The 56,929-nt window shown below is 61.1% G+C and carries 52 protein-coding genes and 1 tRNA gene (1 of these 53 cut by a window edge); 24 read left to right on the forward strand and 29 right to left on the reverse strand.

All coding sequences use genetic code 11. From position 1 onward, the window contains the following. Positions 1 to 94: 94 nt before the first annotated feature. Positions 95 to 850 carry a hypothetical protein gene (locus Q0936_RS17325; protein ID WP_299294037.1) on the reverse strand — a complete coding sequence of 252 codons (756 nt, stop codon included), beginning with the start codon at positions 848 to 850 and terminating at the stop codon, positions 95 to 97. 91 nt (positions 851 to 941) lie between these two features. Here Q0936_RS17325 and Q0936_RS17330 point away from each other — a divergent pair, with 91 nt between their 5' ends. After that, entirely contained in the window at positions 942 to 1,814 is an 873-nt protein-coding gene (locus Q0936_RS17330; protein WP_299294039.1) for a glycosyltransferase family 2 protein, read from the forward strand. Between the two features lie 9 nt (positions 1,815 to 1,823). On the opposite strand, the gene Q0936_RS17335 is transcribed toward Q0936_RS17330, so the two are convergent. Both Q0936_RS17335 and Q0936_RS17340 read right to left on the reverse strand, forming a co-directional pair. Then, complete coding sequence (locus Q0936_RS17335; RefSeq protein WP_299294041.1) at positions 1,824 to 2,678, reverse strand: alpha/beta hydrolase; 855 nt, start codon at positions 2,676 to 2,678, stop codon at positions 1,824 to 1,826. A gap of 26 nt (positions 2,679 to 2,704) precedes the next feature. Beyond that, positions 2,705 to 4,075 carry a M20/M25/M40 family metallo-hydrolase gene (locus Q0936_RS17340; RefSeq protein WP_299294043.1) on the reverse strand — a complete coding sequence of 457 codons (1,371 nt, stop codon included), beginning with the start codon at positions 4,073 to 4,075 and terminating at the stop codon, positions 2,705 to 2,707. Between the two features lie 241 nt (positions 4,076 to 4,316). On the opposite strand from Q0936_RS17340, the gene hemA reads away from it, so the two are divergent. From hemA to ispG, 3 genes are all read left to right on the forward strand, one after another. Beyond that, positions 4,317 to 5,540, forward strand: a complete 1,224-nt coding sequence (gene hemA, locus Q0936_RS17345) for a 5-aminolevulinate synthase (RefSeq protein ID WP_299145617.1) — start codon at positions 4,317 to 4,319, stop codon at positions 5,538 to 5,540. 111 nt (positions 5,541 to 5,651) lie between these two features. Then, on the forward strand, positions 5,652 to 6,863 hold the full coding sequence (locus Q0936_RS17350) for a helix-turn-helix domain-containing protein (protein ID WP_299145619.1): 1,212 nt from the start codon (positions 5,652 to 5,654) through the stop codon (positions 6,861 to 6,863). Positions 6,864 to 6,942: 79 nt separating this feature from the next. After that, positions 6,943 to 8,076: a flavodoxin-dependent (E)-4-hydroxy-3-methylbut-2-enyl-diphosphate synthase gene (gene ispG, locus Q0936_RS17355; RefSeq protein ID WP_299294045.1), complete on the forward strand. Its 1,134-nt coding sequence runs from the start codon at positions 6,943 to 6,945 to the stop codon at positions 8,074 to 8,076. 93 nt (positions 8,077 to 8,169) lie between these two features. On the opposite strand, the gene Q0936_RS17360 is transcribed toward ispG, so the two are convergent. Next, positions 8,170 to 8,913 carry a DsbA family protein gene (locus Q0936_RS17360; RefSeq protein WP_299296271.1) on the reverse strand — a complete coding sequence of 248 codons (744 nt, stop codon included), beginning with the start codon at positions 8,911 to 8,913 and terminating at the stop codon, positions 8,170 to 8,172. A 5-nt stretch (positions 8,914 to 8,918) separates the two neighbouring features. Further along, on the reverse strand, positions 8,919 to 10,265 hold the full coding sequence (locus Q0936_RS17365) for a M48 family metalloprotease (RefSeq protein ID WP_299296273.1): 1,347 nt from the start codon (positions 10,263 to 10,265) through the stop codon (positions 8,919 to 8,921). A 22-nt stretch (positions 10,266 to 10,287) separates the two neighbouring features. Between Q0936_RS17365 and Q0936_RS17370 the strand changes: the two genes are divergently transcribed. The 6 genes from Q0936_RS17370 (at position 10,288) to Q0936_RS17395 (ending at position 18,857) form a co-directional block, all read left to right on the forward strand. Continuing rightward, positions 10,288 to 11,430: an aminotransferase class I/II-fold pyridoxal phosphate-dependent enzyme gene (locus tag Q0936_RS17370; RefSeq protein ID WP_299296275.1), complete on the forward strand. Its 1,143-nt coding sequence runs from the start codon at positions 10,288 to 10,290 to the stop codon at positions 11,428 to 11,430. A gap of 56 nt (positions 11,431 to 11,486) precedes the next feature. Then, entirely contained in the window at positions 11,487 to 12,695 is a 1,209-nt protein-coding gene (locus tag Q0936_RS17375) for an N-acetylmuramoyl-L-alanine amidase (RefSeq protein ID WP_299296278.1), read from the forward strand. Positions 12,696 to 12,800: 105 nt separating this feature from the next. Then, complete coding sequence (locus Q0936_RS17380; RefSeq protein ID WP_299296281.1) at positions 12,801 to 15,311, forward strand: penicillin-binding protein 1A; 2,511 nt, start codon at positions 12,801 to 12,803, stop codon at positions 15,309 to 15,311. Between the two features lie 160 nt (positions 15,312 to 15,471). Then, complete coding sequence (prfB, locus tag Q0936_RS17385; RefSeq protein WP_299296285.1) at positions 15,472 to 16,596, forward strand: peptide chain release factor 2; 1,125 nt, start codon at positions 15,472 to 15,474, stop codon at positions 16,594 to 16,596. Between the two features lie 39 nt (positions 16,597 to 16,635). After that, the gene (locus Q0936_RS17390; protein WP_299296289.1) at positions 16,636 to 18,066 is read left to right on the forward strand and encodes an amidase; all 1,431 of its coding nucleotides are present in this window, start codon (positions 16,636 to 16,638) and stop codon (positions 18,064 to 18,066) included. Next, positions 18,063 to 18,857, forward strand: coding sequence for a DUF2189 domain-containing protein (locus Q0936_RS17395; protein ID WP_299296291.1), 795 nt, complete (start codon positions 18,063 to 18,065; stop codon positions 18,855 to 18,857). Before Q0936_RS17390 ends, Q0936_RS17395 begins: the two co-directional genes overlap by 4 nt. Here the strand turns inward: Q0936_RS17395 and Q0936_RS17400 are convergent. The 3 genes from Q0936_RS17400 to Q0936_RS17410 all read right to left on the reverse strand — a co-directional run bounded on the left by Q0936_RS17400 (position 18,833) and on the right by Q0936_RS17410 (position 20,702). Beyond that, positions 18,833 to 19,072: a hypothetical protein gene (locus Q0936_RS17400; RefSeq protein WP_299145637.1), complete on the reverse strand. Its 240-nt coding sequence runs from the start codon at positions 19,070 to 19,072 to the stop codon at positions 18,833 to 18,835. The two genes, Q0936_RS17395 and Q0936_RS17400, sit on opposite strands and share 25 nt — an antisense overlap. Continuing rightward, complete coding sequence (locus Q0936_RS17405; RefSeq protein WP_299296332.1) at positions 19,069 to 20,229, reverse strand: aromatic ring-hydroxylating dioxygenase subunit alpha; 1,161 nt, start codon at positions 20,227 to 20,229, stop codon at positions 19,069 to 19,071. The genes Q0936_RS17400 and Q0936_RS17405 overlap by 4 nt, the downstream gene beginning before the upstream one ends. Positions 20,230 to 20,339: 110 nt before the next feature. Further along, positions 20,340 to 20,702, reverse strand: coding sequence for a hypothetical protein (locus tag Q0936_RS17410; protein ID WP_299296294.1), 363 nt, complete (start codon positions 20,700 to 20,702; stop codon positions 20,340 to 20,342). A gap of 170 nt (positions 20,703 to 20,872) precedes the next feature. On the opposite strand from Q0936_RS17410, the gene Q0936_RS17415 reads away from it, so the two are divergent. Further along, positions 20,873 to 21,727, forward strand: coding sequence for a helix-turn-helix transcriptional regulator (locus Q0936_RS17415; protein ID WP_363323289.1), 855 nt, complete (start codon positions 20,873 to 20,875; stop codon positions 21,725 to 21,727). On the opposite strand, the gene ilvN is transcribed toward Q0936_RS17415, so the two are convergent. The 6 genes from ilvN to Q0936_RS17445 all read right to left on the reverse strand — a co-directional run bounded on the left by ilvN (position 21,724) and on the right by Q0936_RS17445 (position 27,774). Beyond that, positions 21,724 to 22,284, reverse strand: a complete 561-nt coding sequence (gene ilvN / locus Q0936_RS17420) for an acetolactate synthase small subunit (RefSeq protein ID WP_299145641.1) — start codon at positions 22,282 to 22,284, stop codon at positions 21,724 to 21,726. The two genes, Q0936_RS17415 and ilvN, sit on opposite strands and share 4 nt — an antisense overlap. Beyond that, the gene (locus tag Q0936_RS17425; protein WP_299296296.1) at positions 22,284 to 22,829 is read right to left on the reverse strand and encodes a hypothetical protein; all 546 of its coding nucleotides are present in this window, start codon (positions 22,827 to 22,829) and stop codon (positions 22,284 to 22,286) included. Before Q0936_RS17425 ends, ilvN begins: the two co-directional genes overlap by 1 nt. Beyond that, the gene (locus Q0936_RS17430) at positions 22,826 to 24,577 is read right to left on the reverse strand and encodes an acetolactate synthase 3 large subunit (RefSeq protein ID WP_299296298.1); all 1,752 of its coding nucleotides are present in this window, start codon (positions 24,575 to 24,577) and stop codon (positions 22,826 to 22,828) included. Before Q0936_RS17430 ends, Q0936_RS17425 begins: the two co-directional genes overlap by 4 nt. A 315-nt stretch (positions 24,578 to 24,892) precedes the next feature. Continuing rightward, positions 24,893 to 25,600, reverse strand: a complete 708-nt coding sequence (locus Q0936_RS17435; protein ID WP_299296300.1) for a methyl-accepting chemotaxis protein — start codon at positions 25,598 to 25,600, stop codon at positions 24,893 to 24,895. 108 nt (positions 25,601 to 25,708) lie between these two features. Continuing rightward, on the reverse strand, positions 25,709 to 26,368 hold the full coding sequence (locus Q0936_RS17440; protein WP_299145649.1) for a response regulator transcription factor: 660 nt from the start codon (positions 26,366 to 26,368) through the stop codon (positions 25,709 to 25,711). After that, complete coding sequence (locus Q0936_RS17445; protein WP_299296342.1) at positions 26,365 to 27,774, reverse strand: cache domain-containing protein; 1,410 nt, start codon at positions 27,772 to 27,774, stop codon at positions 26,365 to 26,367. The genes Q0936_RS17440 and Q0936_RS17445 overlap by 4 nt, the downstream gene beginning before the upstream one ends. A 272-nt stretch (positions 27,775 to 28,046) precedes the next feature. Here Q0936_RS17445 and Q0936_RS17450 point away from each other — a divergent pair, with 272 nt between their 5' ends. From Q0936_RS17450 to Q0936_RS17460, 3 genes are all read left to right on the forward strand, one after another. Next, entirely contained in the window at positions 28,047 to 29,132 is a 1,086-nt protein-coding gene (locus Q0936_RS17450) for a TRAP transporter substrate-binding protein (protein ID WP_299145651.1), read from the forward strand. A gap of 117 nt (positions 29,133 to 29,249) precedes the next feature. Beyond that, positions 29,250 to 30,206, forward strand: a complete 957-nt coding sequence (locus Q0936_RS17455) for a C4-dicarboxylate ABC transporter permease (RefSeq protein WP_299145653.1) — start codon at positions 29,250 to 29,252, stop codon at positions 30,204 to 30,206. A gap of 75 nt (positions 30,207 to 30,281) precedes the next feature. After that, positions 30,282 to 32,636, forward strand: coding sequence for a TRAP transporter large permease subunit (locus tag Q0936_RS17460; RefSeq protein WP_299296303.1), 2,355 nt, complete (start codon positions 30,282 to 30,284; stop codon positions 32,634 to 32,636). An 87-nt stretch (positions 32,637 to 32,723) separates the two neighbouring features. Here the strand turns inward: Q0936_RS17460 and Q0936_RS17465 are convergent, their stop codons facing one another. The 4 genes from Q0936_RS17465 to Q0936_RS17480 all read right to left on the reverse strand — a co-directional run bounded on the left by Q0936_RS17465 (position 32,724) and on the right by Q0936_RS17480 (position 35,123). Beyond that, on the reverse strand, positions 32,724 to 33,545 hold the full coding sequence (locus Q0936_RS17465) for an arginyltransferase (protein ID WP_299296305.1): 822 nt from the start codon (positions 33,543 to 33,545) through the stop codon (positions 32,724 to 32,726). A gap of 69 nt (positions 33,546 to 33,614) precedes the next feature. Next, positions 33,615 to 34,088: an RDD family protein gene (locus Q0936_RS17470; protein ID WP_299296307.1), complete on the reverse strand. Its 474-nt coding sequence runs from the start codon at positions 34,086 to 34,088 to the stop codon at positions 33,615 to 33,617. Positions 34,089 to 34,110: 22 nt separating this feature from the next. Then, a complete protein-coding gene (locus Q0936_RS17475; protein ID WP_299296309.1) occupies positions 34,111 to 34,515 on the reverse strand; it encodes a DUF2852 domain-containing protein in 405 nt (134 codons plus the stop codon). A gap of 140 nt (positions 34,516 to 34,655) precedes the next feature. Beyond that, a complete protein-coding gene (locus Q0936_RS17480) occupies positions 34,656 to 35,123 on the reverse strand; it encodes a YbaK/EbsC family protein (RefSeq protein ID WP_299296311.1) in 468 nt (155 codons plus the stop codon). A gap of 77 nt (positions 35,124 to 35,200) precedes the next feature. Between Q0936_RS17480 and Q0936_RS17485 the strand changes: the two genes are divergently transcribed. The 5 genes from Q0936_RS17485 (at position 35,201) to Q0936_RS17505 (ending at position 40,841) form a co-directional block, all read left to right on the forward strand. After that, a complete protein-coding gene (locus tag Q0936_RS17485; RefSeq protein ID WP_299296313.1) occupies positions 35,201 to 37,942 on the forward strand; it encodes a glutamine-synthetase adenylyltransferase in 2,742 nt (913 codons plus the stop codon). Positions 37,943 to 37,961: 19 nt separating this feature from the next. Continuing rightward, positions 37,962 to 38,240: a hypothetical protein gene (locus Q0936_RS17490; protein ID WP_299296316.1), complete on the forward strand. Its 279-nt coding sequence runs from the start codon at positions 37,962 to 37,964 to the stop codon at positions 38,238 to 38,240. Between the two features lie 151 nt (positions 38,241 to 38,391). After that, entirely contained in the window at positions 38,392 to 39,048 is a 657-nt protein-coding gene (locus tag Q0936_RS17495; protein ID WP_299296317.1) for a DUF6778 family protein, read from the forward strand. 39 nt (positions 39,049 to 39,087) lie between these two features. Further along, complete coding sequence (locus tag Q0936_RS17500; protein ID WP_299296319.1) at positions 39,088 to 40,296, forward strand: RSP_2647 family RNA methyltransferase; 1,209 nt, start codon at positions 39,088 to 39,090, stop codon at positions 40,294 to 40,296. Beyond that, complete coding sequence (locus Q0936_RS17505; protein ID WP_299296321.1) at positions 40,293 to 40,841, forward strand: RSP_2648 family PIN domain-containing protein; 549 nt, start codon at positions 40,293 to 40,295, stop codon at positions 40,839 to 40,841. Before Q0936_RS17500 ends, Q0936_RS17505 begins: the two co-directional genes overlap by 4 nt. Here the strand turns inward: Q0936_RS17505 and Q0936_RS17510 are convergent. Then, positions 40,838 to 41,527 carry a M48 family metalloprotease gene (locus tag Q0936_RS17510; protein WP_299296323.1) on the reverse strand — a complete coding sequence of 230 codons (690 nt, stop codon included), beginning with the start codon at positions 41,525 to 41,527 and terminating at the stop codon, positions 40,838 to 40,840. The two genes, Q0936_RS17505 and Q0936_RS17510, sit on opposite strands and share 4 nt — an antisense overlap. A 176-nt stretch (positions 41,528 to 41,703) precedes the next feature. On the opposite strand from Q0936_RS17510, the gene Q0936_RS17515 reads away from it, so the two are divergent. Next, entirely contained in the window at positions 41,704 to 43,008 is a 1,305-nt protein-coding gene (locus Q0936_RS17515) for a calcium-binding protein (RefSeq protein WP_299378306.1), read from the forward strand. Here the strand turns inward: Q0936_RS17515 and Q0936_RS17520 are convergent. The 5 genes from Q0936_RS17520 to Q0936_RS17540 form a co-directional block, all read right to left on the reverse strand. Continuing rightward, positions 43,005 to 44,192 carry a VWA domain-containing protein gene (locus Q0936_RS17520; RefSeq protein WP_299296327.1) on the reverse strand — a complete coding sequence of 396 codons (1,188 nt, stop codon included), beginning with the start codon at positions 44,190 to 44,192 and terminating at the stop codon, positions 43,005 to 43,007. The two genes, Q0936_RS17515 and Q0936_RS17520, sit on opposite strands and share 4 nt — an antisense overlap. A 1-nt stretch (position 44,193) precedes the next feature. Next, a complete protein-coding gene (locus tag Q0936_RS17525; protein WP_299145675.1) occupies positions 44,194 to 44,364 on the reverse strand; it encodes an apolipoprotein acyltransferase in 171 nt (56 codons plus the stop codon). A 35-nt stretch (positions 44,365 to 44,399) separates the two neighbouring features. Further along, positions 44,400 to 45,758 (reverse strand): DUF2927 domain-containing protein, encoded by a 1,359-nt coding sequence (locus Q0936_RS17530; RefSeq protein ID WP_299145677.1) that lies wholly within the window; start codon positions 45,756 to 45,758, stop codon positions 44,400 to 44,402. A gap of 5 nt (positions 45,759 to 45,763) precedes the next feature. Beyond that, on the reverse strand, positions 45,764 to 46,219 hold the full coding sequence (locus Q0936_RS17535; protein ID WP_299145679.1) for a GNAT family N-acetyltransferase: 456 nt from the start codon (positions 46,217 to 46,219) through the stop codon (positions 45,764 to 45,766). A 193-nt stretch (positions 46,220 to 46,412) separates the two neighbouring features. Further along, on the reverse strand, positions 46,413 to 47,252 hold the full coding sequence (locus Q0936_RS17540; protein ID WP_299145681.1) for a MoxR family ATPase: 840 nt from the start codon (positions 47,250 to 47,252) through the stop codon (positions 46,413 to 46,415). A 184-nt stretch (positions 47,253 to 47,436) separates the two neighbouring features. On the opposite strand from Q0936_RS17540, the gene dksA reads away from it, so the two are divergent. Beyond that, positions 47,437 to 47,859: an RNA polymerase-binding protein DksA gene (dksA, locus tag Q0936_RS17545; RefSeq protein ID WP_299145683.1), complete on the forward strand. Its 423-nt coding sequence runs from the start codon at positions 47,437 to 47,439 to the stop codon at positions 47,857 to 47,859. A 481-nt stretch (positions 47,860 to 48,340) separates the two neighbouring features. Here dksA and Q0936_RS17550 read toward each other — a convergent pair whose 3' ends face one another. The 3 genes from Q0936_RS17550 to rocF form a co-directional block, all read right to left on the reverse strand. Further along, positions 48,341 to 49,570 (reverse strand): aminopeptidase P family protein, encoded by a 1,230-nt coding sequence (locus Q0936_RS17550; protein ID WP_299294232.1) that lies wholly within the window; start codon positions 49,568 to 49,570, stop codon positions 48,341 to 48,343. A gap of 328 nt (positions 49,571 to 49,898) precedes the next feature. Next, positions 49,899 to 50,945 (reverse strand): ornithine cyclodeaminase, encoded by a 1,047-nt coding sequence (locus Q0936_RS17555; RefSeq protein WP_299294234.1) that lies wholly within the window; start codon positions 50,943 to 50,945, stop codon positions 49,899 to 49,901. An 11-nt stretch (positions 50,946 to 50,956) separates the two neighbouring features. After that, positions 50,957 to 51,877: an arginase gene (rocF, locus tag Q0936_RS17560; protein ID WP_299294236.1), complete on the reverse strand. Its 921-nt coding sequence runs from the start codon at positions 51,875 to 51,877 to the stop codon at positions 50,957 to 50,959. A gap of 104 nt (positions 51,878 to 51,981) precedes the next feature. Here rocF and Q0936_RS17565 point away from each other — a divergent pair, with 104 nt between their 5' ends. Further along, positions 51,982 to 52,407, forward strand: a complete 426-nt coding sequence (locus tag Q0936_RS17565) for an Lrp/AsnC family transcriptional regulator (protein ID WP_299145691.1) — start codon at positions 51,982 to 51,984, stop codon at positions 52,405 to 52,407. Here the strand turns inward: Q0936_RS17565 and Q0936_RS17570 are convergent. Both Q0936_RS17570 and Q0936_RS17575 read right to left on the reverse strand, forming a co-directional pair. Next, positions 52,404 to 52,859 carry a disulfide bond formation protein B gene (locus Q0936_RS17570; protein ID WP_299294238.1) on the reverse strand — a complete coding sequence of 152 codons (456 nt, stop codon included), beginning with the start codon at positions 52,857 to 52,859 and terminating at the stop codon, positions 52,404 to 52,406. The genes Q0936_RS17565 and Q0936_RS17570 overlap by 4 nt on opposite strands. Further along, entirely contained in the window at positions 52,856 to 53,434 is a 579-nt protein-coding gene (locus Q0936_RS17575; RefSeq protein WP_299294240.1) for a YqaA family protein, read from the reverse strand. The genes Q0936_RS17570 and Q0936_RS17575 overlap by 4 nt, the downstream gene beginning before the upstream one ends. 88 nt (positions 53,435 to 53,522) lie before the next feature. Between Q0936_RS17575 and Q0936_RS17580 the strand changes: the two genes are divergently transcribed. Continuing rightward, positions 53,523 to 53,608, forward strand: a tRNA-Leu gene (locus tag Q0936_RS17580). Positions 53,609 to 55,701: 2,093 nt separating this feature from the next. After that, positions 55,702 to 56,929: the 5' end (the start) of a tandem-95 repeat protein gene (locus Q0936_RS17585; protein ID WP_299294665.1), read on the forward strand. Its footprint extends 5,264 nt past the window's final position; only the first 1,228 of its 6,492 coding nucleotides appear in the window; its start codon is at positions 55,702 to 55,704; the stop codon falls past the right edge of the window.

The raw sequence follows: 56,929 nt of genomic DNA on the forward strand, positions 1-56,929 counted from the left end.
GGTTGTAGCTCAGTTGGTTAGAGTACCGGCCTGTCACGCCGGGGGTCGCGGGTTCGAGCCCCGTCAACCGCGCCACTTTCATCCCTGAACATCGTCAAGGATAGCTGTATCCGAGCTGCGCTTCGAGCGTGGTGTCGAGGGACGCGCGCATGTGGGCCGTGTCCGCCGCGTCCCATGTGGCGGGCAGGTCGGGGCGCGTGTCCACCGCAGGTTTGAATTTCGATCCCAGCCGTTTTACCACGGGCCGAAAGGGCGTCACCGGGGCATCCGTGCCAAGGGCCGCGGTCAGCCGGGCCAGCGTGTTCTGGGGGTTGGCTTGCGCGTCCTCCATCCGCAGGACGATGCATGTGCAGTCGCGGTCGAGCATCGACATCATGGCGCGCATTTTGGCGGTGCGCAGGGCAAAGAGGTTGGCAAAGCGCGCGCCGGTCACCGGATCGCGGTCCTGTTGCAGGGGGGTGCCGATGGTGCCTGGTTCGATCAGCCCTTCGAAATAGCGGGGGCGGTCGATCACGGTGTCCCATTCGGCGCGGATGAAATCCGAAAAGGTCATGGCCTGCATCGCGGCGGAGGTGTGCCAGGGTTTCGCGAACATCGAGCGCGCCCAACTGTCGGCACGGCGCACGGCGACGATCACAGCCATATCGGTGGGCACGGCCATCATGTGTGGAAAGGCATGTTTCCATCCCAGCGCCTCGGTCGGTTTCAGGCCGGTGTTGCGCCCCAGCAGCCGTTTGACAAAGTTGGTTCCCGACGAGCGTTCGCCCAGCACCTGATAGCGGGTGATGGGGGTGCTGCCGGTGCGGTGCACGTGCAGGCCGGTGGTGGCAAAGTCAGAGGGCAGGGGCATCGGCGGCCTTTGCGGCAAATTAACGATTCTCTTGTTTGGGTCGATGCACTAGACTGCGTGAAAAATCGAACTCCGAGCAGGACCTTAACAGATGCAGACAGTGGCCGCCGTAACCATGGTGCGTGATGACGCGTTTTTCCTCAAGGCGTGGCTGCGCCACTACGGTGAGATGTTCGGGCGCGAGAATTGCTATATCGTGAACCACGGGCGTGGGACCGAGGCGGCAGAGCTTGCTGCGGGGTGCAACATCATCGGCATCCCCGGTGATCCGCACAAGAATTTCGACGTCAAACGCTGGGGGCTGTTGAACAATATCGTGGGCGGTTTGCGGCGGTACTATCGCCACGTGATCGTGGGCGATGTCGACGAGTTGGTGGTGCGTGACCCGGAGGCGGGGGGCAGCCTGCTTGATTTTCTGGAAGCCGCGCCCGAGGGGCGGGTGCTGACGCCGCTGGGCCTTGAGGTCATTCACCGCGTCGATGTCGAAGGGGACGAGATTAGCGACCACATTATCGGCCCGCGCCGTCATGTGCGGCCAGCCCCGCATTATTCCAAGCCGTGCATCATCTCGGCCCCGGTCAAGATCGCGCGGGGCGGGCATTTCACGCAGGCGGACAAGCTGTTTACGCCGGATGACCTGTACCTGATGCACCTGAAGTTCTGCGATTTTGGTGCCTATGTCGGCGTGATGGATCACCGCAACAAGGTGACCGAAGAAGTGCAGGCCGGCGTCAAGGACGCAGCCATCGGGCGTCACTGGTTTGCCGAAGCGCGTGGTGAGGATCGCGCGGTCTTCGAAGGTTTTGCAGGCCTGGAGATGATGGATGAGTTCGACATGCGCCCCTTGCGGCGCAAGATGCAGAGGTCGTTCAAACCGCGCGGCGACACCGGGTATTACCACTTTGACCGGCCCGACTATGGCACGCAATACGTGTTGCCGGAGCGGTTCGTCGGCACGATCTGATCGGTGGGGTCATCCCACGCGGGTGAGGAAATCGCGCAGGGCGCGGTAGGTGTCATCCGGGTGCGTGTCGGGAAAGAAATGGCCGCCGGGCATTGCCGCCGGATGCAGGTCGGTCAGGCGGTCGGCCCATGTCGCGGGCACCTCAAAGGCACGCCCCATGATGCCATCCGCGCCGTACATCACCATCGCGGGCATGGTCAGCGACCGGCCGAGATCGGCCTCGTCCAGCGCAAAGTCCACGTCAATTGCCGCGCGGTAGTCGTTGCACATGGTGCGGATGCAATCGGGATTGCGCCACGAGGTGCGATAGGCGTCCAGTGCGCCTGCGTCAAAACCCGCCATGCCGCCACCCCAGCCCGCCAGACAGCTCTGGAAATAGGCATCCGGGTCGTGACCGATCATGGTTTCGGGAAAGGGCGCGGGTTGGGCCAAAAAGAACCAGTGGTAGTAGGCGCGCGCGACCTCTTGGGTCAGGTCGTCGAGCAGCAGATGCGTTGGCACGATGTCCATGACCGTCAGCGACAGTGGCGCGTCGGGGGCATCCAGCGCCAATCGGTGTGCGGTGCGTCCGCCCCGGTCATGTCCCACCAGGTGAAACCGTTCAAATCCAAGGTGTTGCATGAGCCCGAGTTGATCGCGCCCCATGGCGCGAAAGCTCATGTCCGCCATCGCGGCGGGGTTCGAGCTGAGCCCATAGCCGCGCAAATCTGCGGTGACGACGGTAAAGTCCTGCGCCAGCCGTGGCGCAATGGCGTGCCACATGGCGCGGTTTTGCGGGAAGCCGTGCAACAGAAGGACGGGCGGGCCGTCCCCCTGAATGTCATAGGCAATCGTTTGGCCGCACTCGGCGTGGAAAACGGGCATGGGCCTGATCCTTTGCGGTCGGTGCCTTAGCTGAGGGCCGCGAGGATACGCGCCCAGCTGCGGATGCCTTTGTGGAAGCTTTCGAGGTCATATTTTTCATTGGGCGAGTGGATCTGGTCATCGTCCCGGCCAAATCCCACCAGCATGGGCGTTGTGCCGAGGATGTCCTGAAAATGGCCCGCAATTGGGATCGACCCGCCGCAGCCCACATAGGCGGCGGGGATGTTCCATTCGTCGCTCAATGCAACGCGGGCCGCCTCGAATGCTGGATCGCTGGTTTCCGTGGTCGATGCCTGACCCGCGCCGTGGCCCTTGAATGTCACGGTGCAATCGGCGGGCAGGGCGTCCTGAACCATCTTGCGGAAGCTTTCGCGGATCTTGTGCGGGTCCTGATCGCCCACGAGGCGAAAGCTGACCTTGGCGTGTGCTTCGCTGGGCAGCACCGTCTTGAACCCGTCACCGGTATAGCCGCCCCAGATGCCGTTCACGTCGCAGGTGGGTCGCGACCAGATCATTTCGATCGGGGTGCGGTCCTGTTCGCCTGCCGGTTCGGACAGGCCAACGTCACCCAGAAACGTCGCATGATCAAAGGACAGGCCCTGCCACTGGCTGCGGATCGCGTCCGGCAGTTCGGTCACGCCATCGTAGAACCCCGGTACGGTCACACGCCCCTGATCGTCGTGCAGAGAGGCGAGAATACGGGTCAGGACGCGGATCGGGTTCATGGCGACACCGCCATACATCCCCGAATGGAGATCCTTGTCGGGCGCGGTGACGGTCAATTCCTCGCCCAGCAGGCCGCGCAGCATGGTGACAATCGCAGGCACCCGCGATTCGAACAGGCCGGTGTCACAGATCAGGGCGAGGTCGGATTTCAGCTCGTCCGCGTTTTCCTGCATGAAGGGCACCAGAGAGGGCGAACCGCTTTCCTCTTCACCCTCGAAGAAGAACGTGATGCGACAGGGCAGGGTGCCATGTTCGGCCTTCCATGCGCGACAGGCTTCGACAAAGGTCATCAACTGCCCTTTGTCGTCGGATGATCCGCGCCCACGGATGACTTGCCCGGCCGGGGTGTCTTCGAGTTGCGGATCAAACGGGTCTCGGTCCCACAGCTCCAGCGGGTCCACAGGTTGGACATCGTAGTGGCCGTAAAACAGCAGGTGTGGCCCGTCGCCCTCGACATGGCCAATGACCATGGGGTGACCCGGTGTGGCCCGTTTTTCTGCGTCGATGCCGATGCTTTGCAGATCGGCCACCAGCCAGTCAGCGGCGGTTTGGCAGTGGTCCTTGAACGCGGGGTCGGTCGAGATCGACGGGATGCGCAGCAACTCCATCAGGCGGTCGGTGGCCTGTGGCAGGTCGGTGTCGATGCGGGAAAGGACGGCGTCGAGGGTCATGGGGGCTCCGGGCTGTTTGGGTGGCTGCGACGAGAGTAGCGGCGCGCGGCGCAGTGTCCAGAGGGGCAATTGATTTGGGTCAATGCGCGGGTGCGCGCGCACTGGCATCAGCGGTCGGGAATACCGGACCTGCGACATGACGCGCATTTGATTAGCATTGAAGGGCGAAAGTGCAGTCTATATTCATTCTAAGACGTTCGGGCGCTGTGGCGCACGGACAACGACCAAGATGGAGCCTCGCGTGGACTATACCGCCCAACTGGATGATGCCCTGCAACGCCTGCATGACGAAGGCCGGTATCGGACCTTCATCGACATCGAACGCCAAAAGGGCCAGTTCCCGCATGCGACGTGGACGCGCCCCGACGGGTCGAAGTCGCCGATCACGGTGTGGTGCGGCAATGACTATCTGGGCATGGGCCAGAACCCCGTGGTGTTGCAGGCCATGCACGAGGCGATTGACGCCACAGGCGCCGGGTCGGGCGGCACGCGCAACATCTCCGGCACAACGGTCTATCACAAACGGCTGGAGGCCGAGCTGGCCGACCTGCACGCCAAGGAAGCCGCTCTGCTCTTTACCAGTGCCTATATCGCCAATGACGCGACGCTGAGCACGCTGCCCAAGCTGTTTCCCGGTCTCATCATCTATTCCGATGCGTTGAACCACGCCTCGATGATCGAAGGGGTGCGCCGCAATGGCGGTGCCAAACGTGTGTTCCGCCACAACGATCTGGATCACCTGCGCGCGCTGCTCGAGGCGGATGACCCGGCGGCGCCCAAGCTGATCGCGTTTGAATCCATCTATTCCATGGACGGCGATTTCGGCCCCATCGAGGCGCTGTGCGACCTCGCGGATGAATTTGGCGCGCTGACCTATATCGACGAAGTGCACGCCGTCGGCATGTACGGCCCACGCGGCGGCGGTGTTGCGGAACGTGACGGCCTGATGGACCGTATCGACATCATCAACGGCACGTTGGCCAAGGCGTATGGCGTCATGGGCGGCTATATCGCAGCCAGTGCCAAGATGTGCGACGCCATCCGGTCCTATGCGCCGGGCTTTATCTTTACCACGTCCTTGCCGCCTGCGGTGGCGGCGGGTGCCGCGGCCTCTGTTGCCTTTCTCAAGACAGCAGAAAACCTGCGCGCCGATCATCAGGCCCAGGCCAAGACGCTCAAGTTGCGCCTCAAGGGGATGGGCCTGCCGATCATCGATCACGGCAGCCACATTGTCCCGGTGATGGTGGGCAATCCGGTGCACACCAAAATGCTGAGCGATATGCTGCTCGAAGAGCATGGCATTTACGTGCAACCGATCAATTTTCCGACAGTGCCGCGCGGCACCGAGCGTTTGCGGTTCACACCGTCGCCGGTGCATGGTCCGCGTGAAGTCGATGCATTGGTGCACGCAATGGATAAATTGTGGTCTCACTGTGCGCTGAATCGCGCCGAAAGCACCGGATAATTCACTAAAATTCGCAAATTCCGTTGCCATGTGTTACCGTCTGTTAAACAAAAGCGGCAGGGCGAATCGAGTGGTGTGGGTTCGTTAACGCGTGAAAAGTGGGGCAGCGGCATGATCGGGCGCAAATCCGGCATCATCAAAGACACAGAGGTCGCAGAGCCAAAAGGCTTTGACGACTTTGAACTGCGTCTGGGTGACATCATGCGCGGCGAACGTGCCACGCTGGGCAAATCCCTGTTGGATGTGCAGCGCGAATTGCGGATCAAGGCCAGCTATATCGCCGCCATCGAGGGATGCGATCCCGACGCCTTTGACACACCGGGTTTCATTGCCGGTTACGTCCGCTCTTATGCCCGCTACCTGAACATGGATCCCGACCGGGCTTTTGCTGCGTTCTGCGCCGAAAGCGGGTTTTCGGTGGCGCACGGCATGTCTGCCGAGGCCTCCGTGGTCAAGAAACCATCGCGCGAAGAACGTCTGGGCAAAGGTCCCGGCGCTGATATCTTTGCAGCACCCGCCACACCCTTTGTCCCAGCCGGAGAGGCCATCTGGTCCCGGATCGAGCCGCGCGCCATTGGGTCTTCGCTGGTTCTGCTGGCGCTGATCGGCGGTATTGGATTTGGCGGCTATTCGGTGTTGCAAGAAGTGCAGCGCGTGCAGGTTGCGCCGGTCGAACAGACGCCCGTGGTTCTGTCTGATCTGGACCCGCTGAGTGGTGCGGCCCCGCAGGACGTGGAGCTCACGCCCGACGTGAATGTGCCACGCGCCGATGTGCTGGACCGCCTCTACCGTCCGCAGGCGTTGGACGTGCCGGTTCTGGTGGCGCGCGATGCGCCCATTGCCACGCTGGACCCGCGCGAGTTGGGCACATTTGCTGCGCCAACCTTTGATGCGCCTGATGCGTCGACATTGACGGCGGCACTGTCCGATGATCCGGCACTGTCCGATCTGGCAGTCCCGCAAGTTGTCGAAGACGTGGCCCCCGCACTGACGATGGTTGCAGTGCGCCCGTCATGGGTGCGTGTGCGTGCCGCCGACGGTACGGTGATCTACGAGGCGACAATGCAGCCCGGCGACACCTGGGAGGCTCCGCTGACCGAAGAGGCGCCCACATTGCGCACGGGCGAAAGCGGCGCGATCTATTTTGCCATGAACGACAAGTTCTATGGCCCTGTTGGCCCCGCCGGCTCCGTGACATCCAACCTGCCGCTGGAAATCGCCGGGTTGAAAGAGACCTATCTGCCCGTTGATGTGGACAGCGACGAAGGGTTGACCCGCTACGCCGAGGCCAAGGCGCTCGCCGTCACCCAACCCGCAGACTAAAGCGACGCAGCCCATTGCCGCAGCGCGCGCGCCTGTCTATCTTGCCTGACAACTGGTCCTGAATTGCAAGGCTTCTGGCATGTCGCTGAACCACATCCGTCCCTGGCGTAACATCTACCGACGCGAAAGCCGTCAGATCATGGTGGGCAACGTGCCCGTGGGGGGCGACGCGCCGATCACGGTGCAGACAATGACCAACACCCTGACCACGGACGCCAAGGCGACCATCGACCAGATCCAGGCGGCGGCAGAGGCGGGCGCTGACATCGTTCGCGTCTCCGTCCCCGATCAGGACAGTTCCCGGGCCATGCACGAGATTGTCCGCGAAAGCCCGGTGCCTTTGGTGGCCGACATCCATTTTCACTACAAACGCGGCATCGAAGCCGCCGAAGCCGGTGCCGCCTGCCTGCGGATCAATCCGGGCAATATCGGCGATGAAAAGCGCGTCAAGGAAGTCATCAAGGCCGCGCGTGACAACAACTGCTCAATCCGGATTGGCGTGAACGCGGGCAGTCTGGAAAAGCACCTGCTCGACAAATACGGCGAGCCGACCCCCGACGCGATGGTGGAATCCGGTCTCGATCACATCAAGATCCTGCAGGACAACGATTTTCACGAGTTCAAGATCAGCTGCAAAGCATCGGATGTGTTCATGGCCGCTGCCGCCTACCAGCAACTGGCCGAAGCCACGGACGCGCCCATCCATCTCGGGATCACCGAAGCGGGTGGGCTGACCTCCGGCACCATCAAATCGGCCATTGGCCTGGGCAACTTGCTGTGGATGGGCATTGGCGACACGATCCGCGTCAGCCTCAGCGCCGACCCGGTCGAAGAGGTCAAGGTCGGCTATGAAATCCTGAAGTCACTTGGCCTGCGCCACCGCGGCGTGAACATCATTTCCTGCCCCAGCTGCGCGCGGCAGGGGTTCGACGTGATCAAAACCGTCGAAATCCTCGAGGATCGCCTGGCCCATATCAAAACGCCGATGTCACTGAGCATCATCGGCTGCGTGGTCAACGGACCGGGTGAGGCACTGATGACCGATGTGGGCTTCACCGGCGGCGGAGCCGGGCACGGCATGGTCTATCTGGCCGGGCAGCAAAGCCACAAACAGGACAATGCAACCATGGTCGAACACATCGTGGAACAGGTCGAAAAGAAAGCCGCCGAACTGGATGCCGCCGCGGCCGCAAATGCCCAGGCCGCGCAATAGCGGGCCTGCTCATTCACTTTGCCAAATAAACTCCGGGGGTCCGGGGGCAGAGCCCCCGGTCGGTCGCCGCAGCGTCAGCGCGGCGAAACCAAATCACCCCCGCTTTTCAGCCACCAGCGCCATCATCTCATCATAGGGCAGGAACCCGCGCAGCAACTCGTCCTGCAACACGAACGTGGGCGTGCCGGTGATCTGTAACCGTTGCGCCAATGCGCGGGTGCGGCGGATTTCTTCCGTCACTTCGGGGCTGTCCATCCGCGCCTCGATGGCATCCGCATCCAGACCAAAGGTCGACGCCATCCGGCGCAGACTGCGCATGTTGACGTCCCCGTTCATGGTCATCAGCGCATCGTTTAACCCTTTATAGGCGTCCGGCCCCGCAACCTGCTTGGTGGCCACGGCAAACCTGGACGCCAGCAAGGATTGCTCGCCCAGGATCGGGAATTCTTTCACGATTAGGCGGATTTTTCCGTCCGTTTCCAGCATCTTGGCCACTTCACCATGGGCGCGTTTGCAAAACCCGCAGCGGTAGTCGAGGAACTCGACCAGCGTGATGTCCCCGTCCGGGTTGCCGCCCACAAAGCTAAAGCCGTCATCAAAAAGCTCGGCGGCATTGTCGCTCACCAGGTTCAGATCGGCCTGTGCCTGTGCCGCGGCTTCCCGCGCCTCCAGGACACCAACGGCCTCCATGATGATCTCGGGATTGTCGAGCAGGTAGGTGCGGATTTCTTCGCGGAAGATCGCGCGTTCTTCGGCGCTCAGATTGCTGAGATCCAGCGCGGACGCGGGCAACGCCAGCGCAAGGGCAAGTGCGGAAGTGGCAAGAGTGCGAAACATGGGCGTTATCTCCGTTTCTTTTTTTCAGCGCGTTCAGACGCAAGGAGCACATCATGCGCCCTTTGCCAAGGGCCGGACCCTTCGGCCAGCAGGCCGGTTGCGCGTTTGGCGTGGATGCCTGCGTCTTTCAGGCGGCCCGTCAGGGCATATCGTTCGGCGGTGATCAGCGATGCCATCCCGCGTTGGCCGGTTTTGGCATAGGCAACCGACAGATCGCGCAGCATGGATCCGTCGCGGAAATCAATGGCACGGGCGCGTTCCAATGCGCTCAGCGCCGCGCTGGTCTTGCCACTGGCCAAAAGCGCGCGGCCATAGCTGGCCAACAGCAACCCGTCGCGAGGCCGCAGGTTCACCGCACGTGCCGATTGGTTTGCGGCGGCTTCGAAATTGCGCGTCTCCATCAGGATTTGCGCCTTGAGATCATAGTAAAACGGATCCTTCGGGCGCAGCGCGATGGCCTTGTCGACAGCAGCAAGCGCCTTGCGTGTCTGGGAATCGCGGTGCCGGGCGGCGGCCTCGCGCATATAGGCGATGTCGCGGTAGCCGGTTTCGCCCAACCGGTTCAGCGTCCAGCTTGAGCGGCGGGTAAAGGCGGTCAGTTTGCCCTTGGCCCGTGCAAACCAATAGTCGTAGGAGGCCGTGTCCGCCGAACCGCTCGGGTAGGCGGCGGAATAGGCCTGGATTGCGCGCAAACGGTCACGGCTGAGGGGATGCGACCGCACATAGGGGTCTTGGCGCTGTTCCGACAAGACTTCCTGACCGCGAAACAGGCGAAACACATCGGCCATGCCGGACAGGGAAATGCCTGCGCTGCGCAGGTAACGCGCGCCGGATTGGTCGGCTGCACTTTCTTCGGCGCGGGTGTGGCGGAAAAACGCGCGTTGTGCAGCGCTTTGTGTGCCAAGGGCGATGGCGGCCGCCCCTTCGCCTGATCCTGCCGCCGCAGCGATCAGGGCCAGCGCGGTGCCAAGGCTGGCTGCCGTCCGCGCATTGCCGAGATTGCCAAGGCGCCGCGTGATGTGCCCGTTGGCGATATGCGCCGCCTCATGGGCAATCACCGCTTGCAGCATGTCGGCCCTTTCCATCCGGCTCAGCAGGCCCGAGTGGATGAAAATGGCGTCATTGCCCACCACAAAGGCGTTCAGAGTGCCGTCGTTGACGACCAGGATCTTGGTCCGCGTTGCACTCAGCCCTGCGGCCTTGAGCACCGGGGCCGCCACCTGGGCCAGCGCGTATTCCATATCCGCATCGCGCAGCAACGACACCGCGCGCCCCGGTAGGGCCGTGACCAACGTCAGGGTCAGGCTGAGGAACAGGATTGACGTGCAGCGTGCAAGGGTATGAAAGGTCATGGCCCAGATCATAGGAGTGCCCATGCGAACCTCAACCCGCAGCAACGTCGATCCGTTTATTGTGATGGACGTGATGGAGGCCGCTCGCGCCGCCGAGGACGCTGGACGTCATATTATTCACATGGAAGTTGGCCAGCCCGGCACCGGTGCGCCACAGGCGGCAATCCGCGCACTGCAAGACGCGATGGCGGCGGGGCCTTTGGGCTACACGGTGGCGCTGGGGTTGCCGGCGCTTCGGGCGCGGATCGCGCGGCTTTATGGTGAGTGGTATGACATCGACCTCAACCCCGACCGCGTGGTCATCACGCCGGGGGCGTCGGGGGGATTCATATTGGCGTTCAACGCGCTGTTTGACAGTGGCGACAAGGTGGGGATCGGCGCGCCGGGATATCCAAGCTACAGGCAAATTCTCAAGGGGTTGGGATTTGTGCCGGTCGATCTGCCCACGGCGACCGAACACAGGTTGCAGCCGGTGCCGTCCGACTTTGCGGGTCTCGACCTTGCCGGTCTGTTGGTTGCGTCCCCGGCCAACCCCTCCGGCACCATGCTCGACCGTGCCGCCATGGGTGCGCTGGTGGACGCCGCCCAAGGGGCAGGTGCCAGTTTTATCAGCGATGAGATTTACCACGGCATTGAATACGAGGCCAAAGCAGTCAGTGCGCTGAATGTCAGCGACGATGTCTATGTGATCAATTCCTTTTCCAAGTACTTTTCGATGACCGGCTGGCGCGTGGGCTGGATGGTCGTGCCGGACGATCATGTCCGCGTGATCGAACGGATTGCACAAAACATGTTCATCTGTGCGTCTCATGCCAGCCAGGTGGCAGCACTTGCCGCCATGGATGCCACGGATGAGTTGGAAGGCAACATGGCCGTCTACCGCGTCAATCGCTCGCTCATGCTCGACAGTTTGCCCAAGGCCGGGTTTTCCAAGATCGCGCCGCCTGACGGGGCGTTCTATGTTTATGCGGACGTGTCTGACCTGACTGACGACAGCCGCGCCTTTGCCGCCGAAATTCTGGACAAGGCTGGCGTTGCTGTCACACCGGGCCTCGATTTCGATCCGGTACGGGGGCATCACACATTGCGGTTTTCCTATGCGCGCAGCACCGAGGACATCACCGAGGGGCTGGCACGTTTGGCGAAATTCATGGCCGAACGCTGAAGGGGGATTCACGCCGTCCTGGCTTTGGCCTATGCTGAGCGAAAAAGGGCGGTGTGATGCGGGCATTTTTCGTCGCATGTATGATGTGGGTGATGGCGCTGTCGTGCCATGCGCAGGATCTGTCGGGTCTGGCCCGTGTCGATCTGGATGCCAGCAGTATCGAGGACGGGTGGTTCGGCGGGACCGAGCTGACGCTTGGGCTGAGCCAGGGCGTGCCATTCCGGGTCTTTGTGCTGGATAATCCCGCCCGTTTGGTGGTGGATTTCCGCGAGGTTGATTTCGGCGGTGTATCCGCAGAGGCGCTCTTGCCCGAGCCGGGGCGTGTCTCTGCCGTGCGCTTTGGCACATTTCGGCCCGGTTGGTCGCGGTTGGTGGCGGATTTGTCGACGCTGATGCTGCCTGAGGAAATCGGGATGCCGGTTGAGGCGTCCAGCGGGCGTGCGGCACTGACCATTGCGCTCAGAACGGCCACCGCAGAAGAATTTGCCGCCCAGGCCGGTGGTCCGCTGGATGCCGATTGGGGCGCGCAGGCCGCTGATCCGCCGCGCGCGGCACAGCAGGACAGCTTTGTCGTGGTGATTGATCCCGGCCATGGAGGCGTTGATCCCGGCGCAGTGCGCGATACCACCAGCGAAAAAGAGTTGATGCTGGATATCGGGTTGGCGCTGCGCGACGTGTTGCGTCGGGCTGGCGGGGTCGAAGTGTTTCTGACGCGGGACCGCGATGTCTTTGTGTCCTTGCCCGGACGTGTGGCGCTGGCCCATCAGGTGGGCGCGGATGCGTTTGTTTCGCTGCACGCCGATGCGCTGAGCCAGGGGCAGGCGCGGGGGGCCACGGTCTACACGTTGTCGGAAAAAGCCAGCGATGCCGCGTCAGCACAACTGGCGGCGCAGCACGACCGTGCCGATATTCTGGCAGGTGTGGACCTGAGTGGCACGGATGATCAGGTGGCGTCGGTGCTGATGGATCTGGCCCGCACCGAAACGATGCCACGCACAGGCACGCTGGCCGCCGCGCTGATCGAGAGCATGGCCGCGGCAGGCGGGCCGATGAACAAACGTCCGCTGCGCGAGGCGGCGTTCTCCGTGCTCAAGAGCGCGGACATCCCGTCGGTGCTGATTGAGGTCGGATTTCTGTCGGATCCGCGCGATCTGGCCAACCTGCGCGACCCCGTCTGGCGCGCGGTTATGGTCGAGGCGCTGGCCGCTGGCATCCTGCAATGGCGCGACGATGATCTGGCGATCCGCCCGTTGGTGCGGCAATAGCGTTCACATCGGCGAGATTGCGCCTGAGATCGCTTTTGACGCCCCTTGGCGTGTCGCGTATACCTGAGCGCCAAAGCAACCTTTGCAAAACAGGTGCGAGCGGTCATGTTTCGGTTCATTTTGTCCTTCTTTGGCGGGATTTTCACCACCATCACCATGGGGGCGGCCATGGTGGCGCTGTCTGTGGGGGCGGTGTTCTGGATGTACGGGCGCGATTTGCCCAGTCACGAGTCGCTGGCGCAGTATCAACCAGCCACGATCAGCCGCATCTATTCCGGCGAAGGTCAGATCATCGACGAGTTCGCCCAGGAGCGCCGCTTGTTTGCGCCTGCGGACACGATCCCCGATCTGGTCAAACAGGCGTTCATCAGTGCCGAGGACAAAAATTTCTACACCCATGACGGCTATGACCTGCGCGGGATCGGGTCCGCCGCTTACGACGCGGTGCGCAGCCGGGGCCGTGATGTGCGCGGCGCCTCGACCATCACGCAACAGGTGATGAAAAACTTTTTGCTGTCGGGCGACCGTCAGGCCGAACGCAAGATCAAGGAAATCATCCTCGCCGCCCGCGTCGAAGAGGCGCTGACCAAGGAAAAGATCCTCGAACTCTATATGAACGAGATTTTCCTGGGCCAGAATTCCTATGGGGTGGCGGCGGCCAGCCAGACCTATTTCAACAAGACGCTGAGTGAACTGGCCCCGCACGAGGCGGCCTTCCTTGCGTCTTTGCCCAAGGCACCTTCGGATTTCCATCCCGTGCGCCGCAAGGAACGGCTGCTGTCGCGCCGGAACTTTGTGCTCAAGGAAATGATGGAAAACGGGTATCTGGATGTTGCGACCTATGAGACCGAGATGGCGATGCCGCTGCGGTCCGTCCAGAACGGTGACTTTGACAGCTTCAAGGCCGAACTGCCGCCGCGTGACTACTTTACCGACGAAATCCGCCGCCAGTTGAGCGAGGATTTTGGTGAGGGCGAGTTCTTTACCGGTGGCTACACCGTGCGAGCGACCATTGACGCCGAAATGCAGCCGGTGGCGGCCAAGGCGTTGCGGCGCCAGTTGGAAGCCTATGACCGGGGGCAGGGTGTGTGGCGCGGCACCGGCAAAACCATCGAGGCCAGCGCACTGGAGAATTGGTCCGACGCGCTTGCGAATGTGAGCGTGGCGCGCGACATCAACCTGAATGGTGTGTGGCGTCCTGCGGTGGTGCTGGACGTTGGCGACCGGCAGATGCGCGTGGGCATCGAAGGCTGGACCGAGGACGAACCGGAACCGGTTGTGCCGCGCGACGACATCAAGTGGGTCAAAGGCAGCTTTGTCGACAATTTCGAAGTGGGCGACGTTGTCCACGTGCGGGCCATGACGGCAGACAACGACGGGTCGTTCATCCGCTGGACGCTGCGGCAGGTGCCGCGCGTGCAGGGCGGGTTTGTTGCGATGGACGTGAACACGGGCCGCGTGATCGCGATGCAGGGCGGGTTCAGCTATCAGCACTCGGTCTTTAACCGCGCCACGCAGGCAAAACGGCAGCCCGGCTCGTCGTTCAAACCCTTTGTCTATGCGGCGGCACTCGACAGTGGCTATAGCCCGGCGACAATTGTGGTCGATGCCCCCATCGAGATCAACACGCCCCAAGGACTGTGGCGTCCGCGCAATTCGTCCAACAAGTTCTATGGCCCCACGCCGCTGCGGACGGGTATCGAACGGTCGCGGAACCTGATGACCATTCGTTTGGCCGAAGAGGTCGGGATGGAAGTTGTGGCGGATTACGCCGAACGGTTTGGCGTCTATGACAACATGGGGCCGTTCCTTGCCAACTCGCTGGGGGCGGAAGAGACGACGCTGTACCAGATGGTGTCGGCCTATGCGATGTTTGCCAATGGGGGCGAGCGCGTGCAGCCGACATTGGTGGACCGGGTTCAGGACCGTTTTGGTCGCACTGTGTATCGCCATGACGAGCGCGAGTGCCGCGATTGCACGCAACTGGCCAGCCTCGATCCGGGATTTGCGCCACGGGTGATTTCTGACCGCGAGCGGGTGATGGACCCGATCACCGCCTATCAGCTGACGTCGATGATGAAGGGTGTTGTCGATCGCGGGACTGCGGCCAAGACGGTCAAACTGCCGGTGCCGGTTGCGGGCAAGACTGGCACCACAAATGACGCAAAGGATGTGTGGTTTGTCGGCTTTTCGTCCAACATCGTTGCCGGATGCTATATCGGCTATGACCAGCCGCGTTCGCTGGGCAAAGGCGCATCGGGTGGTGGGATGTGTGGCCCCGTGTTCTCGACCTTTATGCGTGAGGCGATCAACAAATACGGCGGCGGCGCATTTGAGGTGCCGGACGGCGGGCGGTTCATCAAGATTGACCGGTTCACCGGCGCGCGCCTGAGCGATACGGCAACGGGCGACAATGTTGTGGCGGAATATTTCCGCGACGGCGAAGAGCCGACATTCGGCATCACCTTTGATGGTGGTTTTGCCATGGGGGCCGATTTGCCGCTGTTTGAAGAGGCGGGCGGCGGTGGCCGTCAGGTTACCACATCGACCGGCAAGAAGGCGGTTGTCGGGCCAAAGGCCAATTTCGGAACACTCAGTTCCGGCGGGCTTTACTGACGCTGTGTGACGCTCTTTGGTGCGTGCCTGCGGCCCGCGCCAAATTCGCCCCACCCACCGTCCCGTAGACGTTTCTTAGTGTGAGCCACGTCGCGCGACTGACCTTGTGGCGCACCCGGCCATGGGCTATCTCAAGGCTCTGGACTGCAGGGGATTTGAGATGCGCGCCGAAATACAGAACATCGTTGGCGAGATTGAGAAATCCGTGGCTTTGCTGGCGCAACGGCTGGACGTCGAGACGGCGCCGCATCGGCTTGAGGAGTTCAACGCGCGGGTCGAGGACCCCAACCTGTGGGATAACCCGGACGCCGCGCAAAAGCTGATGCGGGACCGTCAGATGCTGGTCGACGCCATCGAAACGCATGACCGGATCAAGCAGGACCTTGCCGACAATATTGAGTTGATCGAACTGGGCGAAATGGAAGAGGACACCGAGGTCATCAACGATGCCGAGGCTGCGATCAAGACGTTGGCGGTGACGGCGGCGCAAAAGGAACTTGAGGCGCTCTTGGATGGCGAGGCCGATGGCAACGACACTTTTCTTGAGATAAACGCAGGTGCTGGCGGCACGGAAAGCTGCGATTGGGCGTCGATGCTGGCGCGCATGTATGTGCGTTGGGCGGAAAAGCAGGGGTACAAGGTCGAGCTGCAATCCGAAACCGCGGGCGACGAGGCGGGGATCAAGTCGGCCACGTACAAGATCACCGGCACCAATGCATATGGCTGGCTGAAGTCCGAGAGCGGTGTGCACCGCCTTGTGCGCATCAGCCCCTATGACAGTGCGGCCAAGCGGCACACGTCCTTTAGTTCCGTCTGGGTGTACCCGGTTGTGGACGACAACATCGAGATCGAGGTGAACCCGGCGGACATTCGCATTGACACCTACCGGTCATCGGGCGCTGGTGGTCAGCACGTGAACACAACCGATTCCGCAGTGCGGATCACCCACGCACCCACGGGGATCGTCGTCACCAGTTCCGAGAAATCCCAGCACCAGAACCGCGATATCGCGATGAAGGCGTTGAAATCTCGTTTGTACCAGCTTGAGCTGGACAAGCGGAACGCGGCCATCAACGAGGCGCATGATGCCAAGGGCGACGCGGGCTGGGGCAATCAGATCCGGTCTTATGTTTTGCAGCCCTACCAGATGGTCAAGGATCTGCGCACTAACCACGAGACCTCTGATACCAAGGGTGTGCTGGACGGTGATCTGGATGGGTTCATGGCGGCGACCCTGGCGATGGATGTGTCGGGCAAGTCGCGGGCCGAGGCGCAGGGGGACTAGCGCGCCGTTCGGGTGGGCGTGACCCGGCAGGAGGACAGAATGATCGAGGCTGGAGCATTGGCGCTGCGGGCGCGTATGGATGCGGGTGAGTTGACCGCCCAAGACCTCATGGCCGAAACGCTGGCACGGATCGACGCGGTCAATGGGTCCGTCAACGCGATTGTCGCGCTGCGCGACGCGGATACACTGATGGCAGAGGCCCGCGCCGCAGATGCGCAACCTGCAAAGGGCTGGCTGCATGGCATCCCGATTGCGGTCAAGGACCTGGCGCATGCGGCGGGGCTGCCCACGTCTATGGGTTCGCCCCTTTTTGCCGGGCAAGTTGCAGCGGCTGACGATATTGCCGTGGCCCGGATGCGTGCCGCCGGAGCGATTGTGATTGGCAAGACGAACACGCCGGAATTTGGGCTGGGTTCGCACAGCTATAACCCCGTTTTTGGCGCAACCCGCAATCCCTATGAGCTGACGCGCAGTGCGGGTGGTTCATCGGGCGGGGCAGGGGTTGCGCTGGCCACAGGGATGCTGAGTGTCGCGGACGGGTCCGACATGATGGGGTCGCTGCGCAATCCGGCGGCGTGGAACAACGTCTATGGTATGCGGCCCAGTTGGGGTTTGGTGCCATCGGAGCCTGCGGGCGACAGCTTTTTGCATCAACTGGCCACCAATGGCCCAATGGCGCGCAACCCGCGTGACCTTGCGGCGTTGCTGGACACAATGGCTGGGCCAGACCCGCGACAACCACATGGTCTGACCCAGGCCACCGCCTTGGACCAGATGGACCAGCCGATTGGTGCGCTGCGTCTGGGTTGGCTGGCCGATTGGGGCGGCGCGCTGCGGATGGACACTGGGGTGCTTGACCTCTGCGCGGGGGCATTGACCGAGATGGAAGGGATGGGCATGCAGGTCGATGCGCTGGCGGCCCCCTTTGACCGGGATACCATATGGCAGTCATGGATCACCCTGCGCAGTTGGGCGGTGGCTGGTGGATTGGCGCCGATCTATGCGGACCCCGCGCAGCGCGATGCCCTCAAACCGGCAGCCATCTGGGAAATCGAACGGGGCCTCGCCCTGTCTGCAACCGATGTGCACAAGGCGAGTGTGGACAGGACCGCGTGGTTCCAGACGGCGGCGCAACTGTTTGAACGCTACGACGTTCTGGCGTTGCCGTCGGCGCAGATGTGGCCCTTTGACGTGACGCTGGATTGGCCGCGCGAGATCGCGGGGCATGCGATGGACACCTACCACAGATGGATGGAGGTTGTGATTGCGGCCAGCTTGCTCGGTTTGCCTGTGGTCAACATCCCCGTGGGGTTTGGCGGGCCAGACGATCTGCCGATGGGTCTGCAACTGATCGGAAAACGGGGCAGTGATGCGATGTTGCTGCGCCTTGCGGACCGCTGGCACACAGAGACCAACTGGCCCAGTCAACGCCCGCCGCAAGTCAACCAGGTGGAGAACCAACAGCCTTGACCACTGCCGACGCACCGCACCTCGATCTGCCCCAGGGTCTGCCATCGTTTCAGGCACCACCAAAGGGATTTATCGGGCACGCGCTGCGCGCCGGTTGGCAGGACTTTCGTACAGCTCCGATGTTTGGACTGCTCACAGGTGCGGCGGCCATGTTTGCGGGATGGGTGTTGTTGGGCCTAACACTTTGGGCGGGGCATACGTTTTGGCTGATCCTTGCGGTGTTCGGCTTTCCGCTGGTGGCCCCGCTGTGCGCGCTTGGCACGTATGAGGTGTCACGCCGTATCGGTGCGGGGCTGCCAACGGACGTGGGCGCGGTTTTCAGACGTTTGCGGGCCGAACAGGGTCGCCAATTGCCATGGCTGTCGATGTTGCTGGTGGTGGCCTTGCTGTTCTGGTTCTTTCTCGGTCACATGATCTTTGCCCTGTTTCTGGGGCTGAAACCAATGGTCAACGTCACGACGTCGCTCGACGTGTTCCTGAGTGTGGACGGGCTGATGATGCTGGCGCTTGGCACTGGTGTGGGCGGGGCCTTTGCACTGCTGTTCTTTGGTATCTGCGTGCTGGGCCTGCCGCTGCTGTTGGCGCGTGAGGTCGACTATGTCACGGCGATGCTGGCCAGCCTGTCCTATGCGCGAACGTGGGGTGCGCCGATGCTGGGGTGGGCCATGTTGATCGCAGCCCTGCTGTTTCTGGCGATGTTGCCCGCCCTGTTGGGGCTTTTGGTGGTGTTGCCATGGTTGGGGCACGCATCGTGGCACATCTATGCTCAGGTCGCGTCGGGCGCGCGCTGATCTGCGGGTTCGCTGCCCATCTCGGCCAGTGCAGCACGCAAGTGCGCGGCATCCACATGCGCCGTTTCCAACGCAAACACATAGGCTTGGGTGAGGAAAAAGCTGCGCGCGGCATCGTCTGACGCGCCCTCTGCTGCCTCCTGATAGAGGTCGACCAGATCTGTTGCCGCATTCTGTGCATGTGCGGCCAGCAATCGGTCATCCAGGTCCGTCATTCCGCCGCGTGTGGTTTGGCGCGGTGGCGTGCCATGCGGCCTGCCACCCAATCGTGGAACAGATGCGTCGGCCCGTCCATCGCGGGCGAGAACCGCCCCCCGTCAAAGGCCGGTGTGTGGCGTCCGCGCTGCATGCCCTCAACGACAAAGATGTCCTCTTCGAACACCAGTTTCCACTGTTCGGTATTGCGCGCGCGCAAATCGGCATCGGTGTCGGGACGGGCATAGTAGAGATGGATGTTTTCCACCGTCTCGCTGGGCCCTTGCGGCACGAGAATGATTGCAAACGTATGGTCGCGGTGCACACCCAACAACACGTTTGGATAGGCGGTGATGTATTCAGCCGCGGTGTCCCATTTGGGCGCCAGGCCCTCGAAATCCGGAAACGTGGTGCCATCCTCGCCCGTCAGTTGGCGGTAGACCACTGTGCCTTGCCCGGAAAACGCGCCAGGGGCCTCGATGTGATAGTGGTCTTCGAGACGCGAATAGCTGTTTAATCCCGGATGCACCCACGGCAAATGATAGCTCTCGCAGTAGTTTTCGACCGCCAGTTTCCAGTTGCACTGGACGGTCAGCTGAAACCTGCTGTCTGCGCCGCCGTGATAGAGCGGTTTGTCAAACTCGGCCCAGCGGGCCAACAGATCGGCATTGGCGACCTCAAAGGCCAGTGCGTCACCGTCCAGATTGATCCAGACCACGTCCATCCAGATGTGACTGCGCACTTCGATCAAGCCCAAGAGGGCGCGGTCAATACCGTCCGCTGTGTTCTGACCCGGACCGCCCACATGTGGCGTCGACACGAGGCGACCCGATGTGGAATAGCACCAACTGTGATAGGGGCACCGAATGGCCCCCTCGATCTTGCGCGGGGCGTCGACCAAAATCATACCCCGGTGACGGCAAATGTTGTGAAACACTCGAACAGCGCCAGATGTGTCGCGGATCAACAACAACGGTATGCCCAGGAACGTCAGGGGCTGTGCATCGCCCGGCTCGGGCACGTCCGACGCCACGGCCAACCCGGACCAGCCGGACATCAAAAGGGCCGCGCGCTCTTCGTCATAGATGTGTGGGTCAGTATAGTGTGCGTTGGGCAAGCCATGCGCCGCGTTGATGGGGCGCTGCACCGCGCTGAGGTCTGTCCTGTCCATGAGCATCTCCGGCAAGCTTTGTGCCAGCATACCGGGCAGTTCAGACGCTGCATGCGCAATTTCGACCAGACTTTACCGAACCCGACACGGTGCGACGCGTCGGGCCCGGCGCGTCGTCAACCCCGCCGTTGTTGCTGTGGGATGGCACCCGGCAGTGGTCGCGTCGCGTGTTCGATGCGAAACGGGATGATCTCGGCCGTTTCTGCGGGCCCCGCCGCCTCGTTTGGCGTGTCCGCCAACGAACGCAGTCCATCCGCCAACGCATGTCCCATCGTATGTTCGATCCGGTTGGTATTCCGCGCCAGACGCAGATTACGCTCGGTTCGAACGTCAAACTCGACAACGTCACCGACCTGAAAGAACGGATCAGCACACTCCGCAAGTTCTGGATTTGCCAGAAACGCGAGGTCACCTTGGTCTTCACACCAAATGACAGCCTTTTGGTCGGCTGCATCGCTCCAGAGAATTACACCAATCATGTTTCTACCCAAAGTTGGACGGGTATCATCAAACTCAATTATAGACGTGTAATACATGGCTAAGTCGGCAACGTGCGCTTGCATTTTGTGTCCATACGGGTATCGTCTGGTTGCATTTCGGCGTCACCCCTGACGCTAAAACGCGTCAGTACGCAAAAAAATGCAGTGTAATGAGCGTCACGTTGCGAAATTCACCTGCTCTATTGGCGATCGAAGAAGAGACAGTTATGACAGAAATGCGCAGATCACCGGCGGAATTGCGCAGCATGTTCGGCGAGAATCTGCGGATTCTTGCTCAAAAATACCCGTCCATCTCGGAGCTGTCCCGCCAGTTGGGTATCAACCGCACGCAATTCAACCGCTATTTGTCCGGCGAAAGTTTCCCGCGTCCCGATGTGTTGGCGCGCATCTGCGGCTTTTTCAAAGTGGACGCGCGCGTGCTGCTGGAACCTGTTTCGGGTATCTCGTCCGGGCATGACCCGATCACCGGTCCGTTCCTTGGTAAATTTCTGGGCGCAGGCGTCGAAACCGTGTCCGACAGCATCTTTCCGTCAGGCTTTTACCGCTTTTCTAGGCGCAGTTTTCTGGACCGGGATCGGTTTGTCGTTGGTCTGGTGTGGGTGTTCCGCGATGGCGGGGCGACTTTCGTGCGCGGTTACGAGGCGCGCGCGGCGATGGAGGCTCAGGGCCTTGGTATGAACCGCGATGCGCGGGAGTTTCGCGGGTTGGTGGTACGCCATGAGGATGGCGTATCTGCGATGATCTCGCGCAAGGATGCCATGACTGCGTCGTTCAACTTTCTCAGCCGTGTGACGTCTTTTGAGAACAACTATTGGGTGGGATACGTGGCGCGGACGGTGCGGGATATGCCCGATGCCGAACGTGTGGTGCGTATGGTCTATGAGCACCTTGGCACAGATATTGGCCGCGCCAAGGAAGCTTGCAAATCAGGCGGCTATTGCACCGTCGACGAGCTGCTGCCGTTCCATCAAAGGTTGCTGCAGCCCGACGCGGCGTTTCGTTAATCGCCGCGGGGCAGGGCGGCAACGCCCGTGCGCGCCACTTCGGTCAGGCCCAGCGGGCGCATCAGATCGGCAAAGGCGTCGATCTTTTCCGGTGCTCCGGTGATTTCGAACACAAATGTCTCCAGCGTGCTGTCGACCACATTGGCACGGAAAATATCCGCCAGCCGCAGCGCCTCGACCCGTTTGTCGCCCTTGCCCGAGACCTTGAACATGGCGAGCTCGCGCTCGACCGATGGCCCTTCGACGGTGAGGTCGTGGACTTCGTGAACGGACACGATGCGGCCCAACTGCGCCTTGATCTGTTCGATCACCTGCGGCGTGCCCGCCGTCACAATCGTGATCCGGCTCAGATGCCCCTGATGGTCCACTTCGGCGACAGTCAGGCTTTCGATGTTATAGCCACGCCCCGAGAACAGACCGATGACACGGGCCAGCACGCCCGGTTCGTTTTCGACCAAGACGGCGAGGGTGTGTTTCTCCACCACGTCCGAAAATGTGGGGCGTAGGTTATAGGCGGAGTGGCTGGTGGAGCCTTTTTTGAGTTTTAGGGCTGACATTATAGTTGACCTACCGATGTGATGGTTTTGAGATTTTCTGGTCTTATCCCAATGCGCTCTGCGATTTCGCGCGGAGGTATGTGTTCTAGTTTTTGCATACGGAATGGAATTCGACCGCTTGCCAGTTCAAAAGGATCGCCGACAATGATCCGAGAACCTTGGAATTCAGAGCCTGAAAACTGCACGCAACGCCATGGTCCGCTGCGCAGCCCCGTCACGGGATTATAGCTATTCGAACTATATTTGTAGCAACGGACTGGCTTTCCATCGTCTTGCACGAGTAGCTTCCATTGGCCTTTCACAATCTTCGAGTTTCCCGGATACCATAGGAAAGTCTGACCGTTCTCTGCATGAAACGTGTACTGAGAACCGTGTAAAGACGAAAAATCACCCAAAGTATTTCCCGTCATCGCACGTCTCGTCAGTTCCGGGTCTCTTGAGATACGAGAACTGGATTCCATGGCCATAATTGTCGGTTCAACAGCACAGGCCGCTAGCAGGCTGCTCAACACTGTGGTCGAAACTCCAGTGGCCAGAGGTTTCACACCAAAACACTCCCCTTGGCATCAATGACACCCTGCGTTTCGGCCTCGCCCAAAAGCATCTCGTTGTGCGCCTTGCCTGATGGGATCATGGGGAAGCAGTTTTCGTGTTTCTCCACCAGACAGTCGAACAACACCGGCCCGTCGTGATTGATCATTTCCATGATCGCGTCATCCAGATCGTCAGGGTCGGAACAAATGATGCCCTTCGCGCCAAAGGCTTCGGCCAGTTTCACGAAGTCAGGCAGGCTTTCGGACCAGGAATGCGAATACCTCTCGCCGTGCAAGAGTTCTTGCCACTGGCGCACCATGCCGAGGCGTTCGTTGTTCAGGATGAACTGTTTCACAGGCAGGTTGAACTGCATCGCGGTGCCCAGTTCCTGCATGTTCATCAGCCACGACGCCTCACCGGCGACGTTGATCACCAGCGCATCCGGGTGCCCCATCTGTACGCCGATCGACGCAGGGAAACCGTAGCCCATCGTGCCCAAACCCCCGGATGTCATCCACCGGTTTGGGTCTTCGAAGCCCAGATATTGCGCGGCCCACATCTGGTGCTGGCCCACCTCGGTACAGATGTAACGGTCGTGATCCTTGGTCAGCGCCTCGAGCCGTTCCAGCGCGTATTGCGGTTTGATCACCTTGCCTTTTTGCTCGAACTTGAGGCAATCGACAGTTTTCCACTCATCAATCTGCGACCACCACTTGGCCACGGCTTCGCTGTTGGTCTTGCGACCGCGCGATTTCCAGACCTTGAGGATGTCTTCGAGAACGTGGCCCACATCGCCAACGATGGGGATGTCGGCCTTGATCACTTTGTTGATCGACGATGGATCGATGTCGATATGCGCTTTTTTCGACTTGGGGCTAAAGGCGTCGATGCGGCCAGTGATGCGGTCGTCAAACCGCGCGCCGATATTGATCATCAGATCGCAGCCGTGCATTGCCATGTTGGCCTCATAAAGACCGTGCATGCCCAACATGCCCAGCCAGCGGTCGCCACTGGCGGGATAGCAGCCCAACCCCATGAGTGTCGACGTGATCGGGAAACCGGTGGCATCCACCAGCTCGCGCAACAGTTGGCTGGCACCGGGCCCGGAATTGACCACACCGCCGCCGGTGTAAAACACCGGACGTTTGGCCGTTTCGATGGCAGCCACCAGTTCCGTGATCGCCTCCATGTCGCCCTTGACCTGCGGTTGGTAATGGGACGTCGACGGCTTGGGCGCGCTGTAGGACCCGGTGGCAAACTGCACATCCTTGGGGATGTCGACCAGCACGGGGCCGGGACGGCCGGATGTCGACACGTGAAACGCCTCGTGCAGTACGTCGGACAGCTTGTCGGTCTCTTTCACCAGCCAGTTGTGCTTGGTGCAGGGGCGGGTGATGCCCACGGTGTCGGCCTCTTGAAAGGCGTCAGAGCCGATCATGAATGTCGGTACCTGACCCGTCAGAACGATGATCGGGATGCTGTCCATCAACGCGTCCGTCAGGCCGGTCACAGCATTGGTCGCACCCGGACCGGATGTCACGAGGCACACGCCGGGTTTGCCGGTTGCGCGCGCGTATCCTTCGGCGGCGTGCACAGCACCCTGTTCGTGCCGCACCAGAATGTGCTTGATCGAGTTCTGCTGAAAGACCTCGTCATAAATGGGTAGGACGGCGCCACCGGGGTATCCGAATACTGTGTCCACACCCTGATCTATAAGGGCCTGAACCACCATTTTCGCTCCGGTCATTTGACGTGTCATATCCGCGTACTCCGATATTGCGGTCTCTGGTTTTGCGCATAAAAAAACCCCCGGTGTTCGGGGGCGCATGGGTCTTGGTCTGGAAATCCGTTACCGGCCCATGCGCGTTGATCCTACAATGACGACTAGTTCTGTCACAGCCTGAGGCCCTCTTGTGCGTGACGGGACACTATGCGTGGCTAAAAACGGCGTCAACATGTAATTCGGCGAAAAAAGTGTCGCAGGGTCGAAAAAAAACGACATATTGTTTCGTCAAATCTGCACTGGTGGCAATTTCGCGAAATCAGAGTGTGGTTTTTAAGCCCTGCGACGTGATCAGGATTGTTTCCCGGTCATACCGGCGATGTCACACCGCGCGGTGGTGGCCAGTCTTTGGATTTCTTCGGCCAGTGTTTTGAATTCAACGGCTATGACGCCCAGGCCACGTCCGGCATCGCCCACGCGCGCGGCCTCGACCGAGGCGTTCAGGGACACCAGACGCACGTGTTTGCCGATATGTTCCAAGCGGGTCAGCGTTTTGGCGATTGCGTCGCCTTTGGCCATGGCTTCGGCGACCTCGGCGTGGCGGCCCGCATCCAGATCCGCCCACAGCCCATCGCAGAACTCTGTCACCGTCTCAAAAAACCCGCCGCGCCCAAAGAAAAAGTGGTCGCGCAATGCGGCCTCCAGCACCACAGCGTCATCCGTGTTGGCAGCGTCGACAATGGCGCTTGTCAGGTCCGCCATTTTGACAAAGGCGGCGACGTGCTGCGGATGTGCCGCGCCGTGTGATCCGATCCAGTTGCAGACTTCGCGTGAAATGACACCTTCGGGGTCGCGGCCCTGCACCAGTTCTGCTGCGCGCACCAGCGCATCATATTGCAGCCGCAGGACCTTGCGCCATTCGGCGCGCGCTTCCTCGCCCTCGTCGGACAGGGGATTGGTGCGAAACAGGTAAGCCCCGAACAGGGCGGACCGGATCGCACGTGCGCGTGTTGTGGCGACCAGATCAATCGCACTGCGCCTGTGGGCGAAAAACTGCATCTCATCCGTATTGGTGACACCAGCAGAGGCTGTAGCAGGGGGGCGTGCGACATTTATCATGTCAAAACACTGCTCACGTTTTGGTGAAGATTCGGTTAGTCGACGCGCCTAGAGCGGGTTCCCCGTGCCTTGCAAAACACCATGTTCCAGCGCGTATCGGGTCAAACCGGCGGTCGACGAAATACCCAGTTTGCGCTTGATGTTCTTGCGGTGCGTTTCGACCGTTCTGACAGAGATATCAAGGGCATTGGCAACTTCCTTGTTCGACAGTCCCTGCGCCAGTTGCAACAGGATTGTCTGTTCGCGCCCGGTCAAGGCACCCGTGGCCTCGTTCGACTTGGGCGCGATGGCCCCTTCGGCGCCGGTGCATAGGTAACGCTCGCCGCGCATCACCGTTTCAATTGCCAGTGCAATTTCGTCCGTTGGTACGTCTTTCAACACATATCCCATGGCACCGTGGCTCAGCGCGGACGAGATGTATTCGGGGCTGTCATGCATCGAAAGGATGAGGATGCGAGTGCCGGGGCGCTGCTCCAGCACGATCTCGGTCGCAGTCAGGCCGCCCATCTCGGGCATGTTCAAGTCCATCAAGATCACGTCCGGGTCCAGACGCTGCAACGCATCAATCGCCGCGCGCCCATTGCTAAGTGTGCCAACGACGTCGATGCCCTCGTGATCTTCGAGAACGGCCTGGATGCCCTGTGCCACCATGGGATGATCATCCACAATCAGCACACGGGTGGCGGAGGTTTGGGGGGTGTCAGTCATGCGCGGGCCTGTTCTTTGCTGGGCGGCGTTTCTTCGGGGGGGAGCAGGTGGGTCAGCGGCACAGTCGCCTCGATGACCGTGCCGGGATACGAACCGCTGCCGGGCAGGATGCGCAGGGTGCCGTCCAACTGTTCGACGCGCTCTTGCATATTGCGCAGCCCGATCCCGGCGGCGCGGCGGTGGCGCGTGCCTTCGAGACCCACACCGTTGTCAGAGATGCGCAGGGTCGCCCCGCGCTTGTGCCCCCGTAGATCCACCGACACACACGTTGCAGCGGCGTGACGTTCGATGTTGGTCAACGCCTCCTGCGCAATGCGGTAGAGGGCGATCTTGGCGTTTTGATCCAGCCGGTTGCGAAACACCACGGTGTTAAACTCGATCTCGGTGCCGGTGCGTTTGGCAAAATCCTCGACCAGAGCGCGCAGGGCAGGGCCCAGCCCGAGGTCATCCAGCGCGCCCGGACGCAGGTCGCGGCTGATCCGGCGGACCTCTGCGATGGCGGTGCCCAGATTGTCGATGCCTTGGTGCAGGGGCGTTTCGGCATCACCGCTGCCCTTGTCCAGACGCCGCCGCGTGGTGTCGAGCGCATAGCGGACGCCTACAAGGATCTGGCTGATCCCGTCATGCAACTCGCGCGCCACGCGCCCGCGCTCTTCTTCTTGGGCGTCGAACACCCGCTGCGTCAGCTTTTTCAGCTTGGCATCGGCCAAGCGGCGCTCGCGGAAATTCAATGCCATGCCAGAGCCGAACACCAACAGCAGCGCCGCCAGCGTGATACCGGAGATATAGTAGAAGGTCCGTTGCACCCGCGTTTCCACATCTGCACGGGCCGCCGCCACAGATGTCAGAACGTCGTCAATGAAAACACCGGTGCCAACCGCCCACCGCCAGGACGGAAAGGACGTGACATAGGTGATCATCTCGGCCTCTTGGTCATTGGACGGCTTGGGCCACAGGTGCGTAAAGTACCCATCCCCCTGTCGCGCGATGTCGATCAGGTTGGCGACCACACGCGTGCCGCGCCCATCAGTCAGGTCCATATGGTTGCGGTTGATCATCTCGGTCTGACGCGGGTTCACCAGATTGGTGCCATCGTAGTCATAGACGAAAAAGAACCCCTCATCCCCGTAGATCATGGCCGAGAGGATCTGTGCCACTTGATCCTTGGCGTATTGATCGTCGGGCGCGGCAGAGCCGTAAATGAAGTAGAACCCGTTGCGTGCCTGCGTGACGTAGTTGCGCAACTCGCGCTTCTTGGCCTCGATCAACTGCGATTCCAGGGCCTGTATCTCGCGCTCGGCCAACGCACGGGACTGTACGGCCACCAGCGACGCAATCGCCGCCACCGCGAGAATCAGTGGCACCGCTGCCACCAGTGACAGCTTTTGCGCATAGCTGAGGCGCATGAAGGGAAGGACAGTTCGCACAGCCGATTCGATACGACGAATGGGCGGCGAATCATAGACTGCGACAGTCAATTGCTGGCGCTAACAGGTTTCGGAATGTGTTTCAGTTCTGTGAAATTGGTGCAAATTTCTGACCGCATCAGCATTTTTGACCGCTTTCTACGCAGTACTAGGTATTCCCATCACGGGGGCCATCGCTAGTGTGGCCTCACTCGAAACGATCCGCTGACCCTCGGGAGGGGGGCAGCATCATATCTGGGAGGAGTATCTCTATGGATCGTCGTTCTTTTCTGAAGACGTCTGCAATGGGTGGCACCGCCGCTGCTGCAACCACTCTGGCCGCACCGGCCTATGCACAGGGCAAGCGCACGCTGACAATGGTCACGTCCTGGCCCCGCGGCTTTGCCGTTCTGGATGACGCGGCCAGCTATCTGGAAAACTTCGTGTCGGCTATGTCCGACGGTCAGCTGACCATCGACAAGAAAGCACCAGGTGAACTGGTTGGCGCGTTCGAAGTGTTCGACGCCGTGTCGTCGGGCCAGGCGGACATGTACCACTCGGCTGACTACTACTTCATCGGTCAGCACCCTGCATACGCCTACTACACCGCCGTGCCTTTCGGCGGCACAGCGCAGGAAGTCACCAACTGGTACGAGCACGGCGGCGGCCAAGAGCTGCACGACGAGCTGGGCGAAATCTTCAACCTCAAAGGCCTGCTGGCGGGTAACTCCGGTTCGCAGTCCGGTGGCTGGTTCCGCAAAGAAATCGCATCCGCTGACGACTTCAACGGTCTGAAGTTCCGTATGCCCGGTCTGGGCGGCAAGGTGCTGGGCAAACTGGGCGCATCCGTTCAGAACATCCCCGGTGGCGAACTGTACCAAGCCCTGTCTTCGGGCGCTCTGGACGGTCTGGAGTGGGTTGGCCCGATGGCTGACGAACGCGCCGGCTTCCAAGAAGTTGCCAAGGTTTACTACACTGCTGGTTTCCACGAGCCGGGTTCGGCTCTGGCCGCCAACGTCAACCTGGACGTCTGGAACGACCTGACACCGCAGCACCAGGCGATCCTGCAGAACGCCAGCCGCGCCGTCACCTACTTCCAGCTGTCGGAAACTCTGGCCAACAACGGTGCCGCTCTGGCCCGTCTGCAACAGCAGGGCGTCAAGACGCTGCAATTCTCGGACGACGTCTGGGATGCGTTCGGTGCCGCCTCTGCCGAGGTCATGGACGAGAACATGGGCGACGAGCTGTTTGCAAAAACACGCGCTTCGTTCGAAGCAAGCCTCGCCAACTCGGCAAGCTGGATCAACAAATCCGACGGTTACTACGTGCAACAGCGCGTGCGTGTGCTGGGCGGCTAAGCCCAACATCCGTAACCCAAAGACCGGGGGCCTCATGTGCAGGCCCCCGGTTCATACATACCTGCGATCTGACGTGATCCGGCGCTGCAGTCCGACCGGATGACAGGGGACAATTCGATGGAAAATGAAAACGGTGCTGACACCGGCGGGGCCTTGGTGGCTCTGTTCGACGGTGTCGTCTGGTTTTTGCAAAGCCTTGCCTTGGCGTTTTACAACATAGCCTGGGCCATCACGCACCCGTCGGCATGGCTCGATTGGGTCAGCTGGAACAACACACCCGAAGACAAGCTGTCGCTGATGAAATTCGTCTACTATGGCGGATCGACCGAGTTCTTCTTTGCAGTGCTGGCAGTGATCTTGACCGTCACGGGCATTGGCCTGTGGAAGCGCGAGTTCATGTGGGGCTGCGTGCGGGTGATGGAGGGTATCGCCAACACAACCGGGCGTTTCTTTGCGTGGGCCGGGTTGCTGATGGTCCTGCAACAGATTGTCATCGTTTTCATGCAGCGTATCTTTACCCGGCCGGACATCTCGTTCGGGTTCGGTATCCCGCTTCAATTTGATATTTCGTGGTTCGCCGAAGAGCTCAAGCTGTTCAACGCACTCGTCGTGTGCATGTGCGTGACCTACACCTTTGTGCAGGGCGGCCACGTACGTGTCGACCTTGTGTATGCCGCCGTGAAATTCCGCACCAAGCGCGTGATCGACATGTTCGGGTCGTTGCTGTTCATGGTGCCGTCGGCCACGCTGATCTGGATGTACGGCTGGTATTTCCTTTGGCGTCACCTGGTCACGCCGAAACCCGCCGCAAGCTGGGATCTGGAACGCGCCGAACGCTCGGCCCGCGCGGTGCGCTGGAACGTCGAAACCATCGGGTTCAGCCCCAACGGCTTTAACGGCTACTTCCTGTTCAAAATCCTTCTTGTCGCCTTTGCAGGCCTCGTGTTCCTGCACGCCATCGCGTTCTTCTACCGCTCGTACCTCGAGTGGAAGGAGGGCCCCGAAAGCGAGGGAAAATACCTGGACCGCGACACGCTCGGCGAGGGCGAAGAAGCCTACGAGGGCACACACTGATGACGCGTTTTCTCAATTCCATGGTTCGCTGCGCGCAGACCACGAACGCAGCCAAAGTAAAGTAAGGGCAGAACAATGTTGTTTGGACTTGATGGCGTAGAAATTGGCCTGATCATCGTCTTTGTTTGCCTCTTTGGCGGCATCCTTTCCGGCTTTCCGGTGGCCTTTGCCATCGCCGGGGCCGGGGTCATCTCCTTTGGCATCATCGCCGCCCTCGACAGCGCGGGCCTGCTGATCCACCAGGCCATCGACGAAAGTACGCAGGCCTACAGGGACCTCGTGAATTCGGGGGTCAAGGCGGACAGTATCAGCGTCTTCCGATACCCCGACTTGCCGCGCATCGGTGAACCCGTGTTCCCCAATGGCTGGGAAGTGGCGTTGGACCGGAACGTGTCCTTTGTTGTGAACCGCATGAACGAACGTGTTCTGGCCGGTCAATCCATCGAAACACTGCTGGCGGTTCTCATGTTCGTCCTGATGGGCATCACGCTGGAACGCTCCAAGATCGCAAACGATCTGCTGACCACTATGGCGCGCGTCTTTGGCCCGCTGCCCGGCGGTCTGGCCGTGTCCATCGTTGTTGTGGGCGCGTTCCTTGCCGCCTCGACCGGGATTGTGGGTGCAACCGTGGTGACCATGGGGCTGCTCGCCCTGCCAACCATGTTGCGCAACAACTACTCGCCCGAGATTGCGACGGGGGTCATTGCGGCTTCCGGCACATTGGGGCAGATCATTCCGCCCTCTATCGTGATCGTTCTGCTCGGGACTTTGGCTGGCGACCTCTATTCTGCCGCCCAAGAGGCCCGCGCGCAGTCGGTGGGGTGTACTGATGCTCTGACCTATCTGGGAGAGCCCGCGGTTGTCTCCGTCGGTACGTTGTTCCAGGCGGCACTGCTGCCGGGCATCCTGCTGGCACTGCTCTATGCGCTCTATGCCTTTGGTTACGCGCTGCTGAACCCCGACAAGGCCCCGGCCGTCGAAATGGGTGCGACCAACGCCGAGCCCATCACGCGCTCCGAAGGTTTCACATGGTTCCTGGGCGCACCTGTCCTGATCATTGTCGGCACCATCCTGCTGGGCAACCTCAACATCGTCGGCAGCCAGTCCACCACGGTCTCGGCCTTCTCCGACATCGGCACCTCAGCCAGCCTGCGCACCAATGTGGGCGACGACTGTAAGGCGGCGATGATCGATCTGCACGGTCAAGAGGCATGGGATGTCGCTGTCCAACAGCAGGAAGAGATCGCAGCCGCCGGTGGCGTGCAGCAATCGGAACGCCTGACGGATGACCAGTTTGCCGAGGCCGTTCAGGCCAAGGTCGACAACGCAGCCCCCATCGGCACCGGCACAGCCATCCTGTTGATCCTGCTGGGCCTGATCCTGACCACGGCACGCGGCATCGCACCCAGCCGGGAAACACGCCCGCTGATCATCGGAGGCATCGGCATCGTGCTGGCCTTGCTGGTCGACATCATCCTGATCAGCCCGCTGAACACGGCAGGGTACTATGTGGCTGTGATGGTCATTCCCTATGTGCTGATCCTCTATGGTGTGGTCGAGGCGGTGAAACGCTGCGCGCAAAACGAACTGATCCGCGTGGTCTTCCCACCGCTGATCCTGATTGTGGCCGTGCTGGGGTCGATCCTGGGCGGCATCACCAACCCGACGCCCGCTGCGGCGCTGGGGGCAGGGGGCGCGATCATGCTCGCCGCCTACCGCAAGCTGACGGACCTCGACCGCAGCCCCAAGGTGATCATCTGGTCCACACTGGCAATCATCGTGTGTATCCTTGTCGGTGTGAACTTTGACCTGCGGATCAACCAGGACAGTGTCACAGCCCAAAGTTGGTTCGCGTTCTTCGTGGCCTACGCCGCGTATCTCTACGCGCTCTTCGGTCTGCTGTTCTCGTGCTGGATCCTCTATACCTCCGGTGTTCTGTCCCCGGTGGTGCGCGAAACGGCGAAGGTCACGTCGATGGTCTTTACCATCCTGATCGGCTCACAGCTGCTGAACCTCGTGGTCATCTCCTTTGGCGGTGAGCACTATATCCAGCAGTTCCTCAAGAGCTTCGACAACGAGTTCACGGTGTTCCTGATCGTGATGCTGGTGCTGTTCATCCTGGGCTTCGTGCTCGACTTCCTCGAGATCATCTACATCGTGATCCCGATTGTCGGGCCGGTCATTTACGGCGGTACCTTTGACCCCAAATGGGTGACCATCATGATCGCGGTGAACCTGCAGACCTCGTTCCTGACGCCTCCCTTTGGCTTCGCCCTGTTCTACCTCCGCGGGGTCGCGCCCAAAGAGGTGACCACCGGCCACATCTATCGCGGCATCATCCCGTTTGTCCTGATCCAGGTGGCCGGTCTGGCACTCTTGTGGACCTTCCCGGGGATCGTGACACTGGTGCCTGACCTGATCCCGAACTGATCAGGGCCACGGGCCTCGACCAAAAACAAAAGGGCGGCCCTCGGGTCGCCCTTTTTGCATCAGTGATGTCGTGAATGACGGAGTGGTTCAGCCCGTGGGCCGCGTGTCTGGCAACGAGATGTTCGCGACCTGCTCTGCAATCGGGTCGGTGGACAGCGGATGCCGGTCGGGCCGGAAATTCTGCGGGTCATTCATCTTTTGCCAGCGTCCACCCAGATAGACCTCAAGCCCCGCGAACTTGGATTTGTAGCCCATCTTCTGACTGCCCGGCACCCAATAGCCCAGGTAGACATAGGGCAGGTTGGCTTCTTGGGCGATGCGGATGTGATCGAGGATCATATAGGTGCCCAGCGACCGACGCGGCGCGTCCGGCGTGTAGAAACTGTAGACCATGCTCAGCCCATCGGTCAGAACGTCCGTCAGGCTCACTCCGGTCAGTGCTCTGCCCGCGCCTCTCTGTGTGTATTCGATCACCCTGCTGCGGATCGGCGTTTCCTCGATCATCGCGGCAAATTCGAAGACGTCCATATCGGCCATGCCCCCATCCGCGTGGCGGCTGTCCAGATAGGTGCGGAACAGGTCATACTGATCTTCGGTGGCCCAGGGCGAGGTCGCGCGCCGTTCCAAATCGGCATTCCGCTTGGCGGTGCGGCGCTGGCTCTTGGTTGGGGCAAAGGCCGACACGTCGATGCGCGCGGATAGACAGGCCGAGCAATCCGCGCAAGATGGCCGGTAGAGTACGTTTTGCGACCGGCGAAAGCCTTGCTGGCTCAGACTGTCATTCAGCTTTTCGGCATTTTCGCCCTGCAACGCGGTGAACAGCTTCCGCTCCATCCGCCCATCCAGATACGGACAGGGTTGTGGCGCAGTCACATAAAACTGCGGAGCAAGGGGGAGCGTGTGGCGCATGACTGTCCTGTACGGGTTACACCCAATGATACCAAGGCTGTCAGGCGTGGCAAGAGTGTAACGCCGCGTCTAGGCGTGCGCGCGTCGGTTCAAGGCGGCTGTTCCCAGAACCATGTCAGTCAGACCCTGACCGCGGTTCGACGTGGCCATCAGAACAATCGACACCAACTGCAACGGCGGCACCGCCCAGCTGATCGTATAGCCCAGCGTGTGCAAAAAGGCCTGGCCGAGGTCAAGGCGCGCACCCGTCGCGTCGCGGATCTCGATGGCCATCAGGCGCATACCCCAGGTCGCAGAGCCGGTCGCCAGCGTGATTACACGGTAGACAAACCCGACGACGCCGATCAGTCCGAAAAAGAAGAAAATGGCCACAAACGCCGTGAACGGCAGAATCAGCAAACAGATCAAGACCACAAGAATGGTGTCGACAACCCACGCCATAAGACGCTTGCCAGCGACATCGCGGTAGAATTGCGGTTGTGTGATGGGATCAGCAAGATGCACGGGCGTGTTCCGTTTCGAAAGGGTCAAGCGGCCCCGCATTGCGGGACCGCGAGGGGAGGGATCAGTCTTCGGCTTTGGCCGCTTTGGCCCGTTCGTCCATGAATTGGTCGAACTCGGACTTGTCCTTGGCTTCGCGCAGGCGCTCAAGGAAGGCTTCGAAGTTGTGCTGCTCATCTTCGAGGCGGCGCAGGGTGTCGGCCTTGTAGGCGTCAAAGGCAGAGTTGCCGGTGGTCCGCATCGTGGCAAGCGGGTTGGTCATGCGGGCTGTGCTGGATTTCGAGAACATGCGTTTGCTCCAGATCATGTAGAACAGAAGGGCGAGGCCAACAGGCCAGAAAAAGATGAAACCAAGGACCATGGCCGCGATCCAGGCGCCTTTGCCTTTTTCATCAAGCCAGCGTTCGGTCTTGGAAAACCAGCCGCCCGCCGTGTGATGTGCCGGGGCTGTGGTGGACATGGACGTCATTTTCAAACCTTTCACGAGAGTGGGCGAAGGCCCTATTGGCTGCGTTATTGCGTATGTGAATGTGTTTCACATTATACAAGATGGGGCGCAGGGCAGGGCAGAACAAGTATAAATGTAAAACTATTTCACATTCGTCGGTTTTATGACGTAAAATCAGCGGCTTCCGCGTTTGAAATCCGAAAAATATCTTGCGGTTTGGCACCAAAAACGTGGTGTGGTGTGCCCGCAGCGGCCCAAATCCGGTCGAAATTCAGCAATGCAGGATCGAAAAACGCGGTGACTGGATTGATATGTCCCACAGGCGACACGCCGCCAATGGCGAACCCGGTTTGCGCGCGGATCAGGCTGGCGTCAGCCTTGCCCAACGGCTCGCCTGCGATCTGTGCGGCTTTGGCTGCATCGACGGTATTGCCACCCGCCGTGATGAACAAAATGGCCGCCCCGCTGGTGTCCCCGCGAAAGATGATGGATTTCGCAATCTGGTCAATCTCGCACCCTATGGCCGCGGCCGCATCTGCCGCTGACCGCGCCAAGGGTGTCTCTTCGATCTTGGCATCCATGCCTGCGGCCTCCAGCGCCGCACGCACACGTTTCAAACTCTTGCTCATGTGTGCAGGTTGACCTGATGGCCTAGCCAAGCGCAAGGGCCATTGACGCGCCCGGATTGGCCCCGGATGGTGCAGGCATGCGCCTGTCTGATGCCATAACCCGATTGCCCCGTCCCTTTGATACTCCGCGCGGGGACGAAGCCGTCGCCGCATGCGGTGATCTGGATGCACCAACCCGCGATCTGGTTCATGCAACGGCGGCGTGCAGCCCATATCTGGCAGGCCTGATCCAACGCGAGGCCGCGTGGCTGCCTGAGGCTGTGACCGACGTGTCATCCGCGTTGGCGGATGCGCTGACGCCCCCAAAGGGCGATATGCAGACGATCAAGACAGAGCTGCGCAGGTCCAAACGCCGCATCGCTCTGCTGGCAGCATTGGCGGATCTCGGGGGTGCGTGGTCTCTCGAAGAGGTGACGGGCGCGTTGACCCGCTTGGCCGACATGGCCTGTGACGCCGCCTTGTCAGCGGCCCTCGCACTGCAGGTCAAACGCGGCAAACTGCCGGACGATGATCCGGGTCTGTTTGTGCTGGCCATGGGCAAAATGGGCGCGTTCGAGCTGAACTATTCCTCTGATGTCGACCTGATCTGTCTCTTTGACGAAACCCGGCACGATGCGGCGGACTATGCGATGGTGCGCAAGGCCTGCGTCAAGGCGGTGCAGGACATGTGTGCGGCACTCAGCGACCTGACGCCTGATGGCTACGTATTCCGCACAGACCTGCGCCTGCGCCCCGACCCGGCGGTCACACCCGTTGTTCTGTCGACCGGCGCGGCAGAGCGGTACTATGAAAGCCTGGGCCGCACATGGGAACGCGCCGCCTTTATCAAGGCGCGGCCCTGCGCTGGCAATATCGCGGCAGGTGCTGCGTTTCTGGAGGATCTCAGCCCGTTTGTCTGGCGCCGCCACCTTGATTTCGCCGCCGTTCAGGACGCCCACGACATGCGGTTGGCCATTCGTGCGCACAAGGGCACAGGCGGGCCAATCACGCTGCCGGGCCACAACATGAAACTTGGGCGCGGGGGAATCCGCGAAATCGAGTTCTTTACCCAAACCCGCCAGTTGATCGCTGGCGGACGTGATGCGTCGCTGCGCATGCGTGAAACCGTGCCGGGCCTGCGCCAGCTTGCGGTCAAGGGGTGGGTGCCGGAACAGATCGCGGACACGCTTGCCGACCACTACCGCTTTGCCCGAACAGTCGAACACCGCGTCCAGATGGTCCGCGATGCGCAAACCCACACCTTGCCCTCCAACGACGAGGGGTTTGAACGCCTGGCCGCGATGATGGACATGGACCGCAGCGCGCTCGAGGCGGAATTGACCCACAGGCTGTCCGAAGTCCACGGCGAGACCGAAGGGTTCTTTGCGCCAGCTCGCCCCGATCCCGCGCCCGCACTGACGCTCGACCCTGCCATGCAGGCACGTTGGCGCAGCTATCCCGCCTTGCGCAGCACGCGCGGCGCGGCCCTTTTTGACCGGATTGAGCCGGTGTTGCTGGCCCGTCTGGCCGACAGCGCCAAGCCGGACGAGGCGCTTGCCGCCTTTGACGGATTCCTCGCGGGCCTGCCTGCGGGTGTCCAGCTCTTTGCTCTCTTCGAGGCCAATCCCCAACTTGTCGACCTGCTTGTCGACATCACCGCGACGTCGCCCGCGCTGGCACGCTACCTGTCGCGCAACGCAGGTGTGCTGGACGCGGTGATTGGCGGCAGCTTTTTCGAACCCTGGCCCGGCCAGGATGCCCTGACCGTTGATGCGGCTGCGAAACTCGCCGCTGCTGCGGATTACGAGGCCAAGCTGGACACCATCCGCGCCTGGGCCAAGGAATGGCACTTTCGCATAGGCGTGCACCATTTGCGCCAGTTGACAACCGCGCGCGAGGCGGGCGCACAGTATTCCGATCTCGCACGTGCGGCCCTGCGCGCCCTTTGGCCCGAGGTCCAGACCCATTTTGCCCGCCGCCACGGCCCGCCGCCCGGACGCGGCGCGGCGATCATCGGCATGGGCAGCCTTGGGGCAGGGCAGTTGACCGCACAGTCGGACCTGGACCTGATTGTCATCTACGACGCCGAAGGTCACGACCAGTCCGACGGCCCGCGCCCCCTCAATACCCGCGCTTACTATGCCAAGCTGACGCAAGCGCTGATCACGGCTGTCACCACCCAAACCGCACAGGGGCGGCTCTATGAGGCGGACATGCGCCTGCGCCCCTCGGGCAATCAGGGGCCGGTGGCGACGAGTTGGGCCGCGTACCAGACCTATCAGGAGAACGAGGCCTGGTTGTGGGAACATCTGGCGCTTGTGCGTGCCTCTTGTGTGGCGGGGCCGGACAGCCTTGTGCGCGACATCCACGGCCTGCGTGCGCGTATCCTGTCCACGCCGCGCGAAGGCGCTGACGTGGTGACCCAGTTGCGCGACATGCGCGACCGCATTGCGTCGGCCAAGGCACCGGACGGCCTCTGGGATGCCAAGATTGGCGCGGGCCGGCTGCAGGACATCGAACTGCTGGCGCAGGCGGGCATCGTGATGACAGGCCATGATGGCAGCCAGGTGCGCGACGGATTGCTGGCCTGCGTCGCGGCTGGCCTTTTGGATGACGCAGGCGCGCAGTCTTTGGCCGACATCTATGAGATGCTGTGGCGCGTGCAGATGGTCACGCGGCTCATCGGCTCTGCACCCGCCGACGATGGCCGCGTGGGTGAAGGGGGCATGGCCGTGTTCCTGCGCGCGCTGGAACAATTGTCGGCCGAGGACGCCGAAGCCGCATTGCACCGCGCACATACTACCAGTGCTGCGCTGATCGCGGCGGCGCTGGACCGCTGAGAAAGAGGACGAACACGTCATGGCAACCAAGGGTGAACCCCAGGACCCCAAAGGCCTCATCTTCGAGGCTTACCGCATCGAAGGTATCACGCAGCCGGAATGTAGGACGATCTTTCTCGACTGGGCCCTCAGCCTGCCGGATGCCACCAGCCACGCGGCGGCGATTGCGCATCTGTTGGACCGCTATGGCCCCGATCACAACGACCATCCCATGACACAAGTGCTGCGCGAAGGCCGCGATGGTATGGCTACACCGCGCCGTCGGGGCGGCTGGCGGGGACGATCCCGCGCGCATTGATCCATTGATGCGCAACGCGGTCCAATTGGTGCATGCCGCAAAACAATCGCGCAATTGAACACATTTTGTCTCAATTGCGCCTCAGTTTCCGATCATGTTCACGCTGAACAAAAAGAAAGCGCGCAAACAATTGCGTGGATCGGAGAAGAAAATGAAACGCATCAAACTGGTTATGCTTCTTGTTATGGGTGGCCTTGTTTCGGCCTGTGCAAACACGAATGTCGCCTCGCGGAATGCTCCGTTTGACAGCGCACCTCTCAACGCAGGTCCTGGCGCTGCCTACCTGTCGCTGCTGACGGATGTCAGTGTTGAAAACATCACTGTGCGGGTGCCGCGCAGCCTCAAGGTGTCCGAAGCCAACCGCTACCTGCCCGCAGGTGACATTGTCTGGCGCGAGGACCCCATTGGTGACCGCCACGCCCAGGTTGCACAGATCTTTCACGACGCCCTGACACGTGGCACCGAGGCGCTGGACGGCAAGCTGCCCGTCGCCCTCGACGTCGAAGTCAGCCGCTTTCACGCACTCACCGAAAAGGCGCGCTATACCACTGGCGGCGTGCACAACATCACCTTCACGCTGACGCTGCGCGATGCTGAAACCGGTGCCGCCCTGAGTGACCCGCGCTTTATCCGCGCCGATCTCGACGCCTTTGGCGGTCAACAAGCACTCGCCGCTGAGGCCCGTGGCCTGACCCAAAAGGTCCGCATCAGCAACCACCTCGCCGAAGTGATCCGGCAGGAGCTGACCACCGAGGAGGGGTTCCAGAACCCGCGTCTGGGTCTGATCCAGGCGATGAACCAAATCTGATCTTTCACTGATCACTCGAACGAACTAGAGGAGGGCGCTATGACAGCGCCCTCTCTTGCATCCGACCGCCCCGTAATCCGCCTGCGTCCCAAAACCGATGCCCGCCGCATCCGCCACGGGTTTCCCTGGGCCTACGCCAACGAAGTGGTCACTGACCGCCGCACCAAGGCGCTGGCCCCCGGCACCATCGCCGAGTTGCAGGACGAAAACCGCGCGCCCATCGCGCTGGTGGCCGTGAACCCCCTGTCCAAGATCATTGCTCGTGTCATTGACCGCGATGTGCAGGCCACCGTTGACACGGCATGGTTTGCCACCCGTCTGACCCGCGCGCTGGCCTTGCGCGAACGGCTGTTTGACGCACCATTCTACCGGTTAATCCATGCCGAAGCGGATGGCCTGCCGGGCGTGGTCATTGACCGGTTTGGCGACACCTGTGTGACCCAACCCAATGCCGCATGGGCCGACACCCGGATCGACATGCTGCGCGATGCGCTCGTCGACGTGGTCGGTTGCAACACGCTGATCAAGAACGCCAGTGGCCGCGCCCGCGACCTCGAAGGGCTGGATGATGTGTCCGCCGTGCTGCACGGCACGGCACCCGACGCGCCGCTGCACGTGCCTATGAACGGTGCCACGTACCTTGCGGATGTGACAGGCGGCCAGAAAACCGGGCTGTTCTTTGACCAACGGCCCAACCACGCCTTTGCCGCCAACATGGCGCGAGACGCGCGCGTGCTGGACGTGTTCAGCCATGTGGGTGGCTTTGGTCTTGCCGCACTTGCGGGCGGTGCGGCCTCTGCGCTCTGTGTGGATGGATCGGCTCCGGCGCTGGATCTGGCCGGGCAGGGCGCTGCTGCCATGGGTGCGCAGGACCGCTTTGACACCCGGCAAGGCGACGCCTTTGACGTGCTCACCGCCTTGGGCGACGAAGGCGCTACTTTTGATATGGTCATCTGCGACCCACCGGCCTTTGCACCCGCCAAACCCGCACTCGAGGCGGGCTTGCGCGCCTATGAACGCATCGCGCGTCTGGCCACGCCGCTGGTGGCCCCCGGTGGCATTCTAGTGTTGTGCAGTTGCTCTCACGCCGCCGACCTGACACGGTTCCGCACCGCATGTGTGCGCGGCATTGGGCGGGCGGGACGCGCACCTGCGCTGATCCACACCGGCTTTGCGGGCCCGGATCATCCGCTCCTGCCACAACTGGCCGAAAGCGGTTACCTCAAGGCGCTGTTCTTCCGCCTATGAAGATCCTGATCGACGCCAATGTCCTGTATCCAACAGTGATGCGCGAAGTGGTCGTTGGCGCAGCCCGCGCAGGCTTCTTTGAGCCGCAATGGTCGCCCCGCATCGTAGAGGAATGGGCGCGCGCCGCGGCCCGTCACGGCGTCGAGGGCGAGGTGCAGGCACGGGGCACGGCCGCAATGCTGAACGCCACGTGGCCGCGCGCTTCCATCAGCCATCCCCCCGCACTCGAAGAGCGCCTCTGGCTCCCCGATCCGGGCGACATCCACGTCCTGGCCGCCGCCATCCACGGCTCCTCCGATATGATCATGACCATGAACGCCAAGGACTTCCCCCGCAACATCCTGACCGAAGAGGGTCTGTTGCGCGTCGATCCCGATGGCTACCTGCAAGGCTGTGCCGAGGCGCAGCCCGATCGCATCATCCCTGTGGCCCAGGCCGTCCTGGCCGAGGCGCGTCGCCTGTCCGGCGATGACTGGACCATGCGCGCATTGATGAAAAAGGCCCGTCTACCCCGCTTTGGCAAAGCCGTTGAGCGGTTGAGCTAGCCCTCAAGCTGCCACTTGGCGCGCAGACCTTCGAGCGCCTTGATCCGCTCTGCCGTTTTGGGGTGGCTCAACAACCACGCAGGTGCGGCACCTGCATTGGATTTCGTCAGGCTCTCCAGTTTTTCGAACAGGGTGATTTGGGGATCAATCCCGATGCCCGCCTTGGTCAACAGGGCCGCCGCATAGGCATCCGCCTCGTATTCATCCCCCCGCGACAATCGCGCCGCCAGCAATGTGGTCAAGCCATTGGCCACCCAAACGCCCACGCCGGGCAAAAACCGCGACAGGACCATGGCCAGCGCCGTGCGCAGCGCATTTTGCCCGGAAAAGTCGATCATCCGGCGGCGGCTGTGTCCCAGCGCCACGTGACCCAACTCATGCGCGATCACACTGGCCATCTCTGCGGCGGACACGCTGCCGCGTCGGAATTTGTTGTAAAAACCCCGCGTGATGAAAATGCGCCCGTCCGGCGCGGCCAGACCGTTTACCGGCTCAATCTCGTAAATGAATACCTTGATGCGGTCCAAATCCAGCGCGCGCGCCAGTTGATTGCACATCTCGCGCAACATCGGATCGGCCAGCTCGGTGGATTTCTCGTCCAGCTCGCGCGCGGTGCGCCAAGCGGAAAAACGATACATCGCAACCCCATAGGCCAGCGCGAGAAGGATCGGCATCACTTTGATCATCACGCTCATATGGGGCAGGTGGTGCCGGTTTTCCATGTCTGTCGGGCAGTTACCGCACGCGTTTGGGGTGTCATTGTGTCCGGATCGGAAACAATACGTTTTCAGGTGCCCGTCAAATCACCGTTGCACAGCGGTGCGTCGGCCGTAATCTGAATCCAACTATGGGGGGAAATGACATGCTGGGGCTGATGGCGCTATTGATGGGTGGACTGGCCAGTGCCGCCATCCTGGGCACGGATCAAGATGACGAGATCCAAGGCACAAACAGGGATGACGTCGTTGATGCTGGTGCGGGCAATGATTTTGTAAACACTGGCGCAGGCAACGATGCGGTGTTTGGCGGCGATGGTGCGGATACGGTCCAGGTCGGTTTTGGCAACGACACGGTGGATGCAGGCGCAGGCGACGACATGATCCGTGGCGGCCAGAACGACGATCTACTGTCTGGCGGTGATGGGGCCGACCAGATCTTTGGCGGCACGGGTCAGGATCAGATCCTGGGCGGCGCGGGCGCAGACATCGTGCGCGCAGGCAACGGGGCCGATCAGGTGCAGGGCGACGAAGGGCGCGACAAGCTCTTTGGGGACGGCGGCAATGACACGCTCGAAGGTGGCCGCCAGAACGATACGATTGACGCCGGGCGCGGCAATGACGCGCTCTTTGGTGGCAGCGAGGATGACACGCTGCTGGGCCGTCAGGGCAATGATCTGCTGGATGGTGGTATCCGCAACGACCTGCTGGACGGCGGGCAGGGGAACGACACTCTCCTGGGCGGTGACGGAAATGACAGCCTTGATGGCGGCACTGGCGATGATGTGCTCGACGGCGGCGAGGGCCGCAACACCGTCAACGGCGGCAGCGGTGATGACATCCTGCGCGGCGGTGCAGGGGGCAACTCGCTCAACGGTGACGAGGGCGATGATGTGCTTGACGGCGGCGATGGCCGCGATTTCCTGCGTGGTGGTGAGGGCGATGACACGCTGGCAGGCGGCGCAGGGTTCGACCTGCAATTCGGCGGCGACGGCGACGACGAAATCCACGTCACCAACTTTGCCCCGGCAGACGCGCCGTCTTACTTGATTGACTATGCCTCGGGTGGCGAAGGCAGCGACACGATCTTTGCCGAGGGCAACGCCGCGCGCATCTATTTCGGGGAATCCGTGTCCTCGACCGATGTGCTGATCCCGCAAACCGGCGATGCGGTCCTGACCGTTGTGGGGTTCGAGCCGGACTTTGACGGCACAGGCACCGGCGACATCCTCGACCTCAGCGCGCTCGAAGACGCACGTGGCCGACCCATCAGCGTCGATGACTTCTCGGTCGAACAGCGCGACATCGTGGACGGCATCGCATCCCAGATCGTGCTGCGCGTGTCCAATGGACCGGACGACGACACCCTGACCATCGTGTTGAACAACCCTGATTTCGAGGTGCCGCAAAACAACAGGGAGTTCCTGACCGCGCTGGGTATCCCGGCCTAGCGCGTCAGCGTCTTCATCCCCCGGCTCAACCCCTCCAGCGTCATGGGCACCATGGCCTCTGCGCCGAATATCTCCTGGATCATGCCGATGGAGTGGGTGTAGCCCCAGTATTTCTCGGGCACCGGGTTGATCCACAGGTTTGACACCCACTGATCCCGCGCGCGGGCCAGCCACACCTGGCCCGCCTCTTGGTTCCAATGCTCATTGGCTCCGCCGGGATAGGCGATCTCGTAAGGCGACATGCTGGCGTCGCCCACAAAGATGCACTTGTAATCGGGCCCGTAGGTCCGCAGCACCTCGTGCGTGGGCGTCTGCGCGTCCCAGCGACGGCGATTGTCGCGCCACACACCCTCGTACAGGCAGTTGTGGAAATAGAAGTGTTCCAGATGCTTGAACTCGGATTTGGCTGCTGAAAACAGCTCTTCCACGATCTTCACATGCGGATCCATCGACCCGCCGATATCGAGGAACAACAGCACCTTGACCGCATTGCGCCGCTCGGGCCGAGTTTTGACGTCGAGATACCCGTGTTCAGCCGTAGCACGGATGGTGCCGTTCAAGTCCAGCTCTTCTGCCGCACCATCGCGCGCCCAGCGGCGCAGGCGTTTTAATGCCACCTTGATGTTGCGGGTGCCCAGTTCAACTGTGTCGTCCAGGTTCTTGAATTCACGCTTGTCCCAGACCTTGACCGCGCGCTGATGACGGCTTTCCTTCTGGCCGATCCGCACCCCTTCGGGATTGTAGCCATAGGCGCCAAAGGGCGACGTACCAGCGGTGCCAACCCACTTGTTGCCGCCCTGATGGCGGCCCTTCTGTTCCTCAAGCCGTTTCTTGAGCGTTTCCATGAGCTTGTCAAAGCCACCTAAAGCTTCGATCTCTTTGCGCTCTTCCTCGCTCAGGTGCTTTTCGGCCAGCTTTTCCAGCCACTCCTGCGGAATGTCCACGGCCTCTAGCACCTGTTCGATGCTGATCTGCTCCAGCCCCTCAAAAGCGGCGGCAAAGGCGCGGTCGAACTTGTCGATGTTGCGCTCGTCCTTCACCATGCTGACCCGCGCCAGATAGTAGAACGCCTCGACATCATAGGTGGCCAGTCCGGCCTGCATCCCTTCGAGAAAGGCGAGGAATTCCCGCAACGAAACCGGCACGTTGTTTTTGCGCAAGGCCTCAAAGAAGGGCAGAAACATCTCAGCCCCGCAGGTTGCGGTCGAGAACAACTGTGGCAATCAGCCCCACCACCACAAAGGCGAGGGCATAGCCAGCCGCGTATTGCGCCATGTCCAGACGATTGCCGCCGCGTTTGCGCGCGGTGTATCCGCCAATTAGCGCCCCAGCCAGAGCAGCCACAAGAACGATCATATTACCTTGCCTTTCAATCCCCTAGGGCAGAAAGTTCATCCGTTCAAAGGATTGAGAGAAGAGATTTCCCGCACCTTGGCCCGCACCGCCCAGTCAGGTCCGAATCCGTAGCGCGCCCACCCAAGGCTGTCCACCCTGACGGTGCGTGCCTCTGCGGTGCGACCCTGCAAATCCAGCGCCTCGGCGCGCAACAGCAAGAGCGTCGACAACAGGGCGGCATTCTCGTTCTGCGCGGCCTGATCAATGTGCGGGCTCAGGATCAAGAGCGCCTTGTCCCCGTCACCCCGTGTGATCGCATAGGCAGCCAGTTGGGTCGCCACATAGGCACGGTGCAGGTCAGCACCGCGTGTCGCGGCATAGTATTGGTCCGCGGCGCGGAAATGGGTCTGCGCGGCCTTGGGATCAGAGGACAACAGCAGACGGCCATTGGCATAGTGCGCAAAAGCGCGGCGGTGATCCTGCCAGCCCATCGCCTGTGCGATGTCCAGTGCACGTGCGGCGGCTGTGCGGCGCGCGGCATTCGTGGCACCAGGCCCAAGCGCGGTTTGCACGGCCTGGCTCCAGGCGCGGGGGGTGCGTGTGGCGTACTGCGCGGGCAATTGCTCGCCGCGTGGATTGATGCGGGCAAAGATGCCGGGCAGGCGTTTGGCCACTTGGCCGCGGGACATGCCCGACCGCAATTCGGGTGCGTAATAGGCGCGCAGCATCATCATGTCGAACCCGGTCAGCACGGTGTGCACGTTGTCGTCGTTGAACACACTGTCGGGCAGGCGGTACAGGTCATTGAGCGGGCCGATGGCTTGCGCCAGTTCTTCGTGCAGACAGTCGCGCACCTCTTGGGGGCTGGCGTCATTGGGCAGGAAGATCGCCAGTTGTTTGCGGGTACGCAGGTTGGTCCAGCTGGTGCGCGCGCTGCGGCGGTTGGCCTTGTATTCCGAGATGGTTGTGATGTTTGGCACCACAAAACAGGCGGCGTGGGGCAGGGCGCGGCGGATCTGCGCTCGGCTCACCGCCTCAATGGTGATGTTGGCGGAACTGCTGGGCGATGCCTCATAGATGTCGATACCGGCCTCGGTCCGCAAGCGGTGCATCAGGCGGCGCAAGTCCGTGCCGAGGGATGCGGGCGGCGCACCGGTGACGCGCACCGAAATGGGGCCTTCGAACCGCGTGAACACAGGCAATTCGCGGCCCGATTCCAGCTGAAAGCTCAGCTCGATGAAGTCCAGCGCCAGGTCATTGTTGGACCGGATCGGCAGCGCAGGGCGCGGCGCGCCAAAGGTTTTCATGGGCGGCAGGTCGCTCGATTGGGGCAGGGCGCGTGTGGGCGTGTCACCGGGCGTGACGGGCACACAGGCATTGAGCAACAGAACAAAGGGCAAAACAAAACGTCGCATCTGGCTCATCCCCGTTCGTACTTGAGAAAGGGGGTCAGCGTCCCGATGCGGTCATAAAGCTTGCGGGCTTCGGTGTTGGTGTCCTGCGTCGACCAGTAGACGGACGGCGCACCAGCCGCATCAGCGGCGGCATAGACACCTTCGATCAGTTTGCGGCCAATGCCCTGACCGCGCACGGACGGATCGGCATAGAGGTCTTGCAGATAGCAGGTGTTCTCGATCTTCCACCCATGGCGGTGGAACAGAAAATGGGTCAACCCCACTAGCTTGCCCCGCAATTCGGCGACAAGGCCGTTGTAGTCTTGGGGGTCATTGCCAATCAGGCGTGAAAAATAGGTGTCAAAAACGTCTTTGGGACGGGATGTGCCGTAAAATGCGAGATACGCCGCCCACAGATCATCCCATTGCGGACGATCCGACAAAGATAAAGGGCGCACAACAAGTGCGTCTGAACCGGTCATTGATACTGCCTGCCTGCCTTTTAGCATATTGGATGCGGGCGTTTTCGCCTCTCATCACGGTCAAGGTATGGAGCATTGAAGGCAAAAGAAAGACATTTTATCCACAACGCCGCCCCAAGTCGGGGCGAGCGCCGTGAATGTGACCGAAAAGACTCGCCCAGATTGAGCGAAGGTGACGCAGGCCGCGTCTACGTCAGCGTTGGCTGCGCGCCATGAAGGCAAGACGCTCAAACAGGTGCACATCCTGTTCATTCTTGAGCAGCGCGCCATGCAGTTTGGGCAGGGCATTCGCCCCGCCAGATTTCAGGTCTTCGGCGCTCATGTCTTCGGCCAGCAGCAGTTTCAGCCAGTCGAGCACCTCAGAGGTCGAGGGCTTCTTCTTGAGGCCCTGCTGGTCGCGGATCTCAAAGAACTGGGTGAGGGCAGTTGTCAGGAGCGCCTCTTTGATGCCGGGATGGTGGACTTCGACGATCTGTTTCATCGTCTCCATGTCCGGAAAGCGGATGTAGTGAAAGAAACAGCGGCGCAGGAAGGCGTCGGGCAATTCCTTTTCGTTGTTCGAGGTGATGATCACGACGGGCCGTTGGCGGGCCCGGATTGTGGCCCCGGTCTCGTAGACAAAGAACTCCATCTTATCGAGCTCTTGCAGCAAGTCGTTTGGAAATTCGATGTCGGCCTTGTCGATCTCGTCGATCAGGAGAACGACTTTCTCGTCGGCCTCGAACGCCTCCCAAAGCTTGCCTTTTTTGATGTAGTTCGCGACGTCGTGGACCTTGTCCTCGCCCAGCTGGCTGTCGCGCAGGCGCGACACGGCATCGTATTCATAAAGCCCCTGTTGCGCGCGGGTGGTGGATTTGATGTTCCATTCGATCAGGCGCAAACCCAGGCTGCGGGCCACCTGTTTGGCCAGTTCCGTTTTGCCGGTGCCGGGCTCGCCTTTGACCAGCAGGGGTCTTTCAAGAGTGACGGCTGCGTTGACGGCGATGGTCAGGTCGTCGGTTGCGACATAGGCGTCTGTGCCTTGGAATTTCATGTGGGATCATCCTGTTGCGGAGCGTTATGCGTCAGGGATGTTTTAGCCAAACTGTGAGGGGAATGGGTAGTGACAATCCCCGGTGCCTCGGATAGACGCAGCGACAGGGAGCTGGTTGGGGCAGTACACTGAAGACCTTAGGGGACCTTTGATGGCCAACATCAGTCGAATTGAGGGGAAGCAAATGAAACAGGAAGTGTTCTTGCCAGACGATTATCGTCCGGCCGAAGACGAGCCGTTCATGAACGACCGGCAAGTCGAGTATTTTCGCCGCAAGCTGCTGAACTGGAAGTCCGAGTTGCTGGCGGGCAGCCGCGACACCATCGAGGGCCTGCAGGACGGGACGCGCAACATTCCGGACGTGGCCGACCGCGCCAGCGAAGAAACGGACCGCGCGCTGGAGCTGCGCACGCGGGACCGCCAGCGCAAACTGGTCGCCAAGATCGACAGCGCCTTGCGCCGGATCGACGAGGGCGAATACGGCTATTGCTCGGTCACCGGGGAACCGATTTCGCTGAAGCGTCTGGATGCCCGTCCGATCGCCACCATGAGCCTCGAGGCGCAAGAACGTCACGAGCGCCGCGAGAAGGTCCACCGCGACGACTGAGGGGTTAACGCGGCGTACGGTGGCCGATTGCGCCTCGGAGCGTTAAAAACGTGCATTTTTAGGTATGAAAGTGTACGTTCCGCGGGACGCGAAACCCCTTCAAAAGAGTTGAATTTTGGAAACTGTGCAGTTTGACACCCAAACTGCGCAGTTTTTCTTTTCCGACGGGTTAACTTTCGCTTTACCCATGGGGCCGCGTTAACGTTTGCCGGGATGCGTTAACTCTTGGGTAAGACGCCGGGTTCTTGCCGGGGAGGGTGGCGTTACCCGCTCTAGGCCGTCCGTCGAGTGGCTACCTTATATGGCGTGCGGAACCAAAGAGACGCTGAGATGTCAGTGAGGGGCACTTTGGGTCATTGCGGCAGTTGTGGATGCAGCGAAAGTCGGCTTTGAGCCCTTACCTACCAAATGCTGCGCAATACTCGAATGTCTGCTTTTGGTTTGGCCAGTTTTCTTTTGCTGACCAAACCAAGCTTTGAAATTAGGCAATCACGTTGTGTTGGGGGCCGTAAGGGAAACCCGTGATATTCCCGTTGCCGTCTTCGGTGATGATCAGGATATCATGCTCGCGATACCCACCAGCGCCGGGCTGACCTTCAGGGATTGTCAGCATCGGTTCCATGGAAATGACCATGCCTGGCTCCAGAACCGTGTCGATGTCTTCGCGCAGTTCCAACCCTGCCTCGCGGCCATAATAATGGCTCAGCACACCGAATGAATGACCGTAGCCAAAGGTGCGGTATTGCAGCAGATCGTGCTCGTCAAAGAATTCGTTGACCCTGTGGGCCACCTCACCGCAGGACGCACCGGGCTTGAGCAGGCTCATGCCATATTCATGGGCTGCGACATTTGCCTCCCAGATTGCAAGGCTCGCGTCGTCGACCGTTTCGACAAAGAGCGTGCGCTCCAGCGCTGTGTAGTAGCCCGAAATCATCGGGAAGGTGTTGAGACTGAGGATATCACCGCGCTGCAACACCCGCCCCGTGACGGGGTTGTGTGCGCCATCGGTGTTTATGCCCGATTGGAACCAGACCCAGGTGTCGCGGTACTCGGCATCCGGAAAGCGCCGAGCGATCTCCAGCTCCATGGCATCGCGACCGGCCATGGCCACATCGATCTCGCGCACGCCAGCCTTGATCGCATCGCGGATTGCGTAACCACCCACATCGGCCACTGCGGCCCCGACGCGGATCAATGCAAGCTCTGCCGGAGACTTGTGGAACCGCTGCGTCATTGTAGCCAGTGCAATGTCGACCGTTTTTGACGGGGCCAGGAAGTCATCCAGAAGCGCCTTCTGTGCGATGGAGATGTGGTCTCCTTCGAACCCGATCGCTTTGCCCGGTCCTGTGACCGACAGGATGGCGCGCCAGTAATTGTTCCGCTGCCAATCGGTGTAGGTGATGTTGTCGCCATAGCTTCGCCGCCAGGGTTGTGCCGCGTCGATCCCGGCGCTGAAGGTCACGGTCTCAGTCGCGGTCACAACCTGCGCATAGGGCCGCCCAAACGCGCAGTAAAGAAAACCGGAATAGTAGGCGACATTGTGCATCGAGGTCAGCACAACGGCATCAATGCCTTCGTCCGCCATAATGGCACGAAGCCCAGCCAGGCGCGCCTCGTATTCGGCATCAGCAAAGGGCAGGACCTTTTCGCCCTGGTGGAAACGGTGAAAATCGGGGCGTGCGAGCCCGGCCATTTTGGATGTTCCGTCCATCGGTTCACTCCTGTTCAGGCCGTCTGGTCGGATCGGGAGTGCGCCTATTCGCTCAGGTCACCTTCCCTCACCGCAATAACGGCAAAGCAAGATCCCGGCGTTCAGGATGGGGGATTGAGATTTCCGACATCGGATCGTCGGCGGCGACGCCATCGCCTATCTCCTCTTCGTCTATAGATCGCACAAGCAGACTGAATCAATAGCCGTGAAAGAAAGCGGACATTCCTTGCAAGACGCTTGGTGTCCGCTTCGTCCCGCAAAGCAGTCATTTGCGTTGGGTACCAGACTTGCGGTGCCGGCGCTGCGGGCGTTTGGGAGTGCCAGCGGGCTATCCCTTGGCGCGGGACAGCATGCCGAAAAGGTCGCGCGGGTCGTCCGGATCGGCCAACAGGTCGAGCGGGTGGAAAAACGCCGTGTTGCGCACCTGGTCGCGTACGAAACGCAGGGCGGAAAAGTCCTCGATAGCGAAGCCCACGCTGTCGAAGATGGTGATCTGGCGGTCTGAGGTGCGGCCCTGCGCCTGTCCGGCGAGCACTTGCCAGATTTCGGTGACGGGATGATCGTCGGGCAGTTGCTGGATGTCGCCTTCGATCCGGGTCTGGGGCGGGTATTCCACAAAGATGTCGCCACGGGTCAGGATGCCGGGCGCGATCTCGGTCTTGCCGGGGCAGTCGCCGCCGATGGCGTTGATGTGCACGCCTGCGCCAACCATGTTGTCGGTCAGGATGGTGGCGTGGGCCTTGTCCGCCGTGCAGGTGGTGAGGATCTGCGCGCCTTCGATGGCATCCTCGGGTGAGGTGCAGGTGGTCACGGTGAGGCCCGTGCCTGCGAGGTTGTGGGCGCATTTGGCCGTCGCGCCTGCGTCGATGTCGTAGAGCCGGACATGGGTGACACCGGCAATGGCCATCATAGCGAGGCTTTGGAATTCGGACTGTGCGCCGTTGCCGATCATGGCCATGGTGGTGGCGCCGCGTGGTGCGAGCGCCTTGGCGACCAGAGCGGATGTGGCCGCCGTGCGCAGTGCTGTGAGCAGGGTCATTTCCGTCAGCAGGACGGGGTAGCCGGTGTCCACGTCCGCCAGCAGGCCAAAGGCGGTCACGGTTTGCAGGCCTTCGGACGTGTTCTTGGGGTGGCCGTTCACATATTTGAAGCCATAGGTTTCGCCGTCGGATGTGGGCATCAGTTCGATCACACCTTCGGCGGAATGGCTGGCGACGCGCGGTGTTTTGTCGAACTGTTCCCAGCGGGCGAAGTCATCCGCGATATAGGTCGAGAGGCCGCGCAGCATGTCGGGCAGGCCGACGTGGTGGATCAGTTGCATCATGTGGTCGACGGAAACAAACGGAACGAGGGCTTTGTCGGAGGGCGTCAGCATGGCGGGTCCTTTCAGTAGGCGCGGGTGGGGCGGTCAAAGACGCGGCGGCCAAAGGCAGAGGCGGTCAGGTCCACCATGGTTTGCGCCGTGCGTCCGCGTTCATCGAGGAAGGGGTTCAGCTCGACCAGGTCAAGCGAGGTGAGGCGGCCGCTGTCGCAGATCATCTCCATCACCAGGTGGGCCTCGCGCATGGTGGCACCGCCGGGCACGGTTGTGCCAACGGCGGGGGCCACGGCCGGGTCGAGAAAGTCCACATCGAGCGACACGTGCAGCAGGCCATTCGCGGCGGTCACACGGTCGAGAAAGGCGGACAGCGGTTTGGCGATGCCATGTTCGTCGATGTGGCGCATGTCGACATAGGTGATGTCCGTGTCTTCGAGGGCGGCGCGTTCGGCGCGGTCAACAGACCGCAGGCCCAGCATGGCGATCTGATTGTGTGGCACTGGGTGCGGCACGTCCGGGAACCCGTCGAACCCGGCGCGGCCCGTGATGTAGCCAACCGGGGTGCCGTGCAGGTTGCCCGAGGCGGATGTGTCGGGCGTGTGGTAGTCGGTGTGGGCGTCCAGCCAGAGGACAAAGAGCGGGCGGCCACGCTCTGCCGCATGTGCGGCGATGCCGTGGACCGTGCCCAGTGACAGGGCGTGATCACCGCCCATGAAGATGGGCAGGTCGGTGTCGCTGGCGGCATGTGCGGCGCGTGACAGTGCCTGCGTCCAGGCAATCGTTTCTTCACGCGCGTGCAGACGTTCGTGTGCCTGTGCGGTGAACGGGTCGGGGCCGATATTGCCCGTGTCGCGCACGGTGTGGCCCAGATCCTGCAATGCCTCCGACAGGCCAGCCGTGCGGTAGGCGTCGGGGCCCATCAGGCATCCGCGTCTGCGTTTGCCACAATCCAGCGGTACGCCGATCAGGGTAATGTTTTGACTTTGCATCTGGGCCTCCTGTGGTCTGCCTTGGATGTCTGCTCAAAGCGTTGCGTGGACAAGCGGACAATTTGTGCGTATCGGAACCGAAATAGACAAAACGGAGCCAAATTATGGACGATACGGACAGTCGGTTGATTTCTGTGCTGCGCCATGACGCGCGGGCGTCGCTGTCGGATCTGTCACAGCGGCTTGGCCTGTCACGGACCACCGTGCGCGCGCGGCTGGAGAAATTGCAGGCGCGGGGGGATGTGCTTGGCTATACTGTGGTGCTGCGCGAGGACACGTTGCGGGACCCTGTGCGCGGGTTGATGATGATCGGCATCGAGGGGCGCGGCACCGAGCGAATCATACGCCAGTTGCAGGGCATGACAGAGGTGCGGGCGGTACATTCCACCAACGGTCGTTGGGATGTGATTGTCGAGATCGGGACCGACACGCTGGAGAGCTTTGACGCGGTTCTGTTTCGCATTCGCAGGCTGGACGGCGTGGTTGCAAGCGAGACGTCGTTGCTGTTGTCGACGCGCAAATCGGCCTAGCGGCGCAGCGCCTGCACCCAGAGAAGGGCGAGGCCAAGCGAGAGGACCATGTTCCATCCCGCCATGCTTAGCCCGGCAAATTCCCATGCGATGTCGTCGCAGCGGACCAGGGGGGCCGTCATGATCTGGTCAAAGAGCGCGTCTGCGTCGAGGCTGCCCACGGGGCCGGAGGTGCAGGTGCTGGGCCCTTCCCACCAGCCTTGTTCCACGCCCACGTGATAGCCGCCGACACCGGCGGTCGCCAGTGCGGCCAGCGCGCCCAGTGCCAAAAGTGCGGGCGCAGGGACAAAGAGGGCCAGCGCGCCGATCGCGATGGCGATCACGTGGGGGTATCGCTGCCAGATGCACATTTTGCACGGCGCAAGGCCGCCCAGGTGTTGAAAGGCAAACGCCCCAAGGAGCAGGGCCAGCGAACCGCCCGCGGCGGCAAGGGTATAGTGTGATCTCGTCATAGCGCGCCCACGGCCAGAAAACCGCCCACGAGGAGCAGGATGAACAGAATGAACATCAATCCCAGGCGGCGTTCAATAAAGTCGCGGATGGGTGCGCCGAAATACCACAACAGGCCCGCGACGACAAAGAAGCGCAAGCCGCGTGCGATGATGGAGGTGACGATAAAGGTGGCCAGCGACATGCCGGTCCAGCCGGACATGATGGTGATGACCTTGTAGGGAAAGGGCGTGATCCCCGCGGTCAGCACGGCCCAGAACCCCAGATCGTTAAAGCGGATGTTAAATTCGGCCATCGCGTCAGCCTTGCCCAATGCGGCGAGTATGGGTTGGCCCAGCGTGTCAAAGGCCAGCGCGCCAATGGCGTAGCCCAGGAGGCCGCCGAGCACGGACGCAACCAGCGCGGTGCCGGCAATCAGCCATGCGCGGTGCGGTGCGGCAAGGATCATGGGGATCATCAGCACATCCGGCGGGATCGGAAAGACCGAGCTTTCCACAAAGGCGACGATGGCCAGGATCCACAGAGCGCGGGGGTGGTCGGCCCAGGCCATGGTCCAACTGTAAAGACGATGTAACATGAGCGGGGCCAGACCACGCAGACCGTCACAGGTCAAGTCGGATTGCGCTTGCCCCTGCCGTGCCAGTTCGCTAATCGGGGGTTCTGAGGCCCAAGTGGCGGAATGGTAGACGCAGGGGATTCAAAATCCCCCGCCTTTGCGGGCGTGCCGGTTCGAGTCCGGCCTTGGGTACCAAGGGTTTTCAGTGGCTTAGCCCCACGTGTTGGGGCGGCCATTTTTCTCTATAGTCAGACGGTTCCACATCACGATTCATTCGTGTTCTGGTCGGAACTGCCGTGCAGTGCAAAAACGGGAAAATGGCCTTGAACGTCCGCTCGGCTGATTTTCACCATTGCTTGCTCAAGGTCTTCCAGCAGCCCGAAGTGGACATCGGGTCTGGCCAGTGAGGTGACCGAAGGGCGGACTATGCTGCCTTTCGATTGTTCTGTGCGAAGGTCGGCTATACCAGCCTAAGGGCGGAGCTTGATCGGAAGATGCTCGGTTCGCAACAGAGCGAGTTGGTTTCATTACTATTCTTCGCGCTCTTTGCGCCATTTGAACCCGTAGAACAAAGCCTGAAGCGGAAAACCAACACAGCAAGTCGCCAGGAATAGAGGGCCTTTGCCCCTGTTCCACTGCAAAATGTCGTCATACCAGATCAAACATGCAACAATTGCCAAACTACCGATGATTGCCGTTCTTATGGTCTTTTGTTTGTTTGACGATCTCTTCCAGTTGAGTTCCATGTCGGCAACTTGATTCACCTTAACCTCTATGGGAGACTTTTGCGCACTGCGCAGAAATTCGCAAGAAGGGCTCTCTCCAGGCGTTTGCTGCATAACTGTGCAATGTCTGCGTCCTGCGCACCGCAGACAATAGTGCCAGGGACAGTGGCACACAGTGTGGGTTCAACTTGGCCCGAGGCATGACAAAGAGGCAATAGAGCGCCGATCTCTCCGGTTCGGCCCGCGACGGCCATCTGCGGTTTAGCCGGACAGGTGTCCGGCATTTCCAAACCAAAAGAGCAAACGTGCGGCAACGACAGCACCAACGCGCCGTAAGAGCCCGCTTCGAGGCACCGTCAAAGCGTTGTCTCGGGCGATTGGGAGGAGATTGGCGCCGGGTCCGGGGCTGGCGACCAAATGCTGGACGTCCCTTGAGGCGTGACAGTGATGACGGCTATTTCGCGGCGCTGGTCAACTTCCGCTGCATGGCGCATGCGGTCTGGAGCACCGAAGAAGCGGTGGCGAAAATTCAGGCGGCGTCCTGAGTATTGCAAGAGAATGATCCTATCCCGCGCGCTGCGGGGGAGGTCACCTGGGTGCAGCCAGCGGACTTGATCGCGGCGGCGCCCCTTTTTGTCCCGACATTCATGACTTGTGACGCGGTCCGGCCGTGGGGTTTGTGCGCTCTGTGAGCGGGGCCAAGGCCTGCGGGGCGATTGATCATGGTTAACGCGTCAATGCGTTTTGTCTCAGGCCACCGTAGCGAGCGGACATCCGCCCGCGTTCGATTCGCTAAATGTGGCGTGGCGCGGAGTGATTCTTCGACAATCTAGGCAAATTTTGGGTATTGGACAGAAATTAAGGACAGGTTGAGCCAGAAACCTGCCACAAAATTGCCGCCAGACGGGTTCGACTATTGTTTCAGGAACGGAAACCGGGCGTTGAATCGCATTTGAGCGAAAAACAGCACAAATCCTTGCAACACGGGAAGTTCCGCCGATTTCCGCCGATTTTGCAATTCATGATGCGCGAAATGATGCTACCGTCGGTTGTGTATTGTCCACATTCGGTCCCGTTTGTTCAGTTTTCGTTGAGCGAATAGTGACTTTTTTCGGACATTTTTCCCTTTGTTTGCGTCAAACCTGACCGTAAGAACATCCCTGCCCAACTGGGGGGCGATGTCTGTAGGTCACGGGGGCGACCGCACAAGACGTGCCGAAAAGGTACGAGAACTGTGTGTTCGCTGCGTTGCATTGCAACGATTGCTGAACGTGCGCGTGTCGATTGATTTCGGCGCATGCGTAAGCCGTGCTGGCGCATATTCTCTCCTCTTCGCGTGTTGTGTGTGGGTCGCCCAAGTTGCCGTTGCATCGCTGCCTTTGGGTTTTGAGTGAGTGAATGATGGAGATGGCTATGTGCCGATTTTTGCAATCCAGGATGCGCACCGGCTTTGGGGGCCGCGGTGCACTGTGCGCGCACACGTCCATGCCCGTCTCTTCAACCCCTATTTTTTACCCGGCCGCGTTGCGCGCCGTCAGCAACAACGCCTAGGAGACCCATCCAATGACCAAATTTATTGATTTCAATAATCTCGCCACCGGCACTGTCGTAGACAACGAATTCGCCGCTGAAGGAGTGACCATCTCGGCCATCGGTGGGTCCAACAAGGCAATGACCTTTAACACCGCTCTCCCGACAGGTGGCGACGACGATCTGGAGACGACGAACCTGAACCAGGCGTTGATCATCTCGGAAGACGGCGACAGCAATGATCCAGACGACGAAGCGCATGGCGGCACGCTGCGCTTTGTGTTCGACGAGCCGTCGACAGTGAACCGTCTGACCTTCCTCGACATCGAGGAAAGCGCGTGGGTGAAATTCTACGATACCAACGGCCATTTCATCAAACAGGTGGATGTGCACGGTGTGGGCAACAACGGCCAGCGCATTGTCGATTTCGACGTCGACAACGTGGGTCGGATGGACGTGATCCTGGGCGGGTCGGGTGCAATCGACAATCTGGTGTTCGACACAACGGGTGACGGCATCGTCGAAGGCGACAACACCGGCAACCTGATCGACACCAACTTTGACGGCGACCCAGAGGGTGACCGCATTGATGCGAATGACGAGATCCTGGCGGGCGAAGGCCCCAATGACGACATCGTCGACGCGCTGGGTGGCAACGACACCGTCAAGGCGGGCGAAGGCAATGATGACGTCTATGCGGGGTCGGGCAACGACGACGTGCAGGGCGGCAACGGCAACGACCTGATCTTTGGCGACAGCAACTATGCTGGCGAAAACGCAGGCGTCACCGAGCGCGAAGTGTTCGAGTGGGAAAAATCGCCCTTTGGTGACGGCAACAATGTTGGCGGGTTCACGCAGGACACAGGCAACGTGGATGTCACATTCTCGGTGCTGCAACAGTCTGCGGCATCGCGCACGATCCAGTCGGATGACCGCCAGAACATCGCCAACATCGATGGCGACGGCAACGCGATCGACAACAACAGCTCGCTCGACAACATCCTGAACGGGCACGGCAATTCGGCTGACTACCAGCTCGACTTCTCTGCTCCGGTGGAAGATGTGTCGTTCCGCGTGAACGACATCGACGGCGACGGCGTGGTCCGCATCAAAGCGTTTGACGCGGCGGGCAACCAGATCGAAGTCAACCTGGAAGGCGGCGACCGCCTGACACTGCTGGACACCGACGGTGTGGCTGGCAACGACACGGCTGACAGCAATGGCGGCTACCTCGAGGACACATCGCAGCAGTATTCGCTGC

It is taken from the genome of uncultured Tateyamaria sp. (genome assembly GCF_947488715.1).
GTDB lineage: Bacteria > Pseudomonadota > Alphaproteobacteria > Rhodobacterales > Rhodobacteraceae > Tateyamaria.

Coding starts and splice junctions, on each gene's coding strand:
- Q0936_RS17565 (WP_299145691.1), top strand. CDS start 51,982: ATGGACGATACGGACAGTCGGTTGATTTCTGTGCTGCGCCATGACGCG.
- Q0936_RS17435 (WP_299296300.1), bottom strand. CDS start 25,600: ATGCAGTTTTTCGCCCACAGGCGCAGTGCGATTGATCTGGTCGCCACA.
- Q0936_RS17540 (WP_299145681.1), bottom strand. CDS start 47,252: ATGAAATTCCAAGGCACAGACGCCTATGTCGCAACCGACGACCTGACC.
- Q0936_RS17370 (WP_299296275.1), top strand. CDS start 10,288: ATGCGAACCTCAACCCGCAGCAACGTCGATCCGTTTATTGTGATGGAC.
- Q0936_RS17480 (WP_299296311.1), bottom strand. CDS start 35,123: ATGAGCAAGAGTTTGAAACGTGTGCGTGCGGCGCTGGAGGCCGCAGGC.
- Q0936_RS17570 (WP_299294238.1), bottom strand. CDS start 52,859: ATGACGAGATCACACTATACCCTTGCCGCCGCGGGCGGTTCGCTGGCC.
- Q0936_RS17450 (WP_299145651.1), top strand. CDS start 28,047: ATGGATCGTCGTTCTTTTCTGAAGACGTCTGCAATGGGTGGCACCGCC.
- Q0936_RS17335 (WP_299294041.1), bottom strand. CDS start 2,678: ATGCCCGTTTTCCACGCCGAGTGCGGCCAAACGATTGCCTATGACATT.
- Q0936_RS17475 (WP_299296309.1), bottom strand. CDS start 34,515: ATGACGTCCATGTCCACCACAGCCCCGGCACATCACACGGCGGGCGGC.
- Q0936_RS17405 (WP_299296332.1), bottom strand. CDS start 20,229: ATGCTCATGGACAGGACAGACCTCAGCGCGGTGCAGCGCCCCATCAAC.
- Q0936_RS17375 (WP_299296278.1), top strand. CDS start 11,487: ATGCGGGCATTTTTCGTCGCATGTATGATGTGGGTGATGGCGCTGTCG.
- Q0936_RS17555 (WP_299294234.1), bottom strand. CDS start 50,945: ATGCTGACGCCCTCCGACAAAGCCCTCGTTCCGTTTGTTTCCGTCGAC.
- Q0936_RS17340 (WP_299294043.1), bottom strand. CDS start 4,075: ATGACCCTCGACGCCGTCCTTTCCCGCATCGACACCGACCTGCCACAG.
- ilvN (WP_299145641.1), bottom strand. CDS start 22,284: ATGTCAGCCCTAAAACTCAAAAAAGGCTCCACCAGCCACTCCGCCTAT.
- Q0936_RS17470 (WP_299296307.1), bottom strand. CDS start 34,088: ATGCGGGGCCGCTTGACCCTTTCGAAACGGAACACGCCCGTGCATCTT.
- Q0936_RS17410 (WP_299296294.1), bottom strand. CDS start 20,702: ATGATTGGTGTAATTCTCTGGAGCGATGCAGCCGACCAAAAGGCTGTC.
- Q0936_RS17430 (WP_299296298.1), bottom strand. CDS start 24,577: ATGACACGTCAAATGACCGGAGCGAAAATGGTGGTTCAGGCCCTTATA.
- prfB (WP_299296285.1), top strand. CDS start 15,472: ATGCGCGCCGAAATACAGAACATCGTTGGCGAGATTGAGAAATCCGTG.
- Q0936_RS17535 (WP_299145679.1), bottom strand. CDS start 46,219: ATGACCGGTTCAGACGCACTTGTTGTGCGCCCTTTATCTTTGTCGGAT.
- Q0936_RS17530 (WP_299145677.1), bottom strand. CDS start 45,758: ATGCGACGTTTTGTTTTGCCCTTTGTTCTGTTGCTCAATGCCTGTGTG.
- Q0936_RS17550 (WP_299294232.1), bottom strand. CDS start 49,570: ATGGACGGAACATCCAAAATGGCCGGGCTCGCACGCCCCGATTTTCAC.
- Q0936_RS17460 (WP_299296303.1), top strand. CDS start 30,282: ATGTTGTTTGGACTTGATGGCGTAGAAATTGGCCTGATCATCGTCTTT.
- Q0936_RS17365 (WP_299296273.1), bottom strand. CDS start 10,265: ATGACCTTTCATACCCTTGCACGCTGCACGTCAATCCTGTTCCTCAGC.
- Q0936_RS17325 (WP_299294037.1), bottom strand. CDS start 850: ATGCCCCTGCCCTCTGACTTTGCCACCACCGGCCTGCACGTGCACCGC.
- Q0936_RS17440 (WP_299145649.1), bottom strand. CDS start 26,368: ATGACTGACACCCCCCAAACCTCCGCCACCCGTGTGCTGATTGTGGAT.
- Q0936_RS17360 (WP_299296271.1), bottom strand. CDS start 8,913: ATGTTTCGCACTCTTGCCACTTCCGCACTTGCCCTTGCGCTGGCGTTG.
- Q0936_RS17515 (WP_299378306.1), top strand. CDS start 41,704: ATGCTGGGGCTGATGGCGCTATTGATGGGTGGACTGGCCAGTGCCGCC.
- Q0936_RS17525 (WP_299145675.1), bottom strand. CDS start 44,364: ATGATCGTTCTTGTGGCTGCTCTGGCTGGGGCGCTAATTGGCGGATAC.
- Q0936_RS17575 (WP_299294240.1), bottom strand. CDS start 53,434: ATGTTACATCGTCTTTACAGTTGGACCATGGCCTGGGCCGACCACCCC.
- Q0936_RS17415 (WP_363323289.1), top strand. CDS start 20,873: ATGAGCGTCACGTTGCGAAATTCACCTGCTCTATTGGCGATCGAAGAA.
- Q0936_RS17350 (WP_299145619.1), top strand. CDS start 5,652: ATGATCGGGCGCAAATCCGGCATCATCAAAGACACAGAGGTCGCAGAG.
- Q0936_RS17380 (WP_299296281.1), top strand. CDS start 12,801: ATGTTTCGGTTCATTTTGTCCTTCTTTGGCGGGATTTTCACCACCATC.
- Q0936_RS17485 (WP_299296313.1), top strand. CDS start 35,201: ATGCGCCTGTCTGATGCCATAACCCGATTGCCCCGTCCCTTTGATACT.
- Q0936_RS17495 (WP_299296317.1), top strand. CDS start 38,392: ATGAAACGCATCAAACTGGTTATGCTTCTTGTTATGGGTGGCCTTGTT.
- Q0936_RS17500 (WP_299296319.1), top strand. CDS start 39,088: ATGACAGCGCCCTCTCTTGCATCCGACCGCCCCGTAATCCGCCTGCGT.
- Q0936_RS17490 (WP_299296316.1), top strand. CDS start 37,962: ATGGCAACCAAGGGTGAACCCCAGGACCCCAAAGGCCTCATCTTCGAG.
- Q0936_RS17465 (WP_299296305.1), bottom strand. CDS start 33,545: ATGCGCCACACGCTCCCCCTTGCTCCGCAGTTTTATGTGACTGCGCCA.
- Q0936_RS17510 (WP_299296323.1), bottom strand. CDS start 41,527: ATGATCAAAGTGATGCCGATCCTTCTCGCGCTGGCCTATGGGGTTGCG.
- Q0936_RS17400 (WP_299145637.1), bottom strand. CDS start 19,072: ATGACGGACCTGGATGACCGATTGCTGGCCGCACATGCACAGAATGCG.
- dksA (WP_299145683.1), top strand. CDS start 47,437: ATGAAACAGGAAGTGTTCTTGCCAGACGATTATCGTCCGGCCGAAGAC.
- ispG (WP_299294045.1), top strand. CDS start 6,943: ATGTCGCTGAACCACATCCGTCCCTGGCGTAACATCTACCGACGCGAA.
- Q0936_RS17505 (WP_299296321.1), top strand. CDS start 40,293: ATGAAGATCCTGATCGACGCCAATGTCCTGTATCCAACAGTGATGCGC.
- rocF (WP_299294236.1), bottom strand. CDS start 51,877: ATGCAAAGTCAAAACATTACCCTGATCGGCGTACCGCTGGATTGTGGC.
- Q0936_RS17445 (WP_299296342.1), bottom strand. CDS start 27,774: ATGCGCCTCAGCTATGCGCAAAAGCTGTCACTGGTGGCAGCGGTGCCA.
- Q0936_RS17455 (WP_299145653.1), top strand. CDS start 29,250: ATGGAAAATGAAAACGGTGCTGACACCGGCGGGGCCTTGGTGGCTCTG.
- Q0936_RS17390 (WP_299296289.1), top strand. CDS start 16,636: ATGATCGAGGCTGGAGCATTGGCGCTGCGGGCGCGTATGGATGCGGGT.
- Q0936_RS17330 (WP_299294039.1), top strand. CDS start 942: ATGCAGACAGTGGCCGCCGTAACCATGGTGCGTGATGACGCGTTTTTC.
- Q0936_RS17520 (WP_299296327.1), bottom strand. CDS start 44,192: ATGTTTCTGCCCTTCTTTGAGGCCTTGCGCAAAAACAACGTGCCGGTT.